This is a genomic window from Streptomyces sp. CA-251247 (assembly GCF_050952975.1).
Taxonomy (GTDB): domain Bacteria; phylum Actinomycetota; class Actinomycetes; order Streptomycetales; family Streptomycetaceae; genus Streptomyces; species Streptomyces achmelvichensis.
The window spans coordinates 1,530,646-1,587,242 of the sequence record NZ_CP191861.1 but is presented as its reverse complement, the minus strand read 5'-3'; the positions used below and the strand labels follow the sequence as shown (position 1 = coordinate 1,587,242).

The following is a 56,597-nucleotide window of genomic DNA, read 5'->3' as shown; positions in this document are numbered from 1 at the left end:
GACCGGGTCGTAGGTGAGGACATCACCGCTGCCCAGATACACGAGCTGGAGCCGGCGGGGGACCACCTGCTTCAGCCGCCAGATCACCAGGGCGTAGAACTTCATCTGGAACAGCGCGCCCTCGCTGTACTCCGGGCGCGGGGCCTTGCCCGTCTTGTAGTCCACGATCCGCACCTCGCCGGTGGGCGCGACGTCCACGCGGTCGATGACACCGCGCAGCCGCAGCCCCGACTCCAGCTCGGTCTCGACGAACATCTCCCGCTCGGCCGGCTCCAGCCGCGTCGGGTCCTCCAGCGAGAACCACCGCTCCACCAGCGACTCGGCCTCGCCCAGCCAGCGCGACAACTGCTCGCCGCCCTCGTCCGCGTCGAACAGCTCGCTGAGCTCCGGCCGGTTCTCCAGGAGCCGGTCCCACTGTCCCGGGATCAATGCCTTCGCGCGCGGCGCGGTGCGCTCCGCGGCGGGCGCGTCGAAGAGACGCTCCAGGACCGCATGGACCAGGGTGCCCCGCGTGGCCGCCTCACTCGGCTTCTCGGGCAGCCTGTCGATCACCCGGAACCGGTACAGCAGGGGACACTGCATGAAGTCGCTCGCCCGCGAGGGCGACAGTGACGCGGGCTGCCGGGCCGGCATCGGCTCCTGACTCGTACTCATGACGCAGACCCTACGACCCGCCACTGACAGCGAGCGCAATACCATCGACCTCAGACCCTGAGCACTGCATGATCGAACGAACGATGCATCGGCAATCCCGCGACGAAGGGAACACGTGAACGAGGACGACACGGGCGACGAGCGCGGCCGCGCCCGGACGGACGGCGGGGGAGCCGGACCCGGTGGCGGCAAGCGGAAGCGCTCCGACGGCCCGGGCGGCGGAATCCTGATGGGCCGTCCCTTCGGTGTGCCGGTCTACGTCGCCCCCAGCTGGTTCATCGTGGCCGCCCTCATCACCTGGGTGTTCGGCGGCCAGCTCGACCGCGTGCTCCCCGAGCTCGGCGGCGCCCGCTATCTGGTCTCGCTCTTCTTCGCGGTCGCCTTCTACGCCTCCGTGCTCGTGCACGAACTGGCGCACACCGTCGCGGCGCTGCGCTTCAAGCTGCCGGTCCGCCGGATCCAGCTCCAGTTCTTCGGCGGGGTGTCGGAGATCGAGAAGGAATCGGAGACGCCGGGCCGGGAGTTCATCCTCGCCTTCGTCGGACCGCTGCTCTCCCTGGTCCTGGCGGCCGTCTTCTACCTGGGCATGTTCGCCGTCGACCCCGGCACGGTCCCCGGCGTCCTGCTCGCCGGGCTGATGATCTCCAACCTGATCGTCGCCGCCTTCAATCTGCTGCCCGGACTGCCGCTGGACGGCGGCCGGATGCTGCGGGCCGTCGTCTGGAAGATCACCGGCAAGCCGATGAGCGGCACCATCGCGGCCGCCTGGGTCGGCCGGGCGCTCGCCGTCGCCGTCCTCATCGGCCTCCCGCTGCTGACCCACACCGGCGCCCTCGGCAATGCCACCGAGGACATCGGCGGCATGGAGACCGTCACCGATGCGCTGCTCGCGGCGATCCTCGCGGCGATCATCTGGACCGGAGCGGGCAACAGCCTGCGCATGGCCCGGCTGCGCGAGCACCTGCCGGAGCTGGAGGCGCGCACCCTGACCAGGCGGGCCGTGCCGGTGGAGTCCACCACGCCGCTCTCCGAGGCGCTGCGCCGGGCCAACGAGGCCGGTGCCCGCGCCCTCGTCGTCGTGGACGGTCAAGGCGACCCGACCGGTCTGGTGCGGGAGGCCGCGATCGTGGGCGTCCCCGAGCACCGCCGGCCCTGGGTCGCGGTCAGCGGACTGGCCCAGGACCTCACGGAGGGCATGAGGATCCCCGCCGAACTGGCCGGCGAGGCACTCCTGGACCGCCTGCGCGCGACCCCCGCCACCGAGTACCTGGTGGTGGAGAAGAGCGGCGAGATCTACGGCGTCCTGTCCACGGCGGACGTCGAGCGCGCCTTCGTCGCCGCCATGGCCCGCCCCCAGAGCTAGGTCGTGTCCCCGGGGCCGGTCGCGCGACGACCCGTTCCGGCCACTCCCGGGGGCCGTCGGCGGCTCGCGGGTCCTGTCGATCTTCCGGCCGGGGGCCGGCAGCGCGCCCCCGCCCGTGGTCCCCGGGCCCTGTCGGGGCCGGTAGGCTGGTCACATGTCCGAACCGACCGGTGCCGCCCGCCGACGCGGGCCCTTCAAGGTCGGGGACCAGGTCCAGCTCACCGATCCCAAGGGACGCCACTACACGTTCACGCTCGAGGCCGGGAAGAACTTCCACACCCACAAGGGGTCCTTCCCGCACGACGAGCTGATCGGCGCTCCTGAGGGCAGTGTTGTCCGTACCACGGGAAACGTCGCCTACCTCGCGCTGCGCCCCCTGCTCCCCGACTACGTCCTGTCCATGCCCCGCGGCGCCGCCGTGGTCTACCCCAAGGACGCGGGGCAGATCCTGGCCTTCGCCGACATCTTCGCCGGCGCGCGCGTCGTCGAGGCCGGGGTGGGTTCCGGCTCGCTCAGCGCCTTCCTGCTGCGCGCCATCGGTGACCACGGCATGCTGCACTCCTACGAGCGCCGCGAGGACTTCGCCGAGATCGCCCAGCAGAACGTGGAGCGCTACTTCGGCGGTCCGCACCCTGCCTGGCAGCTCACCGTGGGCGATCTCCAGGACAATCTGACCGACGCCGACGTCGACCGCGTCATCCTGGACATGCTGGCCCCCTGGGAGTGCCTGGAGGCCGTCTCCAAGGCGCTCGTCCCGGGCGGCATTCTGTGCTGCTACGTGGCGACCACCACGCAGCTCGCGCGCACGGTGGAGTCCATCCGCGAGATCGGGTGCTTCGCCGAGCCGCAGCCCTGGGAGTCCATGATCCGCAACTGGCACGTCGAGGGTCTGGCCGTCCGCCCGGACCACCGGATGATCGGCCACACCGGCTTCCTGGTCACCGCGCGCCGCCTGGCCGACGGTGTCGAGCCCCCGATGCGCCGCCGCCGGCCCGCCAAGGGCGCATACGGCGACGACTACGAGGGTCCCAACAAGAGCTGAGGCTCGCGGCCGGCCGGGCACTCGCGGAGTGCCGGTTCCCGTACAACGTCAGGACGCCGTCGCCGAGTTCCCCGATCGCATTCGGGAACTCGGCGGCGGCGTCTTCGCGTTGCCGCCCCCGTTCCCGCACGATTTCTTGACCTGCGCGGCACGACCCCGCTGTTCCGCGCCACTGTGACCTATGGCACGATGCAGACCTCCCTCTCCCGCCGCCGACCCCTGGCCGGCTCCGCAGTCACAGGAGACTTCACGCGTGCAGACCTCCGCGGTCCCGGACCTCGCGCACACCCACGCCCGGCCGGTGCACTGGCTGGCCACCGCGACCGCGATGGCCGCGGTGGTCGCTGCCGCCGGACTCCTTCAGCCGAGGGCGGCGACCGCCTCGCCGCCGGGGCCCCGGACGAACTCGGGCACCGCCGTGGCCGCCGCTCCGGCGCCCGATCCGGCCGCGGTCGAGCTCCCGCTGCAATGCGGCTCCGTGAAGCCCCTGGTGACCGCGCGCGCCTCCGGCGACCTGGACGGCGACGGCAACCCCGAGACGGTGGTGGCGGCCCGCTGCGACGCGGGCTCCGGCACTCCGCCCAGCGGCGTCTACGTCCTGGCCGGGGCGAGGGATGCAGGCCCCAGGGTGGTGGCCACGCTCGTGGAGCCCGCCCAGAAGCTCAGCGTGGGGGACTTCGCGGTGCGTGACGGCGCGATCACGGCCACCCTGCTCGGCTACTCCTCGCCGGACGTGCCGAGCTGCTGCCCCGACGTGCAGGAGAAGGTCAAGTGGCAGTGGCAGGGCGGTAAGTTCGTTCGCTCCGCGCAGAACTCCGCAGCGGGTGCGTGAGCCGGCACGCTGAGTGCCCGCTACCGAGCAGCCGGTGGATGATCCGTCACGGTGCGTCGGGACCGTAGACCTCGACCCTGTCCGAAACGCGGCGTACATGGATGCAGTCGCCCGGGCACTCCTTGGCGGAGTCCACGATGTCGTTCAGCAGCGGCAGCGGTACGGGCGTTGTGGCGCCGGGGCTCTGCAGCAGCTCGTCGTCCCCGCTCTTCACATACGCGAGCCCGTCGATGTCGAGCTCGAAGACCTCCGGAGCGTACTGCGCGCAGATCCCGTCCCCGGTGCAGAGGTCCTGGTCGATCCAGACCTCCAGGGCGTCTGCGGTGCCTTCGGACGGAGCCTCGTGCTGCACGGTCATTTCTCCTGCCGTTTCCTTCGTCGGGTGTAGCAATGTGAAGCAAGTCGCGCCAGCCCTGACGGGTGTTGAACACTTCGACGATACCTCCGGCCGCTTTCCGATGTTGATGGGTGGGTATTCCCCTGGCGTGAGGGAGAGCGCAAGGGTGAAGATCGGACACACCCCTACCGTCTTTGTGATCTAGGGGTTTCAATCACCACCCGCCCAGGTAGGGTCAGGAAGCGTCCAGCTCCCCTTGGAGGAGGTGAGGACCGTGGCAGCCCACGACGACGACATCAACCGCGGCATCCGGCCGGGGCGAGGGTCTGAGGACCCCGCCGGCCAGGTTGCCTATCTCGAGCAGGAAATCGCCGTCCTGCGCCGCAAGCTCGCCGACTCTCCGCGTCATACGAGGATTCTCGAAGAGCGGATCGTCGAGTTGCAGACGAACCTGGCCGGCGTGTCCGCTCAGAACGAGCGGCTCGCCAACACGCTCCGTGAGGCCCGCGACCAGATCGTGGCCCTCAAGGAGGAGGTCGACCGGCTCGCGCAGCCGCCGGCCGGCTTCGGTGTCTTCCTGCAGGCCATCGAGGACGGCACGTGCGACATCTTCACCGGGGGCCGCAAGCTCCGGGTGAACGTCAGCCCCAGCGTCGAGCTCGACGAGCTCCGGCGCGGCCAGGAAGTCATGCTCAACGAAGCGCTCAATGTGGTCGAGGCCATGGAGTTCGAGCGCGCCGGGGACATCGTCACCCTCAAGGAGATCCTCGAGGACGGCGAGCGTGCCCTGGTGGTCGGGCACACCGACGAGGAACGGGTGGTGCGGCTCGCCGAGCCGCTGCTGGACATCACCATCCGCGCCGGTGACGCCCTCCTGCTCGAACCCCGCTCCGGCTACGTCTACGAAGTGGTTCCCAAGAGCGAGGTCGAAGAGCTCGTCCTCGAAGAGGTCCCGGACGTCGACTACGAGAAGATCGGCGGTCTGGGCGGCCAGATCGAGATGATCCGCGACGCGGTCGAGCTCCCGTACCTCTATCCGGACCTCTTCAAGGAGCACGAGCTGCGGCCGCCGAAGGGCATCCTGCTCTACGGCCCGCCCGGCTGCGGCAAGACGCTGATCGCCAAGGCCGTCGCCAACTCCCTTGCCAAGAAGGTCGCCGAGGTGACCGGCCAGCCCGCGGGGAAGAGCTACTTCCTCAACATCAAGGGCCCCGAGCTCCTCAACAAGTACGTGGGTGAGACCGAGCGGCACATCCGCCTCGTCTTCCAGCGTGCCCGTGAGAAGGCCAGCGAGGGCACCCCCGTCATCGTCTTCTTCGACGAGATGGAGTCCCTCTTCCGCACCCGTGGCTCCGGTGTCAGCTCGGACGTGGAGAACACCATCGTCCCGCAGCTGCTCGCCGAGATCGACGGTGTGGAGGGCCTGGAGAACGTCATCGTCATCGGCGCCTCCAACCGCGAGGACATGATCGACCCCGCGATCCTGCGCCCCGGCCGCCTCGATGTGAAGATCAAGATCGAGCGTCCGGACGCGGAGGCCGCGAAGGACATCTTCGCGAAGTACCTCACGTCCTCGCTGCCCCTGCACGCGGACGACCTCTCCGAGCACAGCGGGTCCAAGGACGCCGCGGCGCACGCGATGATCCAGTCGGTCGTCGAGCAGATGTACGCGGAGACCGAGGAGAACCGCTTCCTCGAGGTCACGTACGCCAACGGCGACAAGGAAGTCCTGTACTTCAAGGACTTCAACTCCGGCGCGATGATCCAGAACATCGTCGACCGGGCCAAGAAGATGGCCATCAAGGCCTTCCTCGACCAGAACCAGAAGGGCCTTCGGGTCTCCCACCTCCTCCAGGCCTGCGTGGACGAGTTCAAGGAGAACGAGGACCTGCCGAACACCACCAACCCGGACGACTGGGCCCGGATCTCCGGAAAGAAGGGCGAGCGGATCGTCTTCATCCGCACCCTTGTCACCGGGAAGCAAGGCGCGGACACCGGACGTTCCATCGACACGGTGGCGAACACCGGCCAGTACCTGTAGAAGGCAGACCGGCTGCGGATGCTGGAGGTCCCCCCGCCGAAGGCTGGGGGGACGGGCATCCGCAGCCGGTTGCTTTCGCGACAGGTTCGGCCACACCGGAGCAATGACGAAATTGATCTCCCCACCAGCGCAGAGGCGTTCTAGGCTCGTCGGTACCGCCGAGTCGCGCAGTGCGGGGACGGGCACCGCACACGCACCGGAGCTACAGCGGTACTTGAGCGCCGTTCCCGGAGGGGAGCGCCGCCGGGCAAGGAGGGCCGCATGACCGTACGGCGAGTAATGGGCATCGAGACGGAGTACGGCATCTCCGTTCCGGGCCACCCGAACGCCAATGCCATGCTCACCTCGTCCCAGATCGTCAACGCCTACGCGGCGGCGATGCACAGGGCGCGGCGCGCCCGCTGGGACTTCGAGGAGGAGAATCCGCTGCGGGACGCCCGCGGCTTCGACCTCGCCCGCGAGGCCGCCGACTCCAGCCAGCTCACCGACGAGGACATCGGCCTGGCCAATGTGATCCTTACGAACGGTGCACGGCTGTACGTCGACCATGCGCACCCCGAATACAGCTCGCCCGAGATCACCAATCCGCGTGATGCCGTCCTGTGGGACAAGGCCGGCGAGCGGATCATGGCCGAGGCCGCCGAGCGCGCGGCCCAGCTCCCCGGCGCCCAGCCGATCCATCTGTACAAGAACAACACCGACAACAAGGGCGCCTCCTACGGGACGCACGAGAACTACCTGATGAAGCGGGAGACCCCGTTCTCGGACATCGTGCGCCACCTGACGCCGTTCTTCGTCTCGCGCCAGGTCGTCACCGGCGCGGGCCGGGTCGGCATCGGCCAGGACGGTCACGAGCACGGCTTCCAGATCAGTCAGCGCGCGGACTACTTCGAGGTCGAGGTCGGCCTGGAGACCACGCTGAAGCGGCCCATCATCAACACACGCGACGAGCCCCACTCCGACGCCGAGAAGTACCGCCGCCTGCACGTGATCATCGGCGACGCGAACCTGTCGGAGATCTCGACGTATCTGAAGCTGGGCACCACGGCCCTGGTGCTCTCCATGATCGAGGACGGCTTCATCGCTGTCGACCTGGCGGTCGAGCAGCCGGTCCGCACCCTGCACCAGGTCTCGCACGACCCGACACTCAAGCGCCTGGTCACGCTGCGCAGCGGCCGGACACTCACCGCTGTGCAGCTCCAGATGGAGTACTTCGAGCTGGCCCGGAAGTACGTGGAGGAGCGCTTCGGGGCCGATGCCGACGAGCAGACCAAGGACGTCCTGATCCGCTGGGAGGACACCCTCAACCGGCTCGAGAACGACCCGATGAGCCTGTCCGGGGAGCTGGACTGGGTCGCCAAGAAGGAGCTCATGGAGGGCTACCGCCGGCGTGACAGCCTGGGCTGGGACGCGGCCCGGCTCCACCTCGTGGACCTCCAGTACGCCGACGTACGCCCCGACAAGGGCCTCTACAACCGGCTGGCGGCCCGCGGGAAGATGAAGCGCCTCCTCGACGAGCAGGACGTCGTACGGGCCGGGACGAAGCCTCCTGAGGACACCCGGGCCTATTTCCGCGGTCGCTGTCTGGAGCAGTACGCGGACGACGTCGCCGCGGCCTCCTGGGACTCGGTCATCTTCGACCTCCCCGGCCGTGACTCTCTGCAACGGGTACCCACGCTGGAACCGCTGCGGGGTACACGCAACCACGTCAAGGAGCTGCTGGACCGGTGCCGCACCGCGGAAGACCTGGTCCGGGTGCTGTCCGGAGGCTGAAATGGGTCGCGTAAGGGAATCATCGAGGTGGTCCCCGGACGTTGAGCAAAGTGCGGGGCCGATGTCGGACCCTGCTTGTAGGGTCTGATCTTGACCGAACGAACTCACGTCAGGGCAAACCGAGCGGGGTGAGGGACATGGCGACCAAGGACACCGGCGGCGGGCAGCAGAAGGCCACACGTTCGACGGAGGAGGTCGAGGAGCAGGCGCAGGACGCGCAGTCCTCGGAGGACCTCAAGGAGCGACAGGAGAAGCTGTCGGACGACGTCGACTCCGTCCTGGACGAGATCGACGACGTCCTCGAGGAGAACGCCGAGGACTTCGTGCGTTCCTTCGTCCAAAAGGGCGGAGAGTAACCGCGGTTGTCCGTCCTGGTGCTGTGGGCGAAAGCCGGTGGCACCGGGGCGGATGACCGGCGACGGCGCGGGTAATGTCCGTGCACAGTTCGAAAGATCGGCCCGCGCCCGACATGGCGGGCCGCCGCCAATCCGGAAGGAAACGCGTGGAAGCCAACCCTCGTAGCACCGGGCGTCTGCCGGCAGCCTTCCTGACGCCCGGGTCCTCCTCGTTCATGGACTTCCTGGGCTCGCACTCCCCGGAGATGCTTCCCGGGAAGCGCACCCTGCCGCCTCTGCAGGGCGCGATCGAGGCACCGCACGGCACGACCATCGTCGCGACCACGTTCCCCGGCGGTGTGGTGCTCGCCGGTGACCGGCGGGCCACGATGGGCAACATGATCGCGCAGCGCGACATCGAGAAGGTCTTCCCGGCCGACGAGTACTCGGCCGTGGGCATCGCCGGCACCGCCGGCCTCGCGGTGGAGATGGTCAAGCTCTTCCAGCTGGAGCTCGAGCACTTCGAGAAGGTGGAGGGCGCCCAGCTCTCCCTGGAGGGCAAGGCCAACCGGCTCTCCACCATGATCCGCAGCAACCTCGGCATGGCCATGCAGGGCCTCGCCGTGGTCCCGCTCTTCGCGGGGTACGACGTGGACCGCGAGAAGGGCCGCATCTTCTCCTACGACGTCACCGGCGGCCGCTCCGAGGAGCACGGCTTCGCCGCCACCGGCTCGGGCTCCATCTTCGCCCGCGGGGCGATGAAGAAGCTCTACCGCGACGATCTGACGGAGCAGCAGGCCACCACCCTGGTCATCCAGGCGCTCTACGACGCGGCGGACGACGACTCGGCGACCGGCGGACCCGATGTGGCCCGGCGGATCTACCCCATCGTCACCGTCATCACGGACGAGGGCTTCCGCAGGCTCGGGGACGACGAGTCCGCCGAGATCGCCCGCGCGATCCTGGAGCGCCGTCTGGAGCAGCCCGACGGCCCGCGCGCTGCGCTGCTCTGATGCTCCCCCAGCCACCGCAGGGCAGTGCCTTCACGCCAATGACAGAAAGGGACGGATAGCCGGTGTCGACGCCGTTCTATGTCTCACCCCAGCAGGCCATGGCCGACCGGGCGGAATACGCCCGCAAGGGCATCGCCCGTGGTCGCAGCCTCGTTGTGCTGCAGTACACCGACGGCATCGTCTTCGTCGGTGAGAACCCGTCCCGCGCGCTGCACAAGTTCAGCGAGATCTACGACCGGATCGGCTTCGCGGCCGCCGGCAAGTACAACGAGTACGAGAACCTCCGCATCGGCGGTGTGCGCTACGCCGACCTGCGCGGATACACCTACGACCGCGACGATGTGACGGCCCGCGGGCTGGCCAACGTCTATGCCCAGACGCTGGGCACCATCTTCTCCAGCGCGGCCGAGAAGCCCTACGAGGTGGAGCTGGTCGTCGCCGAGGTGGGCGCCACCGCGGACGGCGACCAGATCTACCGGCTGCCGCACGACGGTTCGATCGTGGACGAGCACGGCTCGGTCGCGGTCGGCGGCAGCGCCGAGCAGATCAGTACCTATCTCGACCAGCGGCACCGCGAGGGCATGTCCCTGGCGGAGGCGCTGAAGCTGGCCGTACAGGCCCTGTCCAACCAGACCAACGGCAACGACCGGGAGATCCCGGCGGAGCGCCTCGAAGTGGCGGTCCTGGACCGCACACGGCCGCAGCAGCGGAAGTTCAAGCGCATCGTCGGCCGGCAGCTGTCCCGGCTGCTGGAGGCGGACGGTGCCGCCTCCACCCCGACCGACGCACCGTCGGACGAGGAGTCCACGGAGGACGGCGAGGAGTAGCCCCCCGGCCGCTGCGGCGACACGACGACCGACTGCGCCCCGGACCGCCCGTGCGGACCGGGGCGCAGCCTTGCGCGGGGGTTGTGTCCCTCGTGCGCGGCTCTCCCGGCCACCCGGCTCAGACGGGTGAGGGGGCGTCGGCGGAGCGCGCGGTGGAGCCGCGGGTGACGAGTTCGACCGGCAGCCCGCCTTCCTCGGGCGGCTGTCCGGTGAGGAGGGCGAGCAGGGCGGACATACCGCGCTCGCCGACCCGTTCCGCGGGCAGCCGGACGGTGGTGAGCTCCGGCTCCACGGCGGTGGCGAGGGCGAGGTCGTCGAAGCCGGTGACCGAGACGTCCTCGGGCACCCGCAGCCCCAGCCGGCGCACGGCCTTGCAGGCTCCGGCGGCCAGGACGTCGTCGTCGCAGATCAGCGCGGTGGGGCGGGGCCCGGGGCCGATGAGGGCAGCTTCCGCGGCCTGACGGGCACCGCCGACGTCGAGCGGCGCGGGCACCGTGGTGACGACCGCGTCGGGGACGGCACCCAGCGCCTGCGCGAGGGCCGCTGCCCGTACGTCGAAGGTCCAGGACGACACGGCCGAGGCGAGGTGGACGAAGCGACGGTGACCGAGCGACAGCAGATGGTCCGTCACCTGCCGCATACCGTCGGCGATGTCCAGGTTCACATGGGCCGCCGCCCCGGGGTCGGACGGGTCGCTGTCCAGCATGACCAGCGGGAGGTCCGTGCCGCGGATCTCGGTGAGGGCTTCGGCGGCCATGGAGGAGGCGATCACGCCGTCCAGGGCCGCGCGGGCGGAGGCGAAGGGGTCCCTGGCGGGGCCGACGCCGTCGGGGGAGGGATAGAGGACCACACCGAAGCCGTGCTCGGCGGCCACGCGGGCGGCGCCGGTGTAGACCCGGGCGAAGAACTCGTTGGTGAGGGCGGGCACGACGAGCAGGGCGGTCCGGGTCCGCCCGAGCCGCAGATTCCGTGCGGCGAGATTGGGCCGGTATCCGAGTTCCCGGGCGACGTCCCGCACCGCGGCGGCGGTCCGCTCGGAGACCCGGCCCCGCCACTTGTCCCCGAGGACGAGCGACACGGTGGCCTGCGAGACCCCGGCGACGCGGGCGACGTCCCGGCTGGTGGGCCGTGCTCCGGCGCCGGGCTCCGCCTCGGGACCCGCGTTCGGGCCACTCGCCTCGGCATTCGCGGTCCGGGCCGTCGCCTGCGGGGGCGCCGCTGCCCCTGTGGACGCGGACGCCGTGGGGGCGGCTGTTCCCCCCGTCTCGCCCGTCGGCGACGAACCGCGGCGAGGGCCGCGCCCGTGGGGTCCGTCTGACATGGATCGCCGTCCTCGCACCGCTCGTCCGCCGGGTCCGCACCCGTCCGCGGGGGCGGAGCGGTAGACCCGCGGACTGTCGACATGGTACGTATGACGCCGTACGTTATACGTAAAACCTCGGCACTCGCCGAGAGGAGAGGAGCGGCACCATGGCCGCGGGAGCCACGGGCTACGCAGACATACTCAAGGCCCCGCACGCCGCCCGGCTGCTGGCCGGGACGCTCGTGGGGCGGCTGCCGAACGCCACCGCCCCCGTCGCCGTCGTGCTGTTCACCCGGGCCGAGGGCGGGAGCTACACCCTCGCCGGCGGGCTCGCCGCCGTGTACGGCATCGCCACCGCCATCGGCCAGCCGCTCCTCGGACGGGCCGTCGACCTGCACGGACAGCCGCGCGTCCAGCTGCCCGCGGCCGTCGTCTCCGCCCTCGGCATGGTCCTGCTGGCCCTCGCCGGGATCGGCTCCCTGCCGCTGGCCTACGCGGCCGTCGCCGTCGCCGGCCTCTTCACCCCGCCGCTCGAAGGCGGTCTGCGGGCGCTGTGGCCGGACGTGCTGGGCCGTGAGGACCGCGTGCATCGGGCGTACGCCATGGACGCCGTCGCCCAGGAGGTGATGTTCACCGTCGGCCCGCTGCTGGTCACGCTGCTCGTCGCCGTCTGGTCGGCCGGGGCGGGCCTCTTCGTCATCAACCTCATCGGTGTACTCGGGGCTCTCTCCGTCGTCCTGTCGGAGCCCTCCCGCACCTGGCGGTCGGCGCCCCGTGAGGCCCACTGGCTCGGCGCCCTGCGCTCGCCGGGGCTGCTGGCGCTGCTCGGGGCGTTCTTCTTCGTCGGCCTGGCTCTCGGCTCCATCACGGTCGCCGGAGTCGCCTACGCGGACGACCACGGCCAGGAGTCGGTCTACGGCTGGCTCATGGCCGCGCTCGGCCTCGGCGCGCTGATCGGCGGCACCGCCTACGGCGCACGCCAGTGGACCGGCGCCCCCGAGCGCCGGCTGCGGGTCATCGTCGCCCTGCTCGCGCTCGGCTACCTGCCGCTCGTGCTCACGCCCGGTGTCGTCGCCATGACGGCTCTGTGCGCTCTCGCCGGTGTCTTCCTCGCGCCCGCGATCGCGTGCGCCTTCATCGTCGTCGACCGGCACGCCCCGACCGGCACCGTCACCGAGGCGTTCTCCTGGCTGGTGACCACGTTCGGCGTCGGCGCGGCCGCCGGCACCGCGGTGGCGGGCCCGGCCGTCGAGCTCGGCGGAACGGCGTGGAGCTTCGCCGTCGCCGGGGCGGGCGGAATAGCCGCACTTCTCGTTCTGATGACCACTCAGCGGGTCCTCGCAGTTCCCGGGCGTACCAAGGAGATGGCGCGCTCATCGGAAAATGATCGAAACGGTGCTGCCGAACCCGGTTTCAGCTCAGGCCGTGAGGCGTAATGTTCAGACATGGACCGCCGCATTTTCGGGCTGGAGAACGAGTACGGCGTCACGTGCACGTTCAGGGGACAGCGCCGACTGTCACCTGACGAAGTGGCGCGCTACCTCTTCCGCCGTGTTGTCTCATGGGGCCGCAGCAGCAACGTCTTCCTGCGGAACGGCGCCCGCCTCTACCTCGACGTGGGTTCGCATCCGGAATACGCGACACCGGAATGCGACAACGTGACCGAACTGGTCACCCACGACAAGGCCGGCGAGCGCATTCTCGAAGGCCTGCTCGTCGACGCCGAACGCCGCCTGCACGAGGAGGGAATCGCGGGCGACGTCTATCTGTTCAAGAACAACACCGACTCGGCGGGAAACTCCTACGGATGCCACGAGAACTATCTCGTCGCACGCCACGGAGAGTTCTCCCGGCTCGCGGACATCCTCATCCCGTTCCTGGTCACCCGTCAGCTGCTGTGCGGCGCGGGCAAGGTACTCCAGACCCCGCGGGGCGCGGTCTACTGCGTCAGCCAGCGCGCCGAGCACATCTGGGAGGGTGTCAGCTCCGCGACCACCCGCTCCCGCCCGATCATCAACACCCGGGACGAACCGCACGCGGACGCCGAGCGTTACCGCCGGCTGCACGTCATCGTCGGTGACTCCAACATGTCCGAGACGACCATGCTGCTCAAGGTCGGCGCCACCGACCTCGTGCTGCGCATGATCGAGGCCGGCACCGTGATGCGCGACCTGACCCTGGAGAACCCGATCCGGGCGATCCGCGAGGTCAGCCATGACATCACCGGCCAGCGCAAGGTGCGCCTCGCCAGCGGACGCGAGGCCTCGGCCCTCGAGGTCCAGCGGGAGTACTACGAGAAGGCCGTGGACTTCGTCGACCGCCGCGGCATCCGCACCGGCACCGTCGAGCAGGTCCTGGAGCTGTGGGGCCGCACGCTGGACGCGATCGACGCGGAGGACCTCGACCGTATCGGCACCGAGATCGACTGGGTCATGAAGTACAAGCTCATCGAGCGGTACCGGGCCAAGCACAACATGACCATGTCGCACCCGCGTGTCGCGCAGATAGACCTCGCCTACCACGACATCCACCGTCGGCGAGGGCTGTACTACCTCCTGGAGAGGAAGGGCCAGGCGGCCCGGATCTGCAACGACCTGAAGATCTTCGAGGGCAAGTCCGTGCCCCCGCAGACCACCAGGGCGCGGCTGCGCGGCGACTTCATCCGCCGAGCTCAGGAGCAGCGACGGGACTTCACCGTCGACTGGGTGCACCTCAAGCTGAACGACCAGGCCCAGCGGACCGTACTGTGCAAGGACCCGTTCCGCTCGGTCGACGACCGGGTGGAAAAACTCATCGCGGGCATGTAGCCGCAAGTCGGCCGAACGCGACTCGGGCCCCGTACGTTCCTCGTGCGGGGCCCACGGCACGCCCTAGAGTGTCGGGGACCTACTGTGCCGTCTGAGATCTGAGGAACACGTGCGCCGACTTGCCGGCCTTCTTGTCGTCCCGCTGCTGCTGTTGTCGTCAGTGGCGTGCGGCAGCGATGACAAGGCCTCCGATTCCGCCTCGATGAAGAACGGACTGCCCGCGATCACCGCGGGGGAGAAGTTCGGGCAGAAGCCGACTCTCGCCAAGGGCGAGGGGGATCCGCCCAAGGAGCTGAAGGTCAATGTCATCAGCGAGGGCAAGGGCCAGAAGATCAAGAAGGGCGACGCGATCCAGGTCAACTACCTGGGCCAGTCGTGGGATTCCACCAAGCCCTTCGACAACAGCTTCGACCGTAAGCAGCCGTTCGATCTGACCCTCGGCGCCGGCCAGGTCATCAAGGGCTGGGACCAGGGCCTGGAGGGCCAGAAGGTCGGCAGCCGCGTCGAGCTGGGCATCCCGCCGGAGCTGGGCTACGGAGCGCAGGGCCAGGGCGACATCAAGCCCAACGCCACGCTCGTCTTCGTCGTCGACATCCTGAAGGCGACCACCATCCCGACCTCCGCCAAGGGCACCGAGGTCGCGCAGGACAACATCGATCTGCCGAAGGTGGGCACCAACACCGACGGCAAGGCCCCCACGGTGACGTTCCCGAAGCAGGCCGACCCCCCGAAGAAGCTCGTCTCGAACTACGTCCTGGAGGGCACGGGACCCGCGCTCACCGACAAGGACAGCGTCGTCGTCCAGTACCAGGCGTTCCTGTGGGCCGGCGGCAAGAAGTTCGACAGCACCTACGACACGGGCAAGACCCAGACCTTCCCACTCGGACAGGTCACCCTCAAGGGGCTCAAGGACGGTCTCATCGGCAAGAAGGTCGGCAGCCGCGTCCTGCTGGTCATCCCGCCGGACCAGGCCTTCGGCGCCAAGGAGCAGCAGGGCATCCCGAAGAACTCCACGCTGGTGTTCGCCGTGGACCTGCTGACGAAGGTGTAAGACTGTCCGGGTTGCCCCGTTCATCATTTAGAGGAGCAGTTCAGTGAGCATCGAGAAGCCCGAGATCGACTTCCCGGGTGGCGAGCCGCCGGCCGACCTGGAGATCAAGGAGATCTGGGAGGGCGACGGCCCGGTGGCCAAGGCGGGCGACACCGTCAAGGTCCACTACGTGGGTGTGGCCTTCTCCACCGGCGAGGAGTTCGACGCCTCCTGGAACCGCGGCACCCCGCTGCAGTTCCAGCTCGGTGTCGGTCAGGTCATCTCCGGCTGGGACCAGGGCGTGCAGGGCATGAAGGTCGGCGGCCGCCGCCAGCTCACCATCCCCGCGCACCTCGCCTACGGCGACCGCGGCGCCGGTGGCGGCGTCATCGCCCCGGGCGAGACGCTGATCTTCGTCTGCGACCTGGTCGGCGTCTGATCGTCTCCGGTCGAAAAGGGCCCATGCTCCCTGGGGGGCATGGGCCCTCGGCTTTCCCGCGACACCCCGGGGCGGTACGGTCGTCGCTGGGCGGAAGTGACTCGATCAGAAGAGGTGCAGGGCGTCGATGGCCATTGCCAAGGCGGAGCGGCTGATGAATCTGGCGCTGTGCCTGCTCGGAACCCGGCGCCCCCTCAGCAAACGCGAACTGCGCGGATCCATCGAGGCCTACCTCGAAGCGGGCTCCGACGACTCCTTCAACCGGATGTTCGAGCGCGACAAGGACGATCTGCGCGAACTCGGCCTGGTCATCGAGACGGTCGAGAACCTCGACGGTGACACCGGCTATCTCGCCCGCCGCGACAGCAACCGGCTGCCCGCCATCACGCTCGACGCCGAGGAAGCGGCCGCTCTCGGCCTCGCGGCCAAGGTCTGGCAGCAGGCCAGGCTCGCCGGAGCTGCCAGCGGCGCCCTCCAGAAACTGCGCGCGGCAGGCATGCCCGAGGCCGAGGACTCCTACGAGGCCCAGCACAGCGCGCTCGAGCCGCGCATCCCCGTGCACGAAGCCGCCTTCGAGCCGCTGATGCTCGCCTGCCGCCACCGCCGGCCCGTCGTCTTCGACTACCGCAAGGGCAACGCCGCCCGCCCCGAGCAGCGCCAGGTCGAACCCTGGACGCTCGAATGCTGGCGCGGCCACTGGTACCTGGCCGGCTGGGACCGGGACCGGGCCGCCGAGCGCGTCTTCCGGCTCTCCCGCATCACCGGCAAGGTCCGCTCGCGCGCCGGCTCCTTCACCGCGCCGGTCCCCGACGTCGTCACCGTCCGCGAGACGGTGGAGAGCTGGGCGGGGGAGACCGCGACCCGCACCGCCCGGATCCGGCTGCGCACCGGCTGCGGCTACCCGCTGCGCGCCAGGGCCGCGTCGGTGCGGGAACTGGGAGACGGCTGGGAAGAGTTGGAGATTCCGTACGGACACGGTCTGGATGCCTGGCTGGTGGAGTTCGGCCCGGATGTCGTCGTCCTGGAGCCCGCGGATCTGCGGGCCGACGTGGTGGAGCGGCTGCGCGCCGTGGCCAAGGGCTGAGGGGGACAGTTACGACCATGGCCGCCAACGCCATCGATCAGACCAGACGGATGCTCTCGCTGGTGACCTATCTGCGCGAGCGCCCCGGCGCCCGCGTCGGTGACGTCGCCCGCGCCTTCGGGATCACCGAGGACGAGCTGATCTCCGACCTCGACGTCCTGCCGATGTGCGGCACGAGCTTCCGGGGCGGTGACCTCCTCGACATCGACACCGACGGCGACCGCATCTGGTGGCACAACCCCGACGACGTCGCCGAGCCGCTGCGGCTCGCGGCCGACGAGGCGACCGCCCTGCTGGTGGCCGCGCGCGCCGTGGCCATGCTGCCCGGGCTGCGCGAGGGCGACCGCGAGGCCCTGATCCGGGCCACCGCCAAGCTGGAGGCGGCCGCGGGCGAGGTGGCCGGGGCGAGCTCCCGGCTGTCCGTGACCTTCGAGTCCGAGGGCGGGGTCTTCGCCGAGGTGGACCGGGCGATCTCGGAGCGCCGGCGGCTGTGGCTGCGGTACTACTCGCCCGCGCGCGACGAGCTCACCGAGCGCGAGGTCGACCCGATCCGGCTCTTCGCCGTCGGACACACCTACATGGAGGCCTGGTGCCGCCTCTCCGAGGCGCGCAGGACCTTCCGGCTCGACCGGGTCGCCGAGATCAAACTGCTCGACGCCCCGTCCGCGCCGCCCGAGATCGAACTACGGGATCTGTCGGAGGGGCTGGTCCAGCCCTCCGCCGACGATCCCGAGGTGGTCATCGAGGTGGGACCCGGCGGCCGCTGGGTGGCGGAGTACTACCCGCACGACAGCGCCGAAGAGCTCGCGGACGGTTGTCTGCGCATCACGCTGCGTACTCCGTCCCCGTCCTCTCTGCGCCGGCTGGCGCTGCGGCTCGGCCAGGACGGCCGGATCGTCGCGCCCCAGGACCTCGCGGACAGCGCGCGGCAGGCGGCGCGTGAGGCGCTCGCGGCCTACGACGGCCAGGAATAGGGAGATTCGCGGCACATGTCTGTGACGTCTGGGTTCGCTGCGTCGATGGCTCCGGTCCTCTTCAAGGCCGGCTGCCCCGACTGCCGAGCGCGCTTCGAGCTGTCCGCCGGGGCGCTGCGGCTCGCGATCGGCGGCAGCCACCGTACGACCTTCTACTCCTTCACCTGCCCCGAGTGCGGCTCCGCCGTCCGCAAGCCGGCGGGGGAGCGCATCGTCGAACTCCTCACCGGCGGCGGGGTGAGCACGCTGCGGCTCCACTCCACCGGCAACGTCTAGTGCCGCTCCCGGCACGCTTCGCCCTGTCGCGCCGCCCTGCACACACCGCACGACGCTCCTCAACGGGCAAACACTGCCGGTCGAGGCACTAGGCTCTGCGCATGTTCTGGCCCATGCTCGCCATCGCTCTCGGCTTCCTCGGGATCGCCGTTCTCGGCGTCCTCGCGATCCGGGTGTTCGTCGAGGCCCAGCGGCTCGGACACGAGGTCGCCCGCACCACGGAGCGGATCAACCGCGCCGCCGAGGACCTGGAGAAGGCGGCCGGCGAGATGGCCCGTACCGGCGAGACTTTGCGCTGAATCCCTGGTGAGGGCGGGGCTTCGGGGCCGCGGGACGCGGAGGTAGGCTTCTCCCAGCGGTCCAGTCGGCGAGGCACGGGCCGCAACGGCGAGTATGCACAGGCATTGCCCTGCGTTTACTCCCCCGGGTTACGATCGCTCACACAGCACGGCGGTCGGACGCCTGTCCGACCAGCAGGCCAGCCCCACCCCAGCCGCCTCGGTGAGAAGGTACACGCTTATGTTCGGACGGATCGGCGCTCCGGAGATCATCCTGATCCTCGTCGTCATCATCCTCCTGTTCGGCGCCAAGAAGCTTCCGGACATGGCCCGTTCGCTGGGCAAGTCCGCCCGCATCCTCAAGAGCGAGGCCAAGGCGATGAAGTCGGAGGGCGGTCAGCAGCCCGCGCCCGCCGACCCGCCGCAGCCCGGTACGCCGCAGGACCAGGCCAACCCGCGCACGATCAAGGCCGCTCCCGGCGATGTGACCAGCTCGCGTCCCGTGACCGAGCCGACGGACACCACCCAGCGCTGAGACAGAGCCGCCCAGGGCCCCGTCACCGGTGAGGGCCTGCCGCACGAGATGAGGACGTGGGTTGCTCAAGTCTGCCCGCAAGCAGGAGAGGGATCCCGAGGGGCGGATGCCCCTCGTGGAGCACCTGCGTGAGCTTCGGAACAGGCTCGCGAAGGGACTCCTGGCGATCGTGGCCATCACGGTCGTCGCCGCCTTCTTCTACAACGACATCATCAACTTCTTCACCAAGCCCGTTCTGGAGTCGGTGGGTTGCCCCAGCTCCTTCTCGGAGCTGGCGAAGAAGCCCGAGGACACCACGTGCGCGCAGATCACCATCAATGGCCTGCTGACGCCGTTCACCCTCGCGCTGAAGGTCTCCCTCATGGCGGGTGTGGTCCTCGCCTCGCCGATCTGGCTCTACCAGCTGTGGGCCTTCCTCGCGCCCGGCCTGCACAAGAGTGAGAAGAAGTACGCGCTGATCTTCGTCGGCGCCGGCTTCCCCCTCTTCCTGGGCGGCGGTTACTTCGCCTACCAGGTGCTGCCGACCACCGCGAAGGTGCTGATCGAGTTCACACCGTTCGGTGTGGACAACCTGCTGCCGCTGGACGATCTGCTCGACCTCGTGACCCGTATGGTGATCGTCTTCGGTCTCGCCTTCGAGCTGCCGCTGCTGCTGGTCCTGCTCAACCTCGGCGGGGTCATCACCGGCCGGCGGATGCTCGGCTGGTGGCGCGGCATGATCATGGGCATCACCGTCTTCGCCGCCCTGGCCACGCCCAGCACCGACCCGCTGACGATGATCGCGCTGGCGGCGCCGATCACCGTGCTGTACTTCGTCGCCACCGGCATCTCGCTGGTCAACGACCGCCGCCGGGCCATCCGGGACGCCAAGGGCCCCCGGGCCGACGAGGCCTCCGAGCTGGACCTCACGCCGGAGGAGATCGGCGAGATCGAGCCCGTCTCCGCGACGCGCGCCCTGCCGGAGCAGGCGACGGGCGAGGCGGACGGCGGACGCTCGCACCGGCTCAACGGATACGACGACATCACCTGAGACGCGGGATGTGCGAAGGGGCCGGACGGAATCTCCGTCCGGCCCCTTCGCACATCCCGGGCGGGGCGCTGGGCCGTGTCCGTACGGCGCCTTCGCCCGCCTGCAGCGCGTCCGGCGGGGTCGCGGGGGCGGACAATAAAGATCGCGGTGACTGTCAGAGCTGACGGGTAGGCTCGTGTACAAGATGACCGAGGACCTCTCTCCCGCTGAGCGCTACGCCGCCGCCCGCATCCGCGCCGTCGAGGAGGCCACTGCGCTGGCCCCCTTCCGCGAGATGTACGAATTCGATCTGGACCCGTTCCAGATCGAAGCCTGTCAGGCTCTGGAAGCGGGCAAGGGCGTGCTCGTCGCCGCACCCACCGGGTCCGGCAAGACCATCGTCGGCGAGTTCGCCGTCCACCTGGCCCTTCAGCAGGGCCGCAAATGCTTCTACACCACGCCCATCAAGGCGCTGTCCAACCAGAAGTACGCCGACCTGGCCAAGCGCTACGGCGCGGACAAGGTCGGCCTGCTGACCGGCGACAACAGCATCAACTCCGAGGCGCCGGTGGTCGTGATGACCACCGAGGTGCTGCGCAACATGCTGTACGCGGGCTCGCAGTCGCTGCTCGGCCTCGGCCATGTGGTGATGGACGAGGTCCACTACCTCTCCGACCGCTTCCGCGGCGCCGTGTGGGAGGAAGTGATCATCCACCTCCCCGAGTCGGTGACGCTCGTGTCGCTCTCCGCGACCGTCTCCAACGCGGAGGAGTTCGGTGACTGGCTGGACACCGTCCGTGGCGACACCGAAGTGATCGTCTCCGAGCACCGGCCCGTGCCGCTGTGGCAGCACGTCATGGCCGGCCGGCGGATGTACGACCTGTTCGAGGAGGAGAGCGACCACGGCGGCCGGGGGACCGGGCGGCGCGAGGTCAACCCCGACCTGGTGCGCCTGGCGCGGATGGAGAACCAGCGCACGTACAACCCGCGTGACCGGCGGCGCGGCAAGATGGTGCGCGAGGCCGACCGCGAGCGCGAGCGCCGTCAGCGCAGCCGGATCTGGACGCCCGGGCGTCCCGAGGTCATCGACCGGCTCGACGCGGAAGGGCTGCTGCCCGCGATCACCTTCATCTTCAGCCGGGCCGGCTGCGAGGCCGCCGTACAGCAATGCCTGTACGCAGGGCTGCGGTTGAACGACGACGAGGCGCGGGTGAGGGTGCGCGAGATCGTCGAGGAGCGGACCGGGTCGATCCCCACGGAGGATCTGCACGTCCTCGGGTACTACGAGTGGCTGGAGGGCCTGGAACGGGGCGTGGCCGCGCACCACGCCGGCATGCTGCCGACCTTCAAGGAAGTCGTCGAGGAACTCTTCGTCCGCGGCCTGGTCAAGGCCGTGTTCGCCACGGAGACGCTGGCGCTCGGCATCAACATGCCCGCGCGTTCCGTGGTGTTGGAGAAGCTCGTCAAGTGGAACGGCGAGCAGCACGCGGACATCACGCCCGGTGAGTACACCCAGTTGACGGGGCGCGCGGGGCGGCGCGGTATCGACGTCGAGGGCCACGCCGTGGTGCTGTGGCAGCGCGGCATGGACCCGGCCGCGCTCGCCGGTCTCGCCGGCACGCGGACCTACCCCCTGCGCTCCAGCTTCAGGCCGTCGTACAACATGGCGGTCAATCTGGTGCAGCAGTTCGGGCGGCACCGTTCGCGCGAGCTGCTGGAGACGTCGTTCGCGCAGTTCCAGGCGGACCGGTCCGTCGTCGGTATCTCGCGTCAGGTCCAGAAGAACGAAGAGGGCCTGGAGGGCTACCGCGCGGGCATGACCTGCCACCTCGGCGACTTCGAGGAGTACGCGCGGCTGCGCCGTGAACTCAAGGACCGCGAGAACGAGCTGGCGAAGCAGGGAGCGGCCCAGCGGCGGGCCGCGGCGGCGACCTCGCTGGAGAAGCTGAAGCCCGGCGACGTCATCCACGTCCCGACGGGCAAGTTCGCCGGTCTGGCGCTGGTGCTCGACCCCGGTATCCCGGCGGGACGGACCAACGGCCACCGCGGGTTCGAACAGCACGACGGCCCGCGGCCGTTGGTGCTGACCGCCGAGCGGCAGGTCAAGCGGCTGGCGTCGATGGACTTCCCGGTGCCGGTGGAGCCGCTGGAGCGGATGCGGATCCCGAAGTCGTTCAACGCGCGGTCACCGCAGTCGCGGCGCGACCTGGCGTCCGCGCTGCGCACCAAGGCGGGTCACATCGTCCCCGACCGGCACCGCAAGCAGCGGGCGACAGCGGCGGACGACCGCGAGATCGCCCGGCTGCGTTCGGAGTTGCGCGCGCACCCGTGCCACGGCTGCGACGAGCGCGAGGACCATGCGCGCTGGGCCGAGCGCTACCACCGGCTCCAGCGGGACACGCGTCAGCTGGAGCGGCGGATCGAGGGGCGGACGAACACCATCGCCCGCACTTTCGACCGGATCGTGGCGCTGCTGACCGAGATGGACTATCTGCGCGACGACGAGGTCACCGAACACGGCAAGCGTCTCGCCCGGCTCTACGGCGAGCTCGACCTGCTGGCGAGCGAGTGCTTGCGCGAGGGTGTGTGGGAGGGGCTCGACCCGGCCGAACTGGCCGCGTGCGTCTCGGCGTTGGTCTACGAGGCGCGTCAGTCGGACGACGCGGTGGCCCCGAAGGTCCCGGCGGGCAAGGCGAAGGTCGCGCTCGGCGAGATGGTGCACATCTGGGGCAGGCTCGACGCGCTCGAAGAGGACTTCAAGATCAACCAGACGGAGGGCGTGGGCCAGCGGGAACCGGACCTGGGCTTCGCCTGGGCGGCGTACCAGTGGGCGTCGGACAAGAGCCTGGACGAGGTGCTGCGCGAGGCGGACATGCCGGCGGGTGACTTCGTGCGGTGGACGAAGCAGGTGATCGACGTACTCGGTCAGATCGCGGCGGCGGCACCGAGGGAAGGCAGCACGGTCTCGAAGAACGCGCGCAAGGCGGTGGACGGGTTGCTGCGGGGGGTTGTTGCGTACAGCTCGGTCGGTTGAGCGGGCGTGGTGTGGAGCGGGTCCTCTTGGGCGGGTTTTTGTGGTGCGGCTGCGCTTGGTCCGGTGGGTGGGTGCGGGGGCCGGGTTCTCCGGAGGGGGGTGTCCGGACTGCTTTCTCACCGCGCTTCGCGCGAGTTGCTGAAGCTTTGACGTCCGGACACCCCCCTCCTGCGCCCCCGTCCCCCTCCCGCCCGTCAGCGATCCCCCGACCGGTCTGCCGACGGACTAGGGCTCGTGCTGCGGGGGTGCGGATACGGGTCCGGCGGGAGCGAGGGCTCGGGTTCAGGGACGGGGACGTGCAGGGGTCGTGTCCGGGACGTCAAAGCGCCCGCAACTCGCGCGAAGCGCGGTGAGGACCGCAGTCCCGGACATGACCCCGGAACGGCACCGGGACAGCAACCGAACAACCGGCCGCGCCACAACCACCTGAGGGCCCAGCCACAAGAACCCGCACCGAACAACCGGCTGAGCCACAAGCACCTCGGTCCGAGCCACATGGGCCCGAGCCACAAGAACCCCCACCGAACAAGGGCCCGAGCCACAAGACCCCGAGCCGGACAACCGGCCGCGCCACAACCACCTGAGGGCCCAGCCACAACAGATCGATCCCGACCAATCCGATACCCCTCCGGCACCGAATTCCCCCCTGAGGGACGGTGCCGGACGCCGTTCGGAGGGAGCGGGAATGACAGTGAACCGGTCTCGCACGGCCGTGGTGGGCAGCGGTGTCGCCCATCTGCGCGCGGCGGACGTCGTGCGGCGCTCCCTCGATGCGGCACCCGGCGACCGTCCGCGTCCTGCCGTGCACCGCGGGGCTCAACCCCGCCTGTTCTCACGCGAATTGCTCGTACAGCCTCGTCCCGTTCGTGTTCCTCAGGAGGGTGTGAAGTGACCGTGTCCGTGTCCTCAGCGTCCCCCGCGCGCCCGCGCACCGCCCCCGTCGATGCCCGGCGCTGGCCCGACGTGGCCGGCCTGCCCCGGACGTCCCCGCTGCGGACGGCGGTCGCCGAACGGCTCGTGCGTCGCGCGCTCGGCAGGCTGCCGTTGCGGGTGCGCCTCGGTGGCGGGGAACCGGTCGGGCGGGGTGGGCCGTTCATGGAGGTCCACGAGCCGCAGCGCTTCTTCCGGCGCATCGGGCACAGCGGCCTCATCGGTTTCGGTGAGTCGTACATGGCGGGCGAGTGGGAGGCCCGCGACCTCGTCGGCGTACTCACCGTGCTCGCCGAGAACGCCGCCTCGCTCGTGCCGGGAACGCTGCAACGGCTGCGTGACGCGTGGGCGATCCCGCAGCCGGCCGAGCACCGCAACACGGTCGAGGGCGCCCAGGCCAACGTCAGCCATCACTTCGATCTCTCCAACGAGTTGTTCGCGCTCTTCCTCGACGAGACCCTGTCGTACTCCTCCGCCCTCTTCCGCGGGTTCCCCGCCGAGCCGCAGTTGCTGGCCGCCGCGCAGCACCGCAGGATCGACCGGCTGCTCGACCGGGCGAACGTCACCGCCGGGACCCAGCTGCTGGAGATCGGCACGGGCTGGGGAGAGCTGGCGATCCGCGCGGCGCAGCGCGGGGCACGTGTGCTGACCGTGACGCTCTCACGGGAGCAGCAGGTGCTCGCCCGCCGGCGGATCCGCCGGGCCGGTCTCGAGGACCGGGTGACCGTCCTGCTGCGGGACTACCGCAACGTCCTCGGGCGTTACGACGCCATCGTGAGCGGGGAGACCGTCGAGGCGGTCGGCGCGGAGTTCTGGCCCGACTACTTCATGGCGCTGGACCGTCTGCTCGCGCCCGGCGGCCGGGTCGCCCTCCAGACCATCACCATGCCGCACGACCGGATGACCGCCTCCCGGAGCACGCACACCTGGATCCAGAAGTACATCTTCCCCGGCGGCATGGTGCCGTCGGCCGAGGCGATCGAGCAGGTCGTCGGCGGCTGCACCGCTCTGCGCGTGGCGGCGCGGGACAGCTTCGGACCGCACTACGCGGAAACCCTGCGGCTGTGGCGCGAACGCTTCACCGAGCGGGCCGCCGACGTCGGAGCCCTCGGCTTCGACGAGACCTTCCGCCGGATGTGGACCTTCTATCTCGCCTACTCCGAAGCGGGCTTCCGCTCCGGCTATCTGGACGTCCAGCAGCTGCTGCTGACCAAGGACGGGCCGGGTTCATGACCGGCCCGGCGCGGCCCCGGGGCTTCTGTCCGGCGCGGCCCCGGGGCTTCTGACAGCGCCCCGGGTCAGACCTGACCGCGGGCCTGCTCGCAGCGTGCCCGGCCCTCCTCCGGGTCCACCAGTGGCTCCGGGTAGTCGAGTCGGGCCCGCCGCAGATCGTCGAGAGCCCAGGGCCGGTGCACCTCGGGCCCGGCCAGCTCGGCGAGTTCGGGAACCCAGCGGCGCACATGGTCGCCGTGCGGGTCGAAGCGCTGCGCCGACGCGAGCGGATCGAGGACCCTGTCCGTCCGCGGATCCGTTCCGGTGCCCGCGGCCCCCTGCCAGTTGAGTTGGTTGTCGGCGATGTCCCCGTCGACCAGCAGGTCCAGGAAGTGACGCGCCCCGATGCGCCAGTCCACGTACAGCGTCTTCGTCAGGTAGTCCGCCGCGAGCAGCCGGGAGCGGTGGTGCATCCAACCCTCGTGCAGCAGCTGCCGCATGCCCGCGTCCACGACGGGGCAGCCGGTGCGCCCCTCCTTCCACGCGGTGACGTCCTTCTCGTCCCGGCGCCACCGGTCGCCGCGCGGACGGTAGTCGGCGTGGGCCGCGTCCGGGCGCGCCGCGAGGACCTGATGGTGGAAGTCCCGCCGTGCCAGCCGCCGTACGAACGCGTCCGCGCCCGGGCCGTCCACGCTGCGTGCCCGCCCCACCAGTTCGGCCGCGGACAGGGTGCCGAAATGCAGATGGGGCGAGAGCCGCGAGGTGGTGTCCCCGGACAGGTCGTCGTGCCGCTCCCCGTACGCCTCGGTGCCCGGGCCGCCGCGGTCGAGCCAGGCGGTCAGCCGCTGCCGTCCCTCGTGCTCACCGCCCCTGGCGACCGCGGGCGACACCCCGGTCACCGCGGTCCGCCGGGGCAGCGGATGGCCCGCCAGCTCGGGGACCGGCACGGCGCGGGGCGGTGCCACCACCTCGCGCAGGCCCGCCCGGGTCCAGCTGCCGAAGTACGGCTCGAACGCCGCGTAGTGGTTGCTGTCGGCGGGTGTCAGCTGCCCGGGTGGCACCGCGGTGGTGACCCCCTCGTGCACATGCAGGACGCATCGGACCGCCGTCAGCGCCGTGCGCAGCAGGTCCTCCCGGCGTTTGGCATAGGCGCTGACGCCGGCGGCGATGTGCACCGCGCGGGCGCCGCTCTCGGTGACGACCCGGCACACCTGCTCGGTGACATCGCCGATACGGATCACCAGGCGGCCCCCTCGCTCCCGCAGACCCGCGTCGAGCGAGGCGAGGCAATCCGCCAGAAAGGCACGGCGGTTGGGCACGGCGAACCCCGCCCGCTGCACCCCGCGGTCCACCACGAACAACGGCACCACCTCGTCCGCCCCGCGCACGGCGGCGCACAGCGCCGGCTGGTCGTGCACCCGCAGGTCGGAGGTGAAGAGCATGACCGCAACACTCATGAGCCGTCCTTCCTCAGGCAGGGAAGTTCATCAGAGCCACGGGGTCGCTGGTGGGCTTCGGCGAGCCGCCGGCCGGCTCGACGGTGACGCCCATGCCGGAGGCCGCGTTCACCGGACCGTCCATCAGGAGCGCGTTGTCGGCGGTGGCAGGGTCCATCAGTCCGGCCGGCCGCATGGTGCCGCCGTCGTTGAACCAGAGCTGGTAGACCTTGCCCGCCGGGGGCCTGGGCAGCCCCGAGACGAGGAAGGCAGCCTGGTTGCGGCTCTTGGAGACAACGATCGTGCCGCGGCCGCCGTCCTGGAGCTTGGTACTGCTGACCCGGGCGTCCGGCGCGGCGAGGACCGCGGCGAGCTCGGCCGTCTGCTGCTCCGCGCGATGCGCCGCCCGGCGGGCGTCCTGAGCCTCCTGGTGCTGCCAGAAAGAGACCCCGCCGAAGGCGGCGGCCGCCGCGAGACAGGCCGCCAGCACGAAGCGGGACAGCCCGCGGCTGCGGCGCCGGCCGGCGTGCAGCCGGGTGACGCGCGGCGGCTGCTGGCGTTCGGCGGATATCTTGCGCATCACCTGCTGTTTGAGCGCGGGTGGCGGGACCACGGCGGCGGCCATGCCCAATTTGCTGACCGTCGCGGCGAGTTCCCTCACCTCCTGTTCGCAGGACGGACAGTTCTCCATGTGCCGCTCGAACTCGGCGCGCTCGTCGGGCGCCAGCGCGTGCAGCACATAGGCGCCGGTCAGCGTGTGCAGATCAGCGGTGGTCATGCGCTCACCCCCAGGCAGTCGCGCAGCCGGATGAGCCCGTCGCGCAGTCTCGTCTTGACCGTGCCCAGCGGCACGGAGAGCAGTTCGGCCACTTCGCGGTAGGCCAGCCCCCGGTAGTACGCGAGGGTCACCGACTGGCGCTGGAGCTCGGTCAGTCCGCCGAGGCACCGCCGTACCTGCTCGCGTTCGAGCCGGGCCTCGACCTGCTCGGTGACCTCGTCGTACGCGGGTGTCCGCTCCAGCAGCGCGGCCCGCCGTTCGCGGTCCGTGGCCGCCTGCGCCGACCGGACGCGGTCCACCGCGCGCCGGTGCGCGAGCGTGAGGATCCAGGTCATGGCCGATCCGCGGGTCGGCTGGAAACGTGCCGCGGTGCGCCACACCTCGATCAGCACTTCCTGGGTCACCTCCTCCGACTGGGCCGGGTCCCGCAACACGGCCCGGACCAGGCCGAGTACCGGTCCGCACGCCGCGTCGTACACCCGCGAGAAGGCGTCCTGGTCACCGCGGGCCACCAGGGCGAGCAACTGTTGCAGATCTGGTCGCGCCGAGGCGGGACCGCCGATGCGTACGGCGTCGTTCACGCAGCTTCCTCCACTGTGCGGGCATCTCGTCCGGACAGAATCACCAGGCATTCGGTGCTGCTGGTGCTGCGGATTGGTCCGGGTTCGCAGATGGTTGCACGAGTGGGGTCCGGGCGGTCCCGCAGGTACCCGTCGGTGGGGGCGGTTCGGGCCGGGAGCCGGGCCAGGGCTCCTGACTAGCGCCCCTGAACGGACACCGGCCGGGTGGTCCGGTCGGCGCCGGCGGCCGCACGGGCGGCGGACCGCATCCGTACCGCGCGCAGCAGCAGGAAGGCGGGGAACGCGAGCGGGGAGAGCAGGATGGTGAAGACCAGCAGCGGGCTCATCACCAGAGGGCTGATCCCCAGCCGCCGTCCTTCGAGGTACATCCACTGGCCGAGCAGCAGGTCCCAGGCGATGACCTGCGCCCACACCGCGCCCGCGCCGCCCGCCAGTTCGGTCAGCTCGCGGAACCTGTCGATGTCCGGGCTGCTCACGGCCGTCCAGATCTCCGGGAAGACCGGGACGGCCATGGTCACGTAGACGACCAGCACCGGGAGGACGGTCAGCGGGGACGCGGCGACGCGGGCGGTGACGCGCCGGGTCGGCGCGAAGATCATCAGCAGCCACACCGGACTCGCCAGATAGAAGGAGAGCTGGAAGAGGAAGGCGGTCATGGTGCGAGCTCCTTTCCGGGTCCGAGGGGCCCGAGTCGCCGGGAACGTGGCTATGGATAGTGGAACTACCCACTATCGGATAGCCTCACTATCCATGACGTGCAGGTGCACCGGCAAGGGCGGAAGGATGAACACGTCGTGCGCATAGGGGAGTTGAGCCGCAGGACCGGCGTGCCGGTACCCACGATCAAGTACTACGTCCGGGAAGGGCTCCTGCCGGCCGGCCGGCTGACCAGCCCGAACCAGGCGGCATACGACGAGGTACACGAACGCCGACTGCGCCTGATCCGCGCCCTGTTGGATGTCGGTGGCCTCAAGGTGGCGGCGGTCGCGGACGTACTCGCCGCTGTCGACGACGGCGGCAGGTCGGTGCACAGTGTGCTGGGTGTGGCCGCGGATCTGATCGCCCCGCGGTACGCCGGGGGAGAGGCGGATGCCGAACGGGACGCCGCGCGCGTGCTGGTGCGGGAACTGATCGCCCGGCGCGGCTGGCTCGTCGAGGACGACTCCCCGGCCGCGGACGCGCTCGCGACGGCCCTGGCCGCGCTGGGGCGGGCCGGCCACGGGGACTTCGCCCAGGTGCTCGACACCTACGCGGACGCGGCGGAGAAGGTGGCACGGACGGACCTGGCGTATGTCGCGCGCCGGGCGGGCCGGGACGGTGTGGTGGAGAGCGCGGTCGTCGGCACGGTCCTCGGGGACGCGCTCCTGGCGTCACTGCGCAGGCTCGCGCACGCGGACGGTTCGGCGTGGGCGTACGTGAACGGCCAGGGTGGGGCGGCGAGGTCGACCGGGGTGGGATAGCCGCGCGAACAGGGCGCGGGGCTGAAGTGGGGGACCGGCGGAGGCGGTTGCCCGATTGACGTGCGGGTGCGGGTGCGGGTGCGGGTGCGGGGCGGCCGGCGGTCGCGGACCTGGACCGGGCGGGCGGTCGAGGCGCGAGCGCCCGGTGCTCGGGCGCGATGCGGGCTCGGCTCGGCCGCCGCGGGTGTCGACAGCGCGCGGGCGGTCGTTCGTCGAGGTGTGCACCTCGCGAGGACCGTCACGTCGGCACCCGCGTACGCGAGATGCTCGGCGAGGCGCCTCGCCCCCGGGTCACCCGGGCCGGGCCCGTGAGCAGGCCCGCTCGACCCCAGGCGCACGCCCCCGACGCGTCGTCAGGCCGCCGGTTCCTGCTCCCGCTCCACCTGCTCGTTCCACTCGCGCTTCACCGCGCGCCACGCCTCGTCGCTCTGGCCCAGTCGCCAGTAACCCGAGATCGACAGCTGTTCGCGCGGTACCTGCCGCTCCAGTCGCAGATGGCGGCGCAGTTCCTTCACGAAGCCCGCCTCGCCGTGGACGAACGCGCACATCGTGCCCTCGGGGAACTCCAGCGCGGTCACCGCCGCCACCAGCGCCTCGCCGACCGGCCGGCCCGAGCGGTACAGCCAGTGGATCTCCACGCCGTCGGGCGTGACGACCTTCTGCTCGTCCTCGGGGCCGTCGACCTCCACGAAGGCGTGCACCCGCGCACCCGTCGGCATGTTCTCCAGTGCCGCGGCGATCGCCGGCAGCGCGCTCTCGTCGCCCACCAGCAGATGCCAGTCCGCAGCCGGGTCGGGCGCGTATCCGCCGCCGGGGCCGAGGATGCGCAGGGTGTCACCCACGCGGGCCCTCGCCGCCCAGGGGCCGGCGAGGCCCTCGTCGCCGTGGACCACGAAGTCGATCGTCAGCTCGCCGCTGTCCCGGTCCCAACTCCGGACCGTGTACGTGCGGTTCGCGGGCCACTGATCGCGCGGGAACTCCGCACGGATCCGGTCCATGTCGAACGGCTCCGGGTAGCTGACGCCCTCGGGCGTGAACAGGAGCTTGACGTAGTGGTCGGTGAAGCCGTCGAGACCGAAGTCCGCCAGCCCTTCGCCTCCGAGGACGATGCGCACCATGTGCGGGGTGAGGTGCTCGGTGTGCACCACCCGCGACTCGTAGGCCTTCGGTGACGTGCGGGCCGGTCGTTCTGCCACGGCGGTCTCCCTGAACTCGTGCTGCTTAGGCTTGCCTAAGTTAACACCTCAGGCGCGAAGAGTGCCCAGCAAGCGCAGCAGCGCGCCGCCGAGTCCCCACTGTGCCGCGAGTTCGTTCAAGGTCTCAGGATGGCGCGGTTCCGTGGGCAGGGCGGGGTCGAAGGGGGGCAACGCCACGTCGGAGGCGACCCGGACGACCGTCGGCGCGACCGCCACGTAGTCCCGCGACTCGTCGAGCCGCTTGCGCTGCGACGGCGTGAGCTTCGCGGCCGGGTCATCGACGGCGGCCATGATTCCGGCCAGATCGCCGAAGGCGTCCAGTAGTTTGGCCGCGGTCTTCTCGCCGATCCCGGGCACGCCCGGCAGGCCGTCGCTCGGGTCGCCCCGCAGCAGCGCCAGATTCACGTACCCGGGGCCGTCCACGCCGTACCTCTCGCGCAGCCAGGCCTCGTCCGTCGTCTGGAGCGTCCCGACGCCCTTGAGCGGATACAGCACCCGTCGGCCGCGGGCGTCGTCGACCAGCTGGAACAGGTCACGGTCGCCGGTGACGATGTCCACCGGACCGGTGGCGCGCGCGGTGAGCGTGCCGATGACGTCGTCGGCCTCGTAGCCGTCGGCGCCGACCCGGGCGATGCCCAGCGCGTCCAGCACCGCCGCGATCACCGGAACCTGGGGAGACAGGGTGTCCGGGATCTCCTCCTCGTCCGGGTGGTTCCGCTCCGTCTCCACGGCGACGCGGTGCGCCTTGTACGACGGGATCAGGTCGACTCGCCACTGTGGCCGCCAGTCGTTGTCCCAGCAGGCCACCAGGTCGTCGGGATGGTGGTCCTGGACCAGCCGCGTGATGAATTCGAGCAGCCCGCGCACGGCGTTGACCGGGGTGCCGTCGGGAGCCCGCACGGAGTCGGGGACCCCGAAGTAGGCGCGGAAGTAGAGGGAAGCGGTGTCGAGGAGCATCAGGCGTCGCGTCACACCCCGATGATGCCGCACCCCACCGACAGCCACCTCTTCCCCGGCGAGCCCCATGGAGCGCCGGGTGCCACTCGGTGAACACCCCCCGGGTGGCCGGAAGGTGACCTGGGTCACTCTTTCGTTTGGCTTGTTCTCGCCAGGGAAGGCGCGGGCCCGGAGCGGACCCCGTGCATGTTTCAACAATTGCCTCGGGCAAGCGGGCCGACCCCGCGAAGCTCCACGGTCTGCCAGTCGGGGATGGCAGACCGTTTTCGGTTCGATCGGTGAGGTGTATGTGTCCAGGCTGCAAGCCGAGCACTTGTACAAAGTGTTCGGCAGACGACCCGACGAAGCGGTGAGCAGGCTCGAAGGCGGGGCCGGCCGCGACGAGCTCCGCAGCGATGGCACGACCGCAGCGGTGATCGACGCCTCGTTCGCCGTCGAACCGGGTCAGATCTTCGTTGTCATGGGCCTCTCCGGGTCCGGCAAGTCCACGCTGCTGCGCATGCTGAACGGGCTGCTCGACCCCACCGCCGGACGCGTCCTCTTCGACGGCCAGGACCTCACCGCCCTGAGCCCGCGCGATCTGCGCACCGTCCGCTCCACGAAGATCAGCATGGTCTTCCAGCACTTCGCGCTGTTCCCGCACCGCAGCGTTCTGGAGAACGCCGGCTACGGGCTCGAGGTCCAGGGCGTCGCCCGCCCGGAGCGCGACCGCCGAGCCGCCGAGGCGCTCGAGATGGTCGGCCTCGCCGGCTGGGAGAACTCCTGGCCCGACGAGCTGTCCGGCGGCATGCAGCAGCGTGTCGGCCTCGCCCGCGCGCTCGCCACCGACGCCGATCTCCTGCTGATGGACGAGTCCTTCAGCGCGCTCGACCCGCTGATCCGCCGCGACATGCAGGACCAGCTCCTGGAGCTCCAGAAGCGGCTCAAGAAGACCATCGTCTTCATCACCCACGACCTGAACGAGGCCATGCGCCTCGGCGACCGCATCGCCGTGATGCGCGACGGCGAGATCGTGCAGCTGGGCACCGCCGAGGACATCCTCGTCACGCCCGCCAACGACTACGTCGCCTCCTTCACCCAGGACGTCGACCGCTCCCGCGTCCTCACCGCCGGCGCGATCATGGCCGACCCGGAGACCGCGTACGGCAGCAGGACGGACAACGGCAAGGAGCTGAAGGGCGCACGCGACGTACTCGCCGCCGCCCCCGCCACCGTCTCCGCGGACACGCCGATCATCGAGCTGTTCACGCCCTGCTCCACCAGCGGTGTCGCTGTCGCCGTCGTCGACGACGAGGGCGAACTCATCGGCGTCGTGCCGCGTGCCCGGCTGCTCGCCGTCCTCGGCGAGCCCATGACCCCGGCACCGATACCGCCGCAGAGCGCGGCCCCCGCGAAGAGTCTCGCCACGTCCGGCGACGCCGACGCGGCCGACAAGGCGGTGGCCAGTGCCTAGGCTCCATCTCGGCGACTGGGTCGACAGCGGTGTCAACTGGCTCCAGTCCCACCTCTCCTGGCTGTTCGACGCCATCAGCTCGGTCGTCACCGGGATGTACGACGGCATCGACTCGGTGCTCTCCGCACCCGAACCGCTGCTGTTCGCGGGCATGCTCGCCGTCGTGGCCTGGTGGCTGCGCGGCCTGCTCGCCGGCGGGCTCGCCTTCGTGGGCTTCGCCCTCATCGACTCCATCGAGCTGTGGGACGACGCGATGTCGACCCTCTCGCTGGTGCTCGTCGCCACCATCGTCACGCTGGTGATCGCCGTCCCGCTCGGCATCTGGGCCTCGCGCTCCAAGACCGTCAGCGCCGTGACCCGGCCGGTCCTGGACTTCATGCAGACCATGCCGGCGATGGTGTACCTGATCCCCGGCATCATCTTCTTCGGCGTCGGCGTGGTGCCCGGCATCATCGCCACCATCGTCTTCGCGCTGCCGCCCGGCGTACGGATGACCGAGCTCGGCATCCGCCAGGTCGACGAGGAACTCGTCGAGGCCGCAGAGGCGTTCGGCACCACTCCGCGCAACACCCTGCTGCGCGTACAGCTGCCGCTCGCGCTGCCCACGATCATGGCCGGCATCAACCAGGTCATCATGCTGGGCCTGTCCATGGTCGTCATCGCGGGCATGGTCGGCGGCGGCGGGCTCGGCGGCGCCGTGTACCGCGCCATCGGCAACGTCGACATCGGCCTCGGCTTCGAGGCGGGCATCTCCATCGTCATCCTCGCCATGTACCTGGACCGGATCACCGGCGCGCTCGGCCGCCAGGTCTCGCCGCTGGGCCGTCGCGCGATCGCCCGGGCCAAGGCACTGACCGGCGGACCGAAGATCTGGGACCACCGCCCGCAGCCCGTCGTCGCGGTCGTCGGTGTCGTCGTCCTCGCGCTGGTCGCGGGCGGCATGGGCATGTTCGGCGGCACCAAGTCCGCCGACGCGTCCGACGCCTCGAACGTGGGTCAGGGCAAGAAGGTCTCCATCGGCTACATCCCCTGGGACGAGGGCATCGCCTCCACCTTCCTGTGGAAGGAGCTGCTGGAGCAGCGCGGCTACGAGGTCGACACCAAGCAGCTGGAGGCCGGATCGCTCTACACCGGCCTCGCCGGCGGCCAGATCGACTTCCAGACCGACTCCTGGCTGCCCGTCACCCACGCCCAGTACTGGAAGAAGTACCAGAGCAAGCTGGAGGACCTCGGCTCCTGGTACGGCCCCACCTCGCTGGAGCTGTCCGTGCCCTCCTATGTGAAGGGCATCGACTCGCTGGCGGACCTCAAGGGGAAGTCGGCACAGTTCAAGGGCCGGATCATCGGCATCGAGCCGAGCGCCGGGATGATGGGCCTGCTCAAGGACAAGGTGCTCAAGGAGTACGGCCTGGAGGGCGAGTACAAGGTCGTCGACGGTTCGACGCCCGGCATGCTCGCCGAGCTGAAGCGCGCGTACGAGAAGAAGGAACCGATCGTCACCACGCTGTGGTCGCCGCACTGGGCCTACAGCAGCTACGACCTGAAGAAGCTCAAGGACCCCAAGGTGTCGTGGGGCAAGGGCGACGGCGTGCACACGCTGGCGCGCAAGGGCTTCTCGGCGGACAACCCGCAGGTCGGCAAGTGGCTGAAGAGCTTCAAGATGACCGAGAAGCAGCTCACGGACCTCGAAGCGACGATCCAGAAGACCGGCAAGGGCAAGGAGCAGGACGCCGTACGCGACTGGCTGGCCAAGAACCCCGGGCTCGCCGACAAGTGGACCCCCGTCGCCAAGGCGGGCAAGGCCGCGAACGGCAAGGACGAGCGCGAACGCCCGCTGGAGGTCGCCTGGTTCCCGTGGGAGGAGGACATCGCCGCCACGTATCTGTGGAAGGCGGTCCTCGAGGAGCGCGGGTACACGATGAATCTCAAGCAGTTCGAGGTCGGTCCCATGTACACCGCGATGTCGCGCGGTCAGATCGACGTCCAGTTCGACGGCTGGCTGCCGAACACCCAGAAGAAGTACTGGGACAAGTACGGCGACAAACTCACCGACGTCGGCTCCTGGTACGGACCCACCTCACTGGAGATCGCGGTGCCCTCCTATGTGAAGGGTGTCGACTCGCTCGAGGATCTCAAGGGCCGCGGCGGAGAGTTCAAGGGCCGGATCGTCGGTATCGAGCCAGGCACCGAGACCATGAACATCCTCAAGAACAAGGTCCTGCCGGGCTACGGCATCGACGGTGAGTACAAGGTCGTCGACAGCTCCACCCCCGGCATGCTCGCCGAGCTGAAGCGGGCGTACGCCAAGAAGGAACCGATCGCGGTCATGCTGTGGACCCCGCACTGGGCCTACAGCGAGTACGGCCTCACCAAGCTGAAGGACCCCAAGAAGGCCTTCGGCACGGGGGACCGGATCCACACGGTGGCGAGCAAGGACTTCCCGAAGAACTATCCGCGGCTGACCGCCTGGCTCAAGAACTTCAAGCTCAGCGAGAAGCAGCTCGCCGGCCTGGAGAACGAGATCCAGAAGCACGGAACGGGACACGAGGAGGAGGCGGTGAAGGCCTGGATGAAGGAGAACCCGGGCATCGCCGACCGGATGGCGCCGCAGTAGCGGTCGCACACAGTGACGGCAGGGCTGCCTGCCGTACCCGGAGCGCAACGGGGTGGTTCTCGCCGGAGGCGGGGGCCGCCCCGTCCGGCTTTCCCCGCCGGCACCGGGCCCGTGACCTGATGCGGGAGCGGTCGGACCCCGAAGCTGCGTAAGGTGAAGACAGACGAGGGGAAGGGGAGCCCGGCAGATGGACGAGAAGGACGGCAAGGACCCGAAGGAGACCGAGCGTCTTCGAGTCGGCGCTGCCGTGCGCCGGCGCCGCCGTGCGCTCGACCTCACCCTTGCCACGGTCGCCGAGCGCAGCGGCCTGTCCATCCCCTTTCTCAGCCAGGTCGAGAACGAACGCGCCCGACCCAGCGTCCGCTCCCTCCAGCGGGTCGCCGACGCCCTGGAGACCACGACGAGCCGGCTGCTCGCCGCGTCCGACGCCGCCCGCACGGTCGCGGTCGTACGCGCCGACGAGGACGACGACGCACCGCCTGTGCCCAGAGCCCGGCGGCTCGTCCGCGGCCGGCACCAGCTCGAAGCCCTGGAGTTCACCGGGGAGCACGACACCGGCGGAGAGTTCCAGCACCGCAACGACGAGCTGATGTACATCGCCGACGGCGCGGTGGAGCTGGAGGCCGAGGGCCGCGCCTACCGCCTGGCCCGGGGCGACACCCTGTTCCTGTCCGGCGGGGTGCGGCACCGGTGGCGGGCGACCCTGCCCGAGACCCGCATTGTCGTGGTCACCGTCGCCGAGCACCTCGAGACGCCGGAACCGTAGGCCGGCAGGCTTCAGGAGCCCTCATGCGTGTGGTTTCCCTCGTGCCGTCGCTGACCGAGGCGGTGGCCGTCAGCGCGCCCGGGATGCTGGTCGGCGCCACGGACTGGTGCACACATCCCGCGGATCTCGACGTCCCGCGCATCGGCGGCACCAAGAACCCCGACGTCCCCGCGGTGATCGCCCTCCGCCCCGATCTGGTGATCGCCAACGAGGAGGAGAACCGGGAGCCCGACCTCGCCGCTCTGCGCGCCGCGGGGGTCGAGGTCCTGGTCACCGAGGTGCGCGACCTGGAGCAGGCTTTCGGCGAACTGAGGCGGGTCCTGGTGGCGGGCTGCGGCCTCGCCCCGCCGGCCTGGCTCGACGAGGCCCGCGAGGCCTGGTCGTTGGTCGAACCGCTGGACGAGCCGGGCCCGTTGCGCGCCGTCGTCCCCATCTGGCGGCGGCCCTGGATGGTGCTGGGCCGGGACACCTTCGCCGGCGACCTGCTGGCGAGGCTCGGCGTGACGCATGCCTACGCCGGGCACGCCGAGCGCTACCCCCGCATTCCCCTGGACGAACTGCGCGACACCGGGGCCCGGTTGGCGGTGCTCCCCGACGAGCCGTACCGTTTCACGGCCGAGGACGGACCCGAGGCGTTCCCCGACATGGCGGCGGCACTCGTCAGCGGCCGCCATCTGACCTGGTACGGGCCGTCGTTGGCGCAGGCGCCCGTGGTGCTCAGCGAGGCGCTGCGAGCAGCGCTCCGCTGAGCAGGCCGCGCACCGTGCGCACCCCCGCCATCACCCAGCCCGTGACCAGCAGCAGGTAGAGGCCGACGGCCAGCCACTTCAGCGCCGGCAGCCCGGTGTGGTGGGCGAGACTCGCCGCGCCCGTCACACAGGTGCCGACGGGGAAGGTGAAGGCCCACCAGCTCATCGAGAACGGCATGCCGTCCCGGGCGGCCCGCACCACCATGGCGCCGGCGAGCACCAGCCACATCAGCGCGAAGCCCATGACGGGCACGCCGTAGATCACGGCGAAGGCGACGAACCCCGCGGCGTACGGCGCCTGGATCGCGCCCGGGGCCACGTCCGCGAGTTTGCCGACCGCCGTCGTCGACTGGCCGAGCGGGCCGAGGACCAGGAAGAGCGTCGGGGTCAGCGCGAGGGGCAGGCGGCCGTGGTGGACCAGCCGGGAGAAGACCACCGGCAGGATCACCAGCGTGGCGATCAGGCTGATGCCGAACATCGCGTAACTGCCGAGCAGCAGCGCCTCGCGCCCGTGACCGGCGGGCAGATGCGGGACCAGCAGAGCGCCGAGGGACGCGGCGACCATGGGGGAGACGACGGGCAGGAGCCACACCGGTGAGGCCGTGCCCGGGGCCACGCGGTGGCGGACGACCATCAGATACGGGACGGCGACCGCCACGACGAGGCCGATGAGGGTACCGACACCGAAGAGGGCGAACGCGGCCGCGACCGCCGCCGGTTCGCCGATCACATCCCGGCCGACGGAGACCGTGCCGATGCCGACGGCCAGCAGCGCCATCGACAGACATCCGTAGAAGGGCGCGATCGCCGGGTCGAGCAGATGGGCGCGGGCCTGGTCGGGGTGGTGGAGCCAGTGCGCCCCGCGGGCGACGAGCACCACGATCAGCAGCACCGCGGACAGCGCCCATATCGCCTCGCAGACGGTCCGCAGGCCCGGGACGTCGTAGGGGAGCGCGACACCCGCGTTGGCGACGATGGCGGTGCCCATGACGCTCGCGTACCAGTTCGGGGCGAAGTGGCGCAGCGTCGGCAGCCGTACGGTCGTGAGCGAGGGGGTGGTCGCCTCGACGACGGAGCGAGGGCGGGGGTGTACGGCGGTGACCATGTCTCCACTGTCGTGTCGTGAGGCGCTCCCCACCAGGGACCTTCTCCCTATGGCCCCATAAGCTGGGTTTATGAGCAGGGGACCGAAGGGCGAGGACCAGGGCGAGCGCGTACCGCTGGCACACCGCGTGCCCGATCTCGGCGCGCTGGAACTGCTGCTGGCCGTCGCCCGGCACGGCAGTCTCGGCCGCGCTGCGCGCGAGCTCGGTATCACCCAGCCCGCCGCGAGCAGCCGGATCCGCTCCATGGAACGGCAGCTCGGAGTCGCCCTGGTGGACCGCTCGCCGCGCGGCTCCCGGCTCACCGACGCGGGGGCGCTGGTCACCGACTGGGCGCGGCGGGTCGTGGAGGCGGCGGAGGCGTTCGATGTGGGGACGCAGGCGCTGCGGGGGCGGCGCGACTCGCGCCTGCGGGTCGCGGCGTCGATGACCATCGCGGAGTATCTGCTGCCCGGCTGGCTCATCGCGCTGCGCTCGCAGCGGCCCGGGACGGCGGTCTCGCTGCTGGCGGGCAACTCCGCGACGGTGGCCCAGCAACTGCTCGCGGGCGACGCGGACCTCGGATTCGTGGAAGGCCTGTCGGTGCCGGAGGGGCTGGACGGCGCGGTGATCGGCCAGGACCGGCTGCTGGTCGTGGTGGCGCCGGGTCACCCCTGGGCGCGGCGCAAGCGCCCTCTGACGGCCGGCGAGCTGGCCTCGGAACCCCTGATCCTGCGGGAGCGCGGATCAGGTACCCGCCAGGTGCTCGACTCGGCGCTCACCGGCCACGGGGGCCTGGCGGAACCGCTGCTGGAACTGGCGTCGACGACGGCGGTGAAGGCGGCGGCGGTGAGCGGGGCGGGTCCCGCCGTGCTGAGCGAGCTGGCGGTGACCGAGGAAGTGGCCGCGCGGCGGCTGACGGAGGTCCCGGTGGAGGGTGTGAGCATGGACCGGTCGCTGCGGGCGGTCTGGCCGTCCTCCCACCGGCCCACCGGGCCGGCGAGAGAACTGCTGTCCCTGACGCAGGGCTGAGCGGCGGAGGTAACAGCCCCGGAGGCTGCTTGCGGCAGGTCCGGAGCCGTACGGGAGCCGCCGCCGCAGCCGAGCGCGGTCGGCCCGGGGGCGCCGGCCGCAGGCAGCCCGCGCTCCCCGAACGTCAGCCCGCCGAAGCCTCCACCAGCGCCCGCATCACCCGGACGTCCTCGCCCATCTCCGGGTGCCACTGCACCCCCAGCACCCACCCGTCCGCGGTCTCGACCGCCTCCACCGTCCCGTCGTCCGCGTGGGCGCCCGCCGTCAGGGCCGGGGCCAGGACGTCGAGCGACTGGTGGTGGTAGGTCGGGACCTTCGTCGCCTCCGGGGTGATGGAGGCGAACCGGGTGCCGGGGACCGGCCGGACCGTGTGGGTGCCGAAGACGCCCACACCGCCCACATGCCCGTCGAGGTGCTGCACCAGGGTTCCGCCGAGGGCCACGTTCAGCAGCTGCATCCCGCGGCAGATCCCCAGCAGCGGGGTGCCCGTGGCCAGCGCCGCGTGGATCAGGGCGAGCTCCCAGGCGTCCCGGTCCCGCGCGGGCGGCCCGGTGCGCGGGTCTGCCGGTGCGCCGTAGCGCGCGGGCTCCACGTCCGCACCGCCCGCGATCACCAGGCCGTCCAGCCGGGCCACGACCGCCTCGGCCGAGGCGGGGTCCTCGTCCGGCGGGAGCAGCGCCGCGAGCCCGCCCGCCGCCTGGACCATGCGGGGATACGCCGCCGGCAGCAGTGCCGCGGGCAGCTCCCACACCCCCCACGTCGCGGGGTTGAGGTAGGTGGTGACCCCGATGAGCGGCTTGGACACGGTGGCTCCGTTCGTTCCTGTCGCGTTACGTCACGTGCGTCACGTGCGTCACGTGCGTCACTTGCGTTCGAGTTCGGCCTCCGCCGCCGCCAGCGCCGCGAACTCCTCCTCCGGCGCCTTCGCGACCAGATGATGCCGAGAGTAGAACGCGAAGTAGGCGAGTGCGACGGCGTAGACGCCGAGCGCGATGTACGCCGCGTCCTTGTCCACCAGGAACGTCGCCACCAGCGCGGAGAGCGCGAGGACGAAGGCGACCGAGGAGGTGACGATGCCGCCGGGGGTGCGGTACGGGCGCGGAAGCTCCGGCTCGCGGCGCCGCAGCACGATGTGCGACAGGGCCATCAGCGCGTAGCTGATCGTTGCCCCGAAGACCGCGATGTTGAGCATCCGCGCGCCGTTGCCCGTGCCCGCCGCCAGGGCGAATCCGAGCGCGCCGGGGATCAGCAGGCCGAGGTAGGGCGACTTGCGACGGCTGGTGAGCGAGAGGAAGCGCGGGAGGTAGCCGGCCCGGGAGAGGGCGAAGAGCTGGCGGGAGCCCGCGTAGATCAGCGAGAAGAACGAGGCCACCAGGCCCGCGAGCCCCGCGTAGTTGACGAAGCGGCTCAGCGGCGTCGGGTCGCCGCTGCCCTCCAGGGCGACCACGAGCGGGTTGCCGGCGTCCTTCAGGGCGTCCGATCCGCTCGCGCCCGTCGCGGCGAAGAAGGTGAGCACGGCGAGCACCGCCAGGACGCCCATGGAGATGGCGAGGGCCTTCGGCATCGAGCGCACCGGGTCCTTCGCCTCCTCGGCGGCGAGCGGCACGCCCTCGACGCCCAGGAAGAACCACATGCCGAAGGGGAAGGCCGCCCAGATGCCCAGCAGGCCGAACGGCAGCCACGAGCTCGAGGCGAACGCGTCCGTGTCCACGGCGATGTTGTCGAGGCCGCCCGCCGAGAAGTCGGTGAACGCGCCGACCACGAAGATCAGCAGCGCCGCGACCGCGATGGCGGTGACGACCAGGCTGAAGCGCAGCGCCTCGCCGACTCCCCACAAGTGGATCCCGATGAAGATCACGAAGCAGGCGAGATAGACCGGCCAGCCCGATTCCAGGCCGAAGAGGTTGAGTGACTCGACATAGTCACCGATGAAGATCGATATCGCCGCCGGGGCGAGGATGTACTCGATCAGGATCGCCGTGCCGGTGAGGAAGCCGCCCCAGGTGCCGAGGGCGCGGCGGGCGAATCCGTAACCGCCGCCCGCCGTGGGCAGGATCGCCGACAGTTCGGCGAGGGCGAAGACGAGACAGGCGTACATCACGCCCATCAGCAGGGTGGCTATCGCGAGGCCGCCGAAGCCGCCCTTGGCGAGGCCGGTGTTCCAGCCGGCGAAGTCGCCGGAGACGACATAGGCCACGCCGAGTCCGGTGAGCAGCAGCCAGCCGGCGCTGCCCCGGCGCAGGGTGCGCCGCTGGAGATAGGCGTCGTCGGCGGAGGAAGTGGTGCGCGGGGTCGTGCCTTCGGCCATGAGTCGCTCCTGGCAGTCAAAGGTTTGTGCGGACACCTTTGCGGCAGCCATCCGGAATGCGCAACCCCTGTGCGTAAAGGTGAGGTTACGGATCGGCCCGCGCACCCCTTGGCGGACCGCCCCGCCGACCGGTCAGGGCAGAAAGCCGCGCAGCAGTGCCGCGGTGCCCTCGCAGTGCTCCCGCATCACCTCGCGAGCCGCGTCGGCGTCGCCGTCCAGTACCGCCTCGACCAGCGCGCTGTGCTGCTGCTGGGAGTGTTCGAGGTTGCGCACGAGCAGCGGAATGCAGTCGAGCAGATCGTTGAGAGTCGCCCGCACCGCGGCGTACCGGGCGGCCAGCGTCGGGGATCCGGACAGTTCCGCGAGGGTCAGATGCAGCAGCGTGTCCGCGCGCCGGTAGTCGGCAAGCGGGGCGTCGTGCGTGGACGACAGGGCGGTACGCAGCCGCTTCGCGCCCTGGTCGGTCAGCCCGTGGGCGGCGCACAGTCCCGCCGCGCCGACCTCCAGCACCTCACGGAAGCGCAGGGTGTCCTCGACGTCGACATCCGCCACGCGCCGGCGCAGCTCGTCCTCGCCGTGGGCGTCCGGCCGGTGCAGCACGAAGGTGCCGCCGTAGCGGCCGCGCCGGCTCTCCACCAGTCCCTGGTCGGCGAGGACCTTCAGCACCTCGCGCAGGGTGACCCGGCTGATGCCCATCCGCTCGGCGAGCTCACGCTCCGCGGGCAGCCGCTCGCCGCCGGGGACCAGCCCGAGGCGCAGCAGCTGGAGAATCTGCTCCAGTGCCTCCTCGAAGCCGTTGCCCGCGCGTACGGGGCGCAGCACGGGTGTCAGCCGGTCGGCCGCGTCGTTCGTCTTCGCCACGTCGCCGTTTCCTCTTCCCAGGCAATGGTCTTCGGTAATACCTTATGGCTTCCGGCTGACCCAAGGAGGCGTAATCCCGTGGCAGACCGCAAACCCCCGCTCGGGGTCGAGGAGCTTCGTGCCCTCGTCGCGAGCGGTGAGATCGACACCGTCGTCCTGGCCTTCCCCGACATGCAGGGGCGGCTCCAGGGCAAGCGGTTCGCCGCACCGTTCTTCCTCGACGAGGTTCTCGAACACGGCACCGAGGGCTGCAACTACCTCCTCGCCGTCGACACCGAGATGAACACCGTCGACGGCTACGAGATGTCCTCGTGGGAGCGCGGCTACGGCGACTTCGCCATGCACCCCGACCTCGCCACCCTGCGCCGCATCCCCTGGAACGAGGGCACGGCCCTCCTCGTCGCCGACCTCGCGTGGAACGACGGCTCGCCCGTCGTCGCCGCGCCCCGCCAGGTCCTGCGCCGTCAGCTGGAGCGCCTCGCCGAGCACGGGTTCACCGCCCACGCCGGCACGGAGCTCGAGTTCATCGTCTTCAAGGACACCTACGAGCAGGCCTGGGACCGCCACTACCGCGATCTCACCCCGGCCAACCAGTACAACATCGACTACTCCGTCCTCGGCACCGGACGGATCGAGCCGCTGCTGCGCCGCATCCGCAACGAGATGGCCGCGGCCGGACTGACCGTCGAGTCCGCCAAGGGCGAGTGCAACGCCGGCCAGCACGAGATCGCCTTCAAGTACGACGAAGCCCTGATCACCTGCGACCAGCACGCGGTCTACAAGACCGGCTCCAAGGAGATCGCCTCGCAGGAGGGCGTCTCGCTCACCTTCATGGCCAAGTACAACGAGCGCGAGGGCAACTCCTGCCACATCCACCTCTCGCTCCAGGACGAGAACGGCACCAACGTCATGGCGGGCGACGGACCCGGCGGCATGTCCCAGGTCATGCGCCACTTCCTCGCCGGACAACTGGCCGCCCTGCGCGAGTTCTCGCTGCTGTACGCGCCCAACATCAACTCCTACAAGCGGTTCCAGCCCGGCTCCTTCGCGCCGACCGCCGTCGCCTGGGGCTACGACAACCGCACCTGCGCGCTGCGCGTCGTCGGCCACGGCCGCTCCATGCGCTTCGAGAACCGGCTCCCGGGCGGTGACGTCAATCCCTACCTCGCCGTCGCCGGACTGGTCGCGGCCGGGCTGCACGGCATCGAGCAGAAGCTGGAGCTGCCCGAGGAGTGCACCGGCAACGCGTACACCGCCGGATACGAGCAGGTCCCCACCACCCTGCGGGAAGCCGCCGAGCTCTGGGAGAACAGCGCCATCGCCAAGGCCGCCTTCGGCGACGAAGTCGTCGCGCACTACCGCAACATGGCGCGGGTCGAACTCCAGGCGTTCGATGCCGCGGTGACCGACTGGGAGCTCCGCCGCTCCTTCGAACGTCTGTGAGGCACGTTGTGACGCACGCCCACCACGAGGTGGTCAACCCCGCCACGGGCGAGGTGATCGAGACCGTCCCGGCGACGAGCGCCGCCGAGGTCGACGCCGCCGTCGCCCGCGCCGCGAAGGCCCAGGAAGGCTGGGCGGCCGCCGCCCCCGCCGACCGGGCCCGACTGCTGCGCAGGTTCGCCGGCGTCGTGGACGAACACATCGAGGAACTGGCCCGCCTGGAGGTACGCGAGGCCGGCCACACCATCGGCAACGCCCGCTGGGAGGCCGGCAACGTCCGCGACCTCCTCGACTTCGCCGCCGGGGGAGTGGAACGCCTCACCGGGCGCCAGATCCCCGTTGCCGGCGGCCTCGACATCACCATCCTCGAACCCCTCGGCGTCATCGGCGTGATCGCGCCCTGGAACTTCCCCATGCCGATCGCCGCCTGGGGCACCGCCCCCGCGCTCGCCGCCGGGAACGCCGTCCTCCTCAAACCGGCCGAGACCACACCGCTGACCGCCCTGCGGCTGGCCGAACTCGCCCTGGAAGCGGGCCTGCCCGAGCATCTCTTCCAGGTGCTGCCGGGAGCGGGCGACGTGACGGGCAACGCACTCGTCGAGCACCCCGGCGTGGCCAAGATCGTGTTCACCGGCTCCACCCGGGTCGGCAAGAGCATCATGGCCACGAGCGCCCCGCTGGTGAAGCGGGTGACGCTCGAACTCGGCGGCAAGAGCCCCAACATCGTCTTCGCCGACTCCGATCTCCAGGCGGCCGCCGCGGCCACCCCGATGTCCTTCCTCGACAACAGCGGACAGGACTGCTGCGCCCGGACCCGCATCCTGGTGCAGCGCTCGGTGTACGACCGGTTCCTCGACCTGCTCGCCCCCGCGATCGAGTCCGTCGTCGTGGGCGACCCCGCCGACGAGAAGACCCAGATGGGTCCGCTGATCTCGCAGATCCAGCTGGACCGGGTGCGCTCCTACGTCCCGGACGACCTGCCCGGCATCCGGGGCAGCGCCCCCGACGGCCCCGGCTTCTGGTTCGCGCCCACCGTCCTCACCGACATCGCCCCCGACGCCCCGGCCGCCTGCGAGGAAGTCTTCGGACCCGTGGCCGCCGTCCTGCCCTTCGACGACGAGGCCGACGCGATCCGGCTCGCCAATGCCACCGACTACGGACTCTCCGGCTCGATCTGGACCCGCGACATCGGCCGCGCCCTGCGCGTCTCGCGGGCCGTCGCCGCCGGCAACCTCTCCGTCAACTCCCACAGCAGCGTCCGCTATTCGACCCCCTTCGGCGGCTACAAGCAGTCCGGCCTCGGCCGCGAACTCGGCCCCGACGCCCTGACCGCATTCACCGAGACCAAGAACGTCTTCATCAGCACGGAGGCCTGAGCACTCATGACCGACACCGCACACATCTGCCGCCGACTGGTGGGCCGTACCGCAGTCATCACCGGCGCCGGCAGCGGCATCGGCCTGGCGACGGCCCGCCGCCTCGCCTCCGAGGGCGCCAACGTCGTCTGCGGCGACATCGACGAGATCGCGGGCAAGGCCGCCGCCGACGAGGTCGGGGGCACCTTCGTCCAGGTCGACGTCACCGACGCCGAGCAGGTCGAGGCGCTGTTCAAGGCGGCGTTCGACACCTACGGCTCCGTCGACATCGCCTTCAACAACGCGGGGATCTCCCCGCCCGACGACGATTCGATCCTGACCACCGGACTGGATGCGTGGAAGCGCGTCCAGGACGTCAACCTCACCTCCGTGTTCCTGTGCTGCAAGGCCGCCATCCCCTACATGCAGCGCCAGGGCCGGGGCTCCATCATCAACACCGCCTCCTTCGTGGCGATCATGGGAGCGGCGACCTCGCAGATCTCGTACACCGCGTCCAAGGGCGGCGTACTCGCCATGACCCGCGAACTCGGCGTGCAGTTCGCCCGCGAGGGCATCCGGGTCAACGCCCTGTGCCCGGGACCCGTCAACACCCCGCTGCTCCAGGAGCTGTTCGCCAAGGACCCAGAGCGGGCGGCGCGCCGTCTGGTGCACATCCCGGCGGGCCGGTTCGCGGAGGCGGACGAGATCGCCTCCGCGGTGGCGTTCCTCGCCAGCGACGACTCGTCGTTCATCAACGCGACGGACTTCCTGGTGGACGGCGGAATCGCCGGGGCGTACGTCACACCCGTGTAGAACGCCCGAACGGGTCGCCCGGTGGAGGCCCTAGGCTGGCCGGATGAGCATGACGACCCCGGCCGGCTGGTACCCGGATCCGAGCGTTCCCGGCACCGAACGCTGGTGGGACGGGACCACCTGGACCGCGCACACCCGCGCGGTCCAGGTGCAGACCCCGGCCGCCGGGTTCGGTCCCCCCACCGTGCCGATGGCGCAGCCCGCCGCTCCGGGCGGCGGACCGAAGGGCAGGCTCGTGGCGTTCGCCGTCGCAGGCGTCGTCCTCGTGGCCGCCGTCGCGACCGCGGCCGTCCTGCTCGCACCCGGCGACGACGACAGCGGTACGGACGCGGCGCCGAGTGCCACCGCACCCGTCAGCACCTCCGCTGACCCGCAGGACACACCGTCCCCGACAGCGTCCGCCGACGACGCCGACGTGCTCACCGACCAGCTCAACGGGATCTCGATACCGATCCCCGAGGGCTGGGAGAAGTCCGACAGCACCCTCGACGACGGCGCGACCCTGCGCACGGAGCTGACGTACGAATGCCCGGCCGGCGGTTCGTCGCTCTGCCGGCACGGCCGGATCTCGTCCATCGCCTCCGGCGGGTCCTCCGCCACCACGCCCGAAGCCCTCGCCAAGGAGGACATCGTCACGGCGGCGGACAAGGCGTACGACGAGGACGTCCTCGGCAGCCGGATCTACGGCGGGATCACCTCCCACACCGTCCTCAAGTCCCAGTCCTTCGCCGTCGCCGGGCGCGCGGGCCATCTGGTGCGCTGGCGGGTCGTCACCGGCAAGGGCCCCGGCGGATACGTCCAGTCGCTCGTCTTCCCCTCGACCGTGGGCACCGAGGCCATGGTCATCGTCCGCTTCGCCTTCGACGCCGGTCCCGGTGCGCCGAAGCTCGCCGACATGGACAGGATCGCGGCGAGCATCCGGGCGGACGGTGACACGGCGAGCGGAGGCGTCGGCAGCAGTATCGGACCGAGCAACTGACCCTGCCCGTCGGCGGACTCGGTCCATGACGCGGTCCATGAGCGGAGTCTGTCCGCGAGCGGAGGGGCATCCGACGGGGCGGAGCCGGCGGTCAGAGGAAGCGGAGCCGGCCGTCAGAGGAAGGTGCGGCCCTCGCCCCGGTAGGTGGGCGCCGTCCCCGTGATCCGGTCCCCTTCGATCAGCTGAAGGGTGTCGAACCGCTCACACATCTCGCCCGCCTTGGCATGCCGGAACCACACCTTGTCGCCGATCAGCAGGTCGTCCGCGGGGGAGCCGAGCAGCGGGGTCTGCACCTCGCCGGCCGCCTCCTGCGGGTCGTAGCGCAGCCCTTCGGGCAGATAGGGGACCGGCAGACGGTCCGCCCCGGCGGCTCCGGACGCGGGGTAGCCGCCGCCGAGCACCGTCACCACACCCACTCCGGGCCGGCGCACCACGGGCTGGGCGAAGAGCGCGGCCGGACGGCCGGAGAAGGAGGTGTAGTTGTCGAACAGCCGCGGGACGTACAGCCCCGAGCCCGCCGCGATCTCGGTGACGCAGTCCTCTGCCGCGGTGTGCTGCACGCTGCCGGTACCGCCGCCGTTGACGAACTCCAGGTCCGGCGCCACCGCACGGACCGCCCGCACCACGGCCGCCCGCCGGGCCGCCAGTTCCCTGCGGGCCGTCGCCTGCATGAGCCTGATCGCCCGGGAACGCATCGGACGGCCGCCGATCGCATCACCGACACCGGCGATGTGCCCCTCGTACGCCATCAGTCCCACCAGCCGGAAACCCGGACGGCGGGCGATCGAGCGGGCCAGCTCGGCCAGTTGCGCCGGCTCCCGCAGTGGCGAACGGCGAGCACCCACACGGATCCGGCCCCCGAGCAGATGCAGCGCGGTGTCCAGTTCCAGACAGACCCGGATCTCTTCCCTGCCCCCGGCGCGGGAGGCCTCGATGAGGTCGAGCTGCGCCGCGTCGTCGATCATCACGGTCACGGCGGCGGCGAGCTTCGGGTCACCCGCGAGCTCGGCATAGCCCGCGCGGTCCGCCGACGGATAGGCCAGCAGGACATCGTCGAAACCGGCCCTGGCCAGCCACAGCGACTCGTCCAGCGTGAAGGACATGATCCCGGCGAAGCCGTCCCTCGCCAGCACCCGCTCCAGCAGTACCCGGCAGCGCACGGACTTGCTCGCGACGCGGACGGGCTTGCCGCCCGCTCTGCGCACCAGATCCCCGGCGTTGGCGTCGAAGGCGTCGAGATCGACGACGGCGAGCGGAGCGTCGAGATGGGCGGTGGCCCTGTCGTAGCGGGCCCGGTCAGCGGCGCGGGGAGTCATGGCCCGAGCTTGCCAGACCGGATTACCCCGGGGTAGGGGGACGTTTTGGGCAGATCCCCACGGAGGCGGGGTCTCGGTGCCGTGGGGGGTGTCTCAACCCGTAGAGTGACGCACACGCGGTGACGAACGGGCCTGCCCCGAGAGGCGATCCGTTGGTGTACGTGGACATGGACCCGGGGGGCCGTATGAGTACGGAGGCGCAACGCCCTCCCGGCCCCGAGGACCCGGACCGCCGGCCGGCGCCCCGCCACGAGGACGCCCCCCATTCCGCACGAATCCCCCCGGCGCAGCGCCCGCAGCGTCCGTCGGGTCTGCGCAATCTGCTGCCCCCGGAGCACGACCCCGGCACGCCGGCGCAGGGTGATCGCGTTCCGCCCGAGACGCAGGCGGCGCCCGCTCCGCCCGCCCGGGCGCCGGAACCGCGTCGTCCCGAGGGTGCCCCGCCCGCCCGGCGCCCGTCGCGGGACGGCGATCCGCGCCAGGCCTCCGTGCCGCCGCGCGGCGACGCACAGCCCGGTACGTCTGCGGCGGCCCGTCGCCCCGCGTCCGGTGACCGGCATGCGGTTCCGCCGATGCCCGACGGCCGTCCCGGCGCCCCGCACCGCCCCGAGAAGGCTCCGCACGGCCCTGAGAAGGCTCCGCACACGGCTCCGCACACGGCTCCGCGTGAGCCGCGTCCCGCTCGCCCGAATGGCGAACACCCCGGCGGTTCCGAGGGCGACCGCCGTGCGGTTCCGCCGCAAGCAGCGGAGCCGAACGCTCCGTCCGCCGGGTCCGCCGTGGCACGCCGCCCCGAGGCTCCCCCGCACGTGCCGCGTCCGGCAGAACGGCAGCCGCCCCGTCCCGGCAGCGAGCCGCGCCCCGCGTCGTCGGACCGGCGCCTTGCCCCGTCCGGCCCGGACGGCGTGCCCGCTTCCGCGCCTCGTGGTCCCGAGACCGCCGCCCGTGCGAACGGCGGGCAGGCCGCGGCCCGTCGCCCGGGCTCGCCCCCGACGACCACCGACCGCCACTCCGTACCGCCGCGGCCCGACGCACAGCCCGGGCGGCCCCCGGCGGCACGACGGCCGGAGTCCTCGCACAGCCCGCGCCCCGCGACCACCGACCGTCACCCGGTGACGCCCCGGGCCGACGTGCCGCCCCGCCGCCCGGGTGCGGACGCCGGGACGGACACGGACCGGCGCGGGCGGATCGGCCCGTGGCCCCAGGAGCCTCAGCGCGAGAGCGCGGCGCCGTTCGCCGCCCGGATCATGGAGCCCCCGGCCGCGCCGCCGCGGCCCGACACACCGCCCGTGGAGACCACCACCCGGCTGCGGCCCATCACCGCGCCCCGGTCCGCGCCCGCGGGCGGACCGCCGCCCGAGGCGCCGCCCCGGCCCGCCGCGCCGCCGCGGCGGAGGCCGGTCGGAGCCGTCGATCTCACTCCGCGTCCGGGCGCGACGCCGTCCGCGTACTCCTGGGTGCCGCCGGAGACGCCGAGCGAAATGACCACGCGGCTGCGTCCCGTACGCGCCCGCCGTCCGCTGCGCGCGATCGGTGCCATCGGCTGTGTCGTCCTCGGGCTCGGGCTCATCGGCGGTGCCGCCACCGGCAGCTGGCTCACCGGGGACTCGAGTGCCGATCCCGCGACGGACACCGCGTACGCGGATGCCCGCACGCTCTGGCACAGCGCCCCCGTGGACACGCTCTTCCCCCGGACGCTCACCGGCGACGGCGCGGGCCCCGGCGGCGCCGACCGGGTGTGGACACGGATAGCGGTCGCACCCGACAGCACCTGCGCGTCGTCGCTCGACCCCCTGCTCGTCACGACGCTGCGGCAGGTCGGCTGCGCACGCGTCCTGCGCGCGACGTACACCGACGCGACGGCCAGCAACGTCACCACCGTCGGGCTGGTCTTCACCGACGGTGACCCGGAGTCCGTCGCCGCGCTGAAGTCCCGCTTCGCGAAGGAAAGGCTCTCGGAGCGGCGCGATCTCATGCCCCGGGCCTTCCCGGCGAAGGGCACCGTCGCCGCCGGGTTCGGCGACCCGCAGCGTGCCAGCTGGACCGTGGACGTCCTCACCGAGGCGCCCGTGATCGTCTACGCCGTCTCCGGATTTGCCGACGGCCGCACCGTCGGTGACCCGCAGCCGGCCGCCGCCGCCAAGGCGAACGGGGCGACCTCCGCGCCCGCCCAGGCCGGCCTCGGCCACGAGGCCACCGGCCTTGCGCACGGCATCGGCGGCGCCCTGCGCCGGACCCTCAGCACGGCCACGGAGGCGCCGGAATGACCAGAACCCGCCGCGGCCACCGCGTCGCCGCCCTGTGCGCGGCCGTCGCCTTCACGCTCCTGCCGGCCGCGCCCGCGCACGCCGACGGCATCCGGACCCAGCAGTGGGGTCTGGAGGCCATGAACACCGACGAGGCCTGGCGCACCACCAAGGGCGACGGCGTCACGGTCGCCGTGCTCGACACCGGCGTCGACGACGAACACCCCGACCTCGCGGGCTCCGTCCTGCCGGGCAAGGACTTCATCGGCTTCGGCGCGGGCCGCGGTGACCGCGCCTGGGCACGCCACGGGACGGCGATGGCCGGCATCGTCGCGGCCCACGGCCACGGTCCGGGCCAGGAGGACGGGGTCATGGGCATCGCGCCCGAGGCGAAGATCCTTCCCGTACGCGTCATCCTCGAAGGCTCCGACGCCGCCCGCGAGAAGGCCCGCAAGTCCCGCGGCACCGCGCTCGCCCAGGGCATCCGCTGGGCCGCCGACCAGGGCGCCGACGTGATCAACATGTCGCTCGGCGACGACAGCGAGTCGGCGCACGCGGAAGCGGGCGAGGACGCCGCCGTCCAGTACGCCCTGGCCAAGGGCTCCGTGATCGTGGCGTCGGCCGGGAACGGCGGCGAGAAGGGCGACCACATCTCGTACCCCGCCGCCTACCCCGGCGTGATCGCCGTGACCGCCGTCGACCGCTTCGGCACCCACGCCGCCTTCTCCACCCGCCGCTGGTACGCCACCGTCAGCGCGCCCGGCGTCGACATCGTCATCCCGGACCCCGACCGGAAGTACTACCAGGGCTGGGGCACCAGCGCGGCCGCCGCGTTCGTCTCGGGTGCCGTCGCCCTCGTACGGTCGGCGCACCCCGGCCTGACGCCCGCCCAGATCAAGAAGCTCCTGGCCGACACCGCGCGCAACGGCCCCAAGGGCGGCCGCGACGACGCCCGGGGCCACGGCATGGTGGACCCGGCGGCCGCGATCAAGGCGGCGGCGAAGCTGCGTCCCGCGGATCCGAAGGCGGCGAAGGCGGGCTACGACAAGCAGTACTTCGGGGGCGGCCCCGACCCCGCGAAGGACAGCGCGGAACCGGCGGGCTGGCTCGCGCCGGTGGCCGGCGGCGTCGGGGCGCTGGTGCTCGCGGGTGCCGTCGTCCTGTGGCGCGGCGGCCGCGCCCCACGCAGCTGACGGTCACCCGTCCCGGCGCCCCCGGGTGCGCCCATGCCACGGTGCCGCCGGCCGCCGTCCCCTTTGGCTCCGACGGCCCAGCCGCGTGCCTCCGCGCCGACCGCCTCACATCGCGCCGACCGCCGCCCGCGCGGCCGACTCCACCACCGTGATGCCGGCCTCCTTGGTCGCGTGCCCCTCGGAGAGGACCGCGACCAGCAGGACCCGGCCGTCCACCGACACGCGTCCGATGCTGTTGACGTCCCAGAGCCCGGTCGCGGTCCGCGGCATCCAGCCGTTCTTCAGCGCCCAGCCGGTGCCCGCCGCCGACACCCCCCAGTCCTGGTCCGCGGCGATGTCCGCCATCAGCGTCTGTGCAGCGGAGCGCGAGGTCTCGTTCAGCTCCGAATCCGCGCCGAACACGGCCAGCAGCAGCACCAGTTGGTCCCGGGCCGTGGTCCGCGTCAGCCCCCAGGCGTCCGCGGCGGCCGTCTCGGTCAGGCCGAGCCGCGCGTGGGCCGCGTCGAGCCCTGCCGCCCCTCCGATGGCCGTGAAGAGCGCCGTTGCGGCGTCGTTGTCACTGAGCCGGATCATGGCGGCCGCCCGGGTCCGCTCCTCGGCGGTCAGCGTCCGTCCGGCGTCCTGGGCCCGGAGCAGCAGAGCCGCCAGGATGCCGACCTTGACGATGCTGGCGGTGTCGTACGCCTTGCTCCCGTAGACCGCCGTGTCCCCGCTCGCGGTGTCCAGCACCGCGGCCGACAGCGAGCCGCCGGCCCGTCCGTCGACCGGTTCCAGCGCCCTGGCCAGCGCCGCATCGAGATCCACCGCAGCCTCCGCCGTCCGAACCGTCCCCTGCGACGACGCAGCGGGCGAGGGCGACGATACGGCGGCGGACGGCACCGCGTCCGGTGTGCGCCCGAGGGAGTAGGTGCCCGCGGCGACGCAACTGCCCACCACGGCCGCCACTGTCACCGCAGTGAGGACGACCGGTCGGCGGGTGCGCGCAGCATGGCGGGGAGGCATGAGCCGGAAACTATGGACCGCACCTGGCAGACAGCTGTGTCCCGCCTACGGGTCCGGTGAGAAAGGGCCTGTGGCACCGGGGTTAGGCTCGGTGCGTGGAGCTCAAGAACATTCCCGACCCCGGTTTCTCCGACGACGACGGAAACGCCGATCCGGCCCTGGAGGCGGCGCTCGCCGCATGGGCCGAGGACCGGACCGCCGAGGGGCCGGTGCTTCAGGCTCTCAGGGGCGCCCGGCTCCTCGTCCCCGTCGTCGCCGTCCTCGGCGAGGTCGAGGAGGACGAGAACGGGCTGCGCCGCGAGAAGACCAGCGACATGGCCGTGCCGACACTGACCGCGGGGGAGCGCCGCGCACTGCCCGCCTTCACCTCGATCGGCTCGCTGGCCCGCTGGGACCCCACCGCCCGGCCCGTCGCCGTACCGCTGCACCAGGCACTTCAGGCGGCCGCCCACGAGAAGGCCGACACCCTGGTGCTCGACCTCGCCGGCCCGGTGCCGTACCAGCTGAGCGGCCGTGCGCTGCTGGCGCTGGCCGAGGGGCGTACCAGCGCGGACCCGCTCGACGATCCCGCCGTCACCGGCGCGGTCCGCGAGGTGGTCGCGGCCGAGCCCGCGGTGCTCCGCGCCCACCTCGGCCCCGGCACCGCCGACGGCACCCTGGCCCTGGTCCTCACCGAGGACGCGGTGCCCGCGGAGGCGGCGCGCCGGGTCGCCCAGGCGCTCGCCGCCCACGACGCACTGAGGGCCCGCCTGGTGCGGGGCCTCGACCTGGCACTGCTGCCGGCCGCGGCCACGCCACCCGGCGAGCCCCTGTTCGTGCGTGTCGGTTCGTCGGCCGGTCAGCCGTAGACCGGACCGGTGTACTTCTCGCCCGGGCCCTGGCCCGGCTCGTCGGGAACCAGCGAGGCCTCGCGGAACGCCAGCTGAAGCGACTTCAGCCCGTCCCGCAGCGGCGCCGCGTGGAAGGAGCTGATCTCGGTGGTGCTCGCGTCGAGCAGACCGGCCAGCGCGTGCACCAGCTTGCGCGCCTCGTCCAGGTCCTTGTGGTCGGCGTCGTCCTCCGTCAGGCCCAGCTTGACGGCGGCGGCGCTCATCAGGTTCACCGCGACCGTGACGATGACCTCGACGGCGGGGACCTCGGCGATGTCGCGGGTCATGGCGTCGAAGTCGGGGGACTCGGAAGGGGTGGTCGCGTCACTCATGTGCCACACGATATGCCCACCCCTCATCAGCCCTTCCCCCTCCCCGGGGCCTCACGGTCCCGGGGAGGGCGCGCGGGACGTGTTCCCGGCCACCGGTTAGCTCCTTCCGGCCAGAGCTGCTAACCTTGTGTGACGACCGGCCGGACACCTGTGTGCCCGGCCCACAAGTGGAGGCTCCGATCTCCCACCTGGCTGTCCCTCGGGACGGCGGGTCACCGGTCAGGCGGCGCCCATCGTTCCGTACGGACGATGGAGTCGCCCGATGTACGCCCCGCGGTCGACGCGGCGGTGTTCCGGTATTAGAGGAGCTCCCGCCTGTGTCCCGTCCGGGGCATTTTTCGCTTTCCGGTGCGGTTGGTCTCACTGAAAACAGACGTTACGCGGCTGTCTGCCAGACAGTCGTGTGGTGCTACCGAGGAGGATCCATCAGCGCCGAGCCCCGCATCAACGACCGGATTCGCGTTCCCGAAGTGCGACTTGTCGGTCCCAGCGGCGAGCAGGTCGGGATTGTTCCGCTTGCCAAGGCCCTTGAACTTGCGCAGGAGTACGACCTCGACCTGGTCGAGGTCGCGGCGACCGCCCGTCCGCCCGTGTGCAAGCTCATGGACTACGGGAAGTTCAAGTACGAGTCGGCCATGAAGGCCCGTGAGGCGCGCAAGAACCAGGCGCACACGGTCATCAAGGAGATGAAGCTCCGGCCGAAGATCGACCCGCACGACTACGACACCAAGAAGGGTCACGTCGTCCGGTTCCTCAAGCAGGGGGACAAGGTCAAGATCACGATCATGTTCCGTGGTCGTGAGCAGTCCCGACCCGAGCTTGGTTTCCGCCTGCTCCAGCGTCTCGCTTCCGATGTCGAGGACCTCGGATTCATCGAGTCGAACCCGAAGCAGGACGGCCGGAACATGATCATGGTTCTCGGCCCGCACAAGAAGAAGACCGAGGCCATGGCCGAGGCGCGTGAGGCCCAGGCCGCACGCAAGGCCGGCAGCGCCAAGGCTCACGCCGACGCACCTGCCGAGGCCGAAGCCGAGGCCGAGGCCGAGAGCCCCACCGAGACGCCTTCCGAGGCGTGACCCGCAGGGGTGCCACCCAGGCGCCCCGGGTTCGCTCGGACCAGTAACCACGACTGACGCTCCCGCACGCCGGTGTCCGCACCGGGGGAGCGCCACTGATGAGGAGAGAACGGCGCGATGCCGAAGAACAAGACGCACAGCGGTGCCAAGAAGCGCTTCAAGATCACCGGCTCCGGCAAGGTGCTCCGTGAGCGCGCCGGCAAGCGCCACCTGCTCGAGCACAAGCCGTCCACGCTGACGCGTCGCCTCTCCGGCAACGCGGAGATGGCTCCGGCCGACGCCAAGAAGATCAAGAAGCTTCTCGGCAAGTGACGTCCTCCGTCCCCGGTGACCGGGGACGGGACGCCGAGACCGGGACCTATTCGTTTCCGGGCTGGATGAGTCGAACTGTGAACCCCAGCCCCGCTACAAGGAGTTAACAAGTGGCACGCGTCAAGCGGGCAGTCAACGCCCACAAGAAGCGCCGGGCGATCCTCGAGGCGGCCTCCGGCTACCGCGGTCAGCGCTCGCGCCTGTACCGCAAGGCCAAGGAGCAGGTCACCCACTCCCTGGTCTACAACTACAACGACCGCAAGAAGCGCAAGGGCGACTTCCGTCAGCTGTGGATCCAGCGCATCAACGCCGCTGCCCGCCAGAACGGCATGACGTACAACCGCCTCATCCAGGGTCTGAAGGCCGCCAACATCGAGGTGGACCGCAAGATCCTCGCCGAGCTCGCGGTCAACGACGCCAACGCGTTCGCCGCGCTCGTCGAGGTCGCCCAGAAGGCGCTCCCGAGCGACGTCAACGCCCCGAAGGCTGCCGCCTGACCGGCGCGTCGTACCGGATGTGACGCGGACCCGCAGGCCCCTGTGGCCTGCGGGTCCGCGTGCGTCCGGCCCGCCGTCCGTACCGCCCTCCCGCGCACCCGAAGGTGAGTTAATGGCAGCCGCCCCCGAGTTGATCTCCCCGCGCTCGACGCGCGTCGCCGCCGCCCGGCGGCTGGCGAAGCGGAACTTCCGCGGCAAGGAGCGGCTGTTCCTCGCCGAGGGGCCGCAGGCCGTACGCGAGGCGGCCGCGCACCGCACGGGCGGGGAGCCCACCCTCGTCGAGCTGTTCACCACCCTCGACGCGGCCGAGCGGTACGCCGAGATCATCGGCGCGGCACGCGACGCCGGAGCCCGGGTGCACCTCGCCGACGAGTCGGTGATCGCCGACATCTCGACCACCGTCACCCCGCAGGGGCTCGTCGGTGTCTGCCGCTTCCTGGACTCGCCGTTCGAGGCGGTCCTCGCCGCGCGGCCCCGCCTGGTCGCGGTCCTCGCCCATGTGCGCGACCCCGGGAACGCCGGCACCGTCCTGCGCTGCGCGGACGCCGCCGGTGCCGACGCCGTCGTCCTCACCGACGCCTCCGTCGACCTCTACAACCCCAAGGCCGTCCGCGCGTCCGTCGGATCCCACTTCCATCTGCCCGTGGCAACCGGCGTTCCCGTCGAGCGTGCCGTCCAGGGACTGAAGGACGCGGGCGTACGCGTCCTCGCGGCCGACGGCGCCGGCGAGGACGACCTGGACCACGAACTCGACGCCGGAACC

Annotated in this window: 54 protein-coding genes (2 of these 54 only partly in view); 37 read left to right on the top strand and 17 right to left on the bottom strand. The window is 71.1% G+C overall.

Annotated features, from left to right (window positions below; genetic code table 11):
• Positions 1-654 carry the 5' portion of a RecB family exonuclease gene (locus ACQPWZ_RS06980; RefSeq protein WP_340472213.1) on the bottom strand. The gene continues 231 nt to the left of window position 1, outside the view, so 654 of the gene's 885 nt are visible here — the first part of the coding sequence; its start codon is at positions 652-654; its stop codon lies beyond the left edge, outside the window.
• A gap of 115 nt (positions 655-769) precedes the next feature.
• On the opposite strand from ACQPWZ_RS06980, the gene ACQPWZ_RS06975 reads away from it, so the two are divergent.
• The 3 genes from ACQPWZ_RS06975 (at position 770) to ACQPWZ_RS06965 (ending at position 3,891) form a co-directional block, all read left to right on the top strand.
• Entirely contained in the window at positions 770-2,017 is a 1,248-nt protein-coding gene (locus tag ACQPWZ_RS06975; protein WP_340472212.1) for a site-2 protease family protein, read from the top strand.
• Between the two features lie 154 nt (positions 2,018-2,171).
• Complete coding sequence (locus tag ACQPWZ_RS06970) at positions 2,172-3,059, top strand: tRNA (adenine-N1)-methyltransferase (RefSeq protein ID WP_340472211.1); 888 nt, start codon at positions 2,172-2,174, stop codon at positions 3,057-3,059.
• 253 nt (positions 3,060-3,312) lie between these two features.
• Positions 3,313-3,891 carry a hypothetical protein gene (locus tag ACQPWZ_RS06965; protein WP_340472210.1) on the top strand — a complete coding sequence of 193 codons (579 nt, stop codon included), beginning with the start codon at positions 3,313-3,315 and terminating at the stop codon, positions 3,889-3,891.
• 46 nt (positions 3,892-3,937) lie between these two features.
• On the opposite strand, the gene ACQPWZ_RS06960 is transcribed toward ACQPWZ_RS06965, so the two are convergent.
• Complete coding sequence (locus tag ACQPWZ_RS06960) at positions 3,938-4,249, bottom strand: ferredoxin (protein WP_340472209.1); 312 nt, start codon at positions 4,247-4,249, stop codon at positions 3,938-3,940.
• Positions 4,250-4,502: 253 nt separating this feature from the next.
• On the opposite strand from ACQPWZ_RS06960, the gene arc reads away from it, so the two are divergent.
• The 5 genes from arc (at position 4,503) to prcA (ending at position 10,217) form a co-directional block, all read left to right on the top strand.
• Positions 4,503-6,269, top strand: coding sequence for a proteasome ATPase (gene arc / locus ACQPWZ_RS06955; RefSeq protein ID WP_340472208.1), 1,767 nt, complete (start codon positions 4,503-4,505; stop codon positions 6,267-6,269).
• Between the two features lie 261 nt (positions 6,270-6,530).
• Positions 6,531-8,042 (top strand): depupylase/deamidase Dop, encoded by a 1,512-nt coding sequence (gene dop / locus ACQPWZ_RS06950; RefSeq protein WP_340472207.1) that lies wholly within the window; start codon positions 6,531-6,533, stop codon positions 8,040-8,042.
• A 137-nt stretch (positions 8,043-8,179) separates the two neighbouring features.
• Positions 8,180-8,398 carry a ubiquitin-like protein Pup gene (locus ACQPWZ_RS06945; RefSeq protein ID WP_037651273.1) on the top strand — a complete coding sequence of 73 codons (219 nt, stop codon included), beginning with the start codon at positions 8,180-8,182 and terminating at the stop codon, positions 8,396-8,398.
• A gap of 146 nt (positions 8,399-8,544) precedes the next feature.
• Entirely contained in the window at positions 8,545-9,390 is an 846-nt protein-coding gene (gene prcB / locus ACQPWZ_RS06940) for a proteasome subunit beta (protein WP_313947320.1), read from the top strand.
• Positions 9,391-9,452: 62 nt separating this feature from the next.
• The gene (prcA, locus tag ACQPWZ_RS06935) at positions 9,453-10,217 is read left to right on the top strand and encodes a proteasome subunit alpha (RefSeq protein WP_356706500.1); all 765 of its coding nucleotides are present in this window, start codon (positions 9,453-9,455) and stop codon (positions 10,215-10,217) included.
• 118 nt (positions 10,218-10,335) lie between these two features.
• Here prcA and ACQPWZ_RS06930 read toward each other — a convergent pair whose 3' ends face one another.
• A complete protein-coding gene (locus ACQPWZ_RS06930; RefSeq protein WP_433570905.1) occupies positions 10,336-11,538 on the bottom strand; it encodes a LacI family DNA-binding transcriptional regulator in 1,203 nt (400 codons plus the stop codon).
• Positions 11,539-11,687: 149 nt separating this feature from the next.
• Here ACQPWZ_RS06930 and ACQPWZ_RS06925 point away from each other — a divergent pair, with 149 nt between their 5' ends.
• The 12 genes from ACQPWZ_RS06925 (at position 11,688) to ACQPWZ_RS06870 (ending at position 25,149) form a co-directional block, all read left to right on the top strand.
• Positions 11,688-12,956 carry an MFS transporter gene (locus ACQPWZ_RS06925; RefSeq protein WP_313947323.1) on the top strand — a complete coding sequence of 423 codons (1,269 nt, stop codon included), beginning with the start codon at positions 11,688-11,690 and terminating at the stop codon, positions 12,954-12,956.
• A 9-nt stretch (positions 12,957-12,965) separates the two neighbouring features.
• Positions 12,966-14,327 (top strand): Pup--protein ligase, encoded by a 1,362-nt coding sequence (pafA, locus tag ACQPWZ_RS06920; protein ID WP_340472203.1) that lies wholly within the window; start codon positions 12,966-12,968, stop codon positions 14,325-14,327.
• 109 nt (positions 14,328-14,436) lie between these two features.
• Positions 14,437-15,378 (top strand): FKBP-type peptidyl-prolyl cis-trans isomerase, encoded by a 942-nt coding sequence (locus ACQPWZ_RS06915; protein ID WP_340472202.1) that lies wholly within the window; start codon positions 14,437-14,439, stop codon positions 15,376-15,378.
• Between the two features lie 43 nt (positions 15,379-15,421).
• Complete coding sequence (locus tag ACQPWZ_RS06910; RefSeq protein WP_340472201.1) at positions 15,422-15,796, top strand: FKBP-type peptidyl-prolyl cis-trans isomerase; 375 nt, start codon at positions 15,422-15,424, stop codon at positions 15,794-15,796.
• 127 nt (positions 15,797-15,923) lie between these two features.
• A complete protein-coding gene (locus tag ACQPWZ_RS06905) occupies positions 15,924-16,880 on the top strand; it encodes a helix-turn-helix transcriptional regulator (RefSeq protein ID WP_340472200.1) in 957 nt (318 codons plus the stop codon).
• A gap of 17 nt (positions 16,881-16,897) precedes the next feature.
• Positions 16,898-17,854, top strand: coding sequence for a helix-turn-helix transcriptional regulator (locus ACQPWZ_RS06900; RefSeq protein WP_327685105.1), 957 nt, complete (start codon positions 16,898-16,900; stop codon positions 17,852-17,854).
• A gap of 15 nt (positions 17,855-17,869) precedes the next feature.
• Positions 17,870-18,130, top strand: coding sequence for a hypothetical protein (locus tag ACQPWZ_RS06895; protein ID WP_340472199.1), 261 nt, complete (start codon positions 17,870-17,872; stop codon positions 18,128-18,130).
• A 101-nt stretch (positions 18,131-18,231) separates the two neighbouring features.
• Positions 18,232-18,429, top strand: a complete 198-nt coding sequence (locus ACQPWZ_RS06890; RefSeq protein ID WP_356706503.1) for a hypothetical protein — start codon at positions 18,232-18,234, stop codon at positions 18,427-18,429.
• 220 nt (positions 18,430-18,649) lie between these two features.
• Positions 18,650-18,943: a Sec-independent protein translocase subunit TatA gene (gene tatA / locus ACQPWZ_RS06885; protein WP_313947331.1), complete on the top strand. Its 294-nt coding sequence runs from the start codon at positions 18,650-18,652 to the stop codon at positions 18,941-18,943.
• 61 nt (positions 18,944-19,004) lie between these two features.
• On the top strand, positions 19,005-19,973 hold the full coding sequence (gene tatC, locus ACQPWZ_RS06880) for a twin-arginine translocase subunit TatC (protein WP_340472198.1): 969 nt from the start codon (positions 19,005-19,007) through the stop codon (positions 19,971-19,973).
• 184 nt (positions 19,974-20,157) lie between these two features.
• Positions 20,158-22,986, top strand: a complete 2,829-nt coding sequence (locus ACQPWZ_RS06875; protein ID WP_405568531.1) for a DEAD/DEAH box helicase — start codon at positions 20,158-20,160, stop codon at positions 22,984-22,986.
• 888 nt (positions 22,987-23,874) lie between these two features.
• Positions 23,875-25,149, top strand: coding sequence for a class I SAM-dependent methyltransferase (locus tag ACQPWZ_RS06870; RefSeq protein ID WP_405568529.1), 1,275 nt, complete (start codon positions 23,875-23,877; stop codon positions 25,147-25,149).
• A gap of 65 nt (positions 25,150-25,214) precedes the next feature.
• Here ACQPWZ_RS06870 and ACQPWZ_RS06865 read toward each other — a convergent pair whose 3' ends face one another.
• The 4 genes from ACQPWZ_RS06865 to ACQPWZ_RS06850 form a co-directional block, all read right to left on the bottom strand.
• Entirely contained in the window at positions 25,215-26,585 is a 1,371-nt protein-coding gene (locus tag ACQPWZ_RS06865) for a cryptochrome/photolyase family protein (protein ID WP_433570904.1), read from the bottom strand.
• 13 nt (positions 26,586-26,598) lie between these two features.
• Entirely contained in the window at positions 26,599-27,342 is a 744-nt protein-coding gene (locus ACQPWZ_RS06860) for an anti-sigma factor (RefSeq protein ID WP_340472195.1), read from the bottom strand.
• On the bottom strand, positions 27,339-27,923 hold the full coding sequence (locus tag ACQPWZ_RS06855) for a sigma-70 family RNA polymerase sigma factor (RefSeq protein ID WP_313947336.1): 585 nt from the start codon (positions 27,921-27,923) through the stop codon (positions 27,339-27,341). Before ACQPWZ_RS06855 ends, ACQPWZ_RS06860 begins: the two co-directional genes overlap by 4 nt.
• Before the next feature lie 176 nt (positions 27,924-28,099).
• Positions 28,100-28,579 carry an ABA4-like family protein gene (locus ACQPWZ_RS06850; RefSeq protein WP_340472194.1) on the bottom strand — a complete coding sequence of 160 codons (480 nt, stop codon included), beginning with the start codon at positions 28,577-28,579 and terminating at the stop codon, positions 28,100-28,102.
• Positions 28,580-28,717: 138 nt separating this feature from the next.
• Here ACQPWZ_RS06850 and ACQPWZ_RS06845 point away from each other — a divergent pair, with 138 nt between their 5' ends.
• A complete protein-coding gene (locus ACQPWZ_RS06845; protein ID WP_356706031.1) occupies positions 28,718-29,383 on the top strand; it encodes a MerR family transcriptional regulator in 666 nt (221 codons plus the stop codon).
• Between the two features lie 353 nt (positions 29,384-29,736).
• Here ACQPWZ_RS06845 and ACQPWZ_RS06840 read toward each other — a convergent pair whose 3' ends face one another.
• Together ACQPWZ_RS06840 and ACQPWZ_RS06835 are read right to left on the bottom strand one after the other, a co-directional pair.
• Positions 29,737-30,579: a siderophore-interacting protein gene (locus ACQPWZ_RS06840; RefSeq protein ID WP_433570903.1), complete on the bottom strand. Its 843-nt coding sequence runs from the start codon at positions 30,577-30,579 to the stop codon at positions 29,737-29,739.
• 48 nt (positions 30,580-30,627) lie between these two features.
• A complete protein-coding gene (locus ACQPWZ_RS06835) occupies positions 30,628-31,536 on the bottom strand; it encodes a 5'-3' exonuclease (RefSeq protein ID WP_340477760.1) in 909 nt (302 codons plus the stop codon).
• Positions 31,537-31,825: 289 nt separating this feature from the next.
• Between ACQPWZ_RS06835 and ACQPWZ_RS06830 the strand changes: the two genes are divergently transcribed.
• From ACQPWZ_RS06830 to ACQPWZ_RS06815, 4 genes are all read left to right on the top strand, one after another.
• Positions 31,826-32,989, top strand: a complete 1,164-nt coding sequence (locus tag ACQPWZ_RS06830) for a quaternary amine ABC transporter ATP-binding protein (RefSeq protein ID WP_383234084.1) — start codon at positions 31,826-31,828, stop codon at positions 32,987-32,989.
• Positions 32,982-35,603 (top strand): ABC transporter permease/substrate binding protein, encoded by a 2,622-nt coding sequence (locus ACQPWZ_RS06825; protein ID WP_405568519.1) that lies wholly within the window; start codon positions 32,982-32,984, stop codon positions 35,601-35,603. Before ACQPWZ_RS06830 ends, ACQPWZ_RS06825 begins: the two co-directional genes overlap by 8 nt.
• Positions 35,604-35,790: 187 nt before the next feature.
• On the top strand, positions 35,791-36,369 hold the full coding sequence (locus ACQPWZ_RS06820) for a helix-turn-helix domain-containing protein (RefSeq protein ID WP_356706027.1): 579 nt from the start codon (positions 35,791-35,793) through the stop codon (positions 36,367-36,369).
• 23 nt (positions 36,370-36,392) lie between these two features.
• Entirely contained in the window at positions 36,393-37,118 is a 726-nt protein-coding gene (locus ACQPWZ_RS06815; RefSeq protein ID WP_433570902.1) for a helical backbone metal receptor, read from the top strand.
• Here ACQPWZ_RS06815 and ACQPWZ_RS06810 read toward each other — a convergent pair.
• Complete coding sequence (locus ACQPWZ_RS06810; RefSeq protein ID WP_433570901.1) at positions 37,087-38,223, bottom strand: TDT family transporter; 1,137 nt, start codon at positions 38,221-38,223, stop codon at positions 37,087-37,089. The two genes, ACQPWZ_RS06815 and ACQPWZ_RS06810, sit on opposite strands and share 32 nt — an antisense overlap.
• A gap of 70 nt (positions 38,224-38,293) precedes the next feature.
• Between ACQPWZ_RS06810 and ACQPWZ_RS06805 the strand changes: the two genes are divergently transcribed.
• Entirely contained in the window at positions 38,294-39,232 is a 939-nt protein-coding gene (locus tag ACQPWZ_RS06805; RefSeq protein ID WP_405568515.1) for a LysR family transcriptional regulator, read from the top strand.
• A 124-nt stretch (positions 39,233-39,356) separates the two neighbouring features.
• Here the strand turns inward: ACQPWZ_RS06805 and ACQPWZ_RS06800 are convergent, their stop codons facing one another.
• From ACQPWZ_RS06800 to ACQPWZ_RS06790, 3 genes are all read right to left on the bottom strand, one after another.
• Complete coding sequence (locus ACQPWZ_RS06800; protein ID WP_433570900.1) at positions 39,357-40,037, bottom strand: gamma-glutamyl-gamma-aminobutyrate hydrolase family protein; 681 nt, start codon at positions 40,035-40,037, stop codon at positions 39,357-39,359.
• A 57-nt stretch (positions 40,038-40,094) separates the two neighbouring features.
• A complete protein-coding gene (gene eat, locus ACQPWZ_RS06795; RefSeq protein WP_340472185.1) occupies positions 40,095-41,540 on the bottom strand; it encodes an ethanolamine permease in 1,446 nt (481 codons plus the stop codon).
• A gap of 132 nt (positions 41,541-41,672) precedes the next feature.
• Positions 41,673-42,401 (bottom strand): FadR/GntR family transcriptional regulator, encoded by a 729-nt coding sequence (locus ACQPWZ_RS06790; protein WP_340472184.1) that lies wholly within the window; start codon positions 42,399-42,401, stop codon positions 41,673-41,675.
• A 78-nt stretch (positions 42,402-42,479) separates the two neighbouring features.
• Here ACQPWZ_RS06790 and ACQPWZ_RS06785 point away from each other — a divergent pair, with 78 nt between their 5' ends.
• From ACQPWZ_RS06785 to ACQPWZ_RS06770, 4 genes are read left to right on the top strand one after another with little or no spacing between them, the layout of a single operon-like run.
• A complete protein-coding gene (locus tag ACQPWZ_RS06785) occupies positions 42,480-43,844 on the top strand; it encodes a glutamine synthetase family protein (protein WP_433570899.1) in 1,365 nt (454 codons plus the stop codon).
• Between the two features lie 8 nt (positions 43,845-43,852).
• Positions 43,853-45,220 (top strand): aldehyde dehydrogenase family protein, encoded by a 1,368-nt coding sequence (locus ACQPWZ_RS06780; RefSeq protein ID WP_433570898.1) that lies wholly within the window; start codon positions 43,853-43,855, stop codon positions 45,218-45,220.
• A gap of 6 nt (positions 45,221-45,226) precedes the next feature.
• On the top strand, positions 45,227-46,012 hold the full coding sequence (locus ACQPWZ_RS06775) for a 3-oxoacyl-ACP reductase (RefSeq protein WP_433570897.1): 786 nt from the start codon (positions 45,227-45,229) through the stop codon (positions 46,010-46,012).
• A 43-nt stretch (positions 46,013-46,055) separates the two neighbouring features.
• Positions 46,056-46,991: a DUF2510 domain-containing protein gene (locus ACQPWZ_RS06770; RefSeq protein ID WP_433570896.1), complete on the top strand. Its 936-nt coding sequence runs from the start codon at positions 46,056-46,058 to the stop codon at positions 46,989-46,991.
• Positions 46,992-47,104: 113 nt separating this feature from the next.
• Here the strand turns inward: ACQPWZ_RS06770 and ACQPWZ_RS06765 are convergent, their stop codons facing one another.
• Entirely contained in the window at positions 47,105-48,307 is a 1,203-nt protein-coding gene (locus tag ACQPWZ_RS06765) for an amino acid deaminase/aldolase (RefSeq protein ID WP_340472178.1), read from the bottom strand.
• A gap of 1,210 nt (positions 48,308-49,517) precedes the next feature.
• Positions 49,518-49,796, bottom strand: coding sequence for a hypothetical protein (locus ACQPWZ_RS06760; RefSeq protein WP_356706018.1), 279 nt, complete (start codon positions 49,794-49,796; stop codon positions 49,518-49,520).
• On the opposite strand from ACQPWZ_RS06760, the gene ACQPWZ_RS06755 reads away from it, so the two are divergent.
• Together ACQPWZ_RS06755 and mycP are read left to right on the top strand one after the other, a co-directional pair.
• A complete protein-coding gene (locus ACQPWZ_RS06755; protein WP_433570895.1) occupies positions 49,789-50,574 on the top strand; it encodes a hypothetical protein in 786 nt (261 codons plus the stop codon). The two genes, ACQPWZ_RS06760 and ACQPWZ_RS06755, sit on opposite strands and share 8 nt — an antisense overlap.
• Positions 50,571-51,746, top strand: a complete 1,176-nt coding sequence (mycP, locus tag ACQPWZ_RS06750; RefSeq protein ID WP_433570894.1) for a type VII secretion-associated serine protease mycosin — start codon at positions 50,571-50,573, stop codon at positions 51,744-51,746. Before ACQPWZ_RS06755 ends, mycP begins: the two co-directional genes overlap by 4 nt.
• 105 nt (positions 51,747-51,851) lie before the next feature.
• Here mycP and ACQPWZ_RS06745 read toward each other — a convergent pair whose 3' ends face one another.
• Entirely contained in the window at positions 51,852-52,748 is an 897-nt protein-coding gene (locus tag ACQPWZ_RS06745; protein WP_433570893.1) for a serine hydrolase, read from the bottom strand.
• Positions 52,749-52,843: 95 nt separating this feature from the next.
• Between ACQPWZ_RS06745 and ACQPWZ_RS06740 the strand changes: the two genes are divergently transcribed.
• A complete protein-coding gene (locus tag ACQPWZ_RS06740; RefSeq protein WP_433570892.1) occupies positions 52,844-53,596 on the top strand; it encodes an SseB family protein in 753 nt (250 codons plus the stop codon).
• Here the strand turns inward: ACQPWZ_RS06740 and ACQPWZ_RS06735 are convergent.
• Positions 53,587-53,949 (bottom strand): DUF1844 domain-containing protein, encoded by a 363-nt coding sequence (locus tag ACQPWZ_RS06735; RefSeq protein ID WP_313947357.1) that lies wholly within the window; start codon positions 53,947-53,949, stop codon positions 53,587-53,589. The genes ACQPWZ_RS06740 and ACQPWZ_RS06735 overlap by 10 nt on opposite strands.
• 401 nt (positions 53,950-54,350) lie before the next feature.
• Here ACQPWZ_RS06735 and infC point away from each other — a divergent pair, with 401 nt between their 5' ends.
• From infC to ACQPWZ_RS06715, 4 genes are all read left to right on the top strand, one after another.
• On the top strand, positions 54,351-55,025 hold the full coding sequence (infC, locus tag ACQPWZ_RS06730; protein ID WP_433573774.1) for a translation initiation factor IF-3: 675 nt from the start codon (positions 54,351-54,353) through the stop codon (positions 55,023-55,025).
• 117 nt (positions 55,026-55,142) lie between these two features.
• Positions 55,143-55,337 (top strand): 50S ribosomal protein L35, encoded by a 195-nt coding sequence (rpmI, locus tag ACQPWZ_RS06725; protein ID WP_313947359.1) that lies wholly within the window; start codon positions 55,143-55,145, stop codon positions 55,335-55,337.
• A 110-nt stretch (positions 55,338-55,447) separates the two neighbouring features.
• Positions 55,448-55,834 carry a 50S ribosomal protein L20 gene (gene rplT, locus ACQPWZ_RS06720; RefSeq protein ID WP_114037952.1) on the top strand — a complete coding sequence of 129 codons (387 nt, stop codon included), beginning with the start codon at positions 55,448-55,450 and terminating at the stop codon, positions 55,832-55,834.
• 112 nt (positions 55,835-55,946) lie between these two features.
• A protein-coding gene (locus ACQPWZ_RS06715) for a TrmH family RNA methyltransferase (protein WP_340472172.1) crosses the window boundary here: on the top strand, positions 55,947-56,597 show its 5' portion. 189 nt of this gene lie beyond the right edge of the window; 651 of the gene's 840 nt are visible here — the first part of the coding sequence; its start codon is at positions 55,947-55,949; its stop codon lies beyond the right edge, outside the window.

Excerpts from the sequence above, each read along its gene's own strand:
- ACQPWZ_RS06745 (WP_433570893.1), bottom strand. The coding sequence starts at position 52,748 with ATGCCTCCCCGCCATGCTGCGCGCACCCGCCGACCGGTCGTCCTCACT.
- ACQPWZ_RS06865 (WP_433570904.1), bottom strand. The coding sequence starts at position 26,585 with ATGAGTGTTGCGGTCATGCTCTTCACCTCCGACCTGCGGGTGCACGAC.
- tatA (WP_313947331.1), top strand. The coding sequence starts at position 18,650 with ATGTTCGGACGGATCGGCGCTCCGGAGATCATCCTGATCCTCGTCGTC.
- ACQPWZ_RS06890 (WP_356706503.1), top strand. The coding sequence starts at position 18,232 with ATGTTCTGGCCCATGCTCGCCATCGCTCTCGGCTTCCTCGGGATCGCC.
- ACQPWZ_RS06905 (WP_340472200.1), top strand. The coding sequence starts at position 15,924 with ATGGCCATTGCCAAGGCGGAGCGGCTGATGAATCTGGCGCTGTGCCTG.
- ACQPWZ_RS06775 (WP_433570897.1), top strand. The coding sequence starts at position 45,227 with ATGACCGACACCGCACACATCTGCCGCCGACTGGTGGGCCGTACCGCA.
- ACQPWZ_RS06895 (WP_340472199.1), top strand. The coding sequence starts at position 17,870 with ATGTCTGTGACGTCTGGGTTCGCTGCGTCGATGGCTCCGGTCCTCTTC.
- ACQPWZ_RS06835 (WP_340477760.1), bottom strand. The coding sequence starts at position 31,536 with ATGCTCCTCGACACCGCTTCCCTCTACTTCCGCGCCTACTTCGGGGTC.
- ACQPWZ_RS06770 (WP_433570896.1), top strand. The coding sequence starts at position 46,056 with ATGAGCATGACGACCCCGGCCGGCTGGTACCCGGATCCGAGCGTTCCC.
- ACQPWZ_RS06945 (WP_037651273.1), top strand. The coding sequence starts at position 8,180 with ATGGCGACCAAGGACACCGGCGGCGGGCAGCAGAAGGCCACACGTTCG.
- ACQPWZ_RS06860 (WP_340472195.1), bottom strand. The coding sequence starts at position 27,342 with ATGACCACCGCTGATCTGCACACGCTGACCGGCGCCTATGTGCTGCAC.
- ACQPWZ_RS06900 (WP_327685105.1), top strand. The coding sequence starts at position 16,898 with ATGGCCGCCAACGCCATCGATCAGACCAGACGGATGCTCTCGCTGGTG.
- ACQPWZ_RS06960 (WP_340472209.1), bottom strand. The coding sequence starts at position 4,249 with ATGACCGTGCAGCACGAGGCTCCGTCCGAAGGCACCGCAGACGCCCTG.
- ACQPWZ_RS06735 (WP_313947357.1), bottom strand. The coding sequence starts at position 53,949 with ATGAGTGACGCGACCACCCCTTCCGAGTCCCCCGACTTCGACGCCATG.
- pafA (WP_340472203.1), top strand. The coding sequence starts at position 12,966 with ATGGACCGCCGCATTTTCGGGCTGGAGAACGAGTACGGCGTCACGTGC.
- ACQPWZ_RS06925 (WP_313947323.1), top strand. The coding sequence starts at position 11,688 with ATGGCCGCGGGAGCCACGGGCTACGCAGACATACTCAAGGCCCCGCAC.
- ACQPWZ_RS06970 (WP_340472211.1), top strand. The coding sequence starts at position 2,172 with ATGTCCGAACCGACCGGTGCCGCCCGCCGACGCGGGCCCTTCAAGGTC.
- dop (WP_340472207.1), top strand. The coding sequence starts at position 6,531 with ATGACCGTACGGCGAGTAATGGGCATCGAGACGGAGTACGGCATCTCC.
- ACQPWZ_RS06805 (WP_405568515.1), top strand. The coding sequence starts at position 38,294 with ATGAGCAGGGGACCGAAGGGCGAGGACCAGGGCGAGCGCGTACCGCTG.
- ACQPWZ_RS06815 (WP_433570902.1), top strand. The coding sequence starts at position 36,393 with ATGCGTGTGGTTTCCCTCGTGCCGTCGCTGACCGAGGCGGTGGCCGTC.
- ACQPWZ_RS06820 (WP_356706027.1), top strand. The coding sequence starts at position 35,791 with ATGGACGAGAAGGACGGCAAGGACCCGAAGGAGACCGAGCGTCTTCGA.
- ACQPWZ_RS06810 (WP_433570901.1), bottom strand. The coding sequence starts at position 38,223 with ATGGTCACCGCCGTACACCCCCGCCCTCGCTCCGTCGTCGAGGCGACC.
- ACQPWZ_RS06755 (WP_433570895.1), top strand. The coding sequence starts at position 49,789 with ATGACCACGCGGCTGCGTCCCGTACGCGCCCGCCGTCCGCTGCGCGCG.
- ACQPWZ_RS06765 (WP_340472178.1), bottom strand. The coding sequence starts at position 48,307 with ATGACTCCCCGCGCCGCTGACCGGGCCCGCTACGACAGGGCCACCGCC.
- ACQPWZ_RS06850 (WP_340472194.1), bottom strand. The coding sequence starts at position 28,579 with ATGACCGCCTTCCTCTTCCAGCTCTCCTTCTATCTGGCGAGTCCGGTG.
- eat (WP_340472185.1), bottom strand. The coding sequence starts at position 41,540 with ATGGCCGAAGGCACGACCCCGCGCACCACTTCCTCCGCCGACGACGCC.
- ACQPWZ_RS06875 (WP_405568531.1), top strand. The coding sequence starts at position 20,158 with ATGACCGAGGACCTCTCTCCCGCTGAGCGCTACGCCGCCGCCCGCATC.
- rpmI (WP_313947359.1), top strand. The coding sequence starts at position 55,143 with ATGCCGAAGAACAAGACGCACAGCGGTGCCAAGAAGCGCTTCAAGATC.
- mycP (WP_433570894.1), top strand. The coding sequence starts at position 50,571 with ATGACCAGAACCCGCCGCGGCCACCGCGTCGCCGCCCTGTGCGCGGCC.
- ACQPWZ_RS06930 (WP_433570905.1), bottom strand. The coding sequence starts at position 11,538 with ATGTCAGACGGACCCCACGGGCGCGGCCCTCGCCGCGGTTCGTCGCCG.